General features: G+C 35.9%; 65 protein-coding genes, 1 pseudogene and 1 other annotated feature (1 of these 67 cut by a window edge). Of the genes and pseudogenes, 42 read left to right on the top strand and 24 right to left on the bottom strand.

Annotated elements, in window-relative coordinates; genetic code table 11:
- Positions 1-85: the 3' portion of an SDR family NAD(P)-dependent oxidoreductase gene (locus B3D94_RS17710; RefSeq protein ID WP_291758795.1), read on the top strand. The gene continues 719 nt to the left of window position 1, outside the view; only the last 85 of its 804 coding nucleotides appear in the window; the start codon falls outside the window, past its left edge; the stop codon is at positions 83-85.
- A gap of 66 nt (positions 86-151) precedes the next feature.
- Here B3D94_RS17710 and B3D94_RS17715 read toward each other — a convergent pair whose 3' ends face one another.
- The 9 genes from B3D94_RS17715 to B3D94_RS17755 form a co-directional block, all read right to left on the bottom strand.
- Entirely contained in the window at positions 152-655 is a 504-nt protein-coding gene (locus B3D94_RS17715; protein WP_069481103.1) for a DinB family protein, read from the bottom strand.
- Positions 656-732: 77 nt separating this feature from the next.
- Complete coding sequence (locus B3D94_RS17720) at positions 733-930, bottom strand: hypothetical protein (RefSeq protein ID WP_232540518.1); 198 nt, start codon at positions 928-930, stop codon at positions 733-735.
- A gap of 133 nt (positions 931-1,063) precedes the next feature.
- Entirely contained in the window at positions 1,064-1,936 is an 873-nt protein-coding gene (locus B3D94_RS17725; protein WP_069481105.1) for a DMT family transporter, read from the bottom strand.
- Between the two features lie 192 nt (positions 1,937-2,128).
- Positions 2,129-2,311, bottom strand: coding sequence for a hypothetical protein (locus B3D94_RS17730; RefSeq protein WP_291758802.1), 183 nt, complete (start codon positions 2,309-2,311; stop codon positions 2,129-2,131).
- 164 nt (positions 2,312-2,475) lie between these two features.
- Positions 2,476-3,435 carry a bile acid:sodium symporter family protein gene (locus tag B3D94_RS17735; RefSeq protein ID WP_291758804.1) on the bottom strand — a complete coding sequence of 320 codons (960 nt, stop codon included), beginning with the start codon at positions 3,433-3,435 and terminating at the stop codon, positions 2,476-2,478.
- 113 nt (positions 3,436-3,548) lie between these two features.
- On the bottom strand, positions 3,549-3,974 hold the full coding sequence (locus B3D94_RS17740) for a GNAT family N-acetyltransferase (RefSeq protein WP_069483323.1): 426 nt from the start codon (positions 3,972-3,974) through the stop codon (positions 3,549-3,551).
- 216 nt (positions 3,975-4,190) lie between these two features.
- Entirely contained in the window at positions 4,191-4,385 is a 195-nt protein-coding gene (locus B3D94_RS17745; RefSeq protein WP_258268520.1) for a hypothetical protein, read from the bottom strand.
- 108 nt (positions 4,386-4,493) lie between these two features.
- Positions 4,494-4,802, bottom strand: coding sequence for a hypothetical protein (locus tag B3D94_RS17750; RefSeq protein WP_069481109.1), 309 nt, complete (start codon positions 4,800-4,802; stop codon positions 4,494-4,496).
- Between the two features lie 276 nt (positions 4,803-5,078).
- The gene (locus B3D94_RS17755) at positions 5,079-5,531 is read right to left on the bottom strand and encodes a CBO0543 family protein (protein ID WP_349679804.1); all 453 of its coding nucleotides are present in this window, start codon (positions 5,529-5,531) and stop codon (positions 5,079-5,081) included.
- A gap of 148 nt (positions 5,532-5,679) precedes the next feature.
- Between B3D94_RS17755 and B3D94_RS17760 the strand changes: the two genes are divergently transcribed.
- From B3D94_RS17760 to B3D94_RS17770, 3 genes are all read left to right on the top strand, one after another.
- Positions 5,680-5,934, top strand: a complete 255-nt coding sequence (locus B3D94_RS17760; protein ID WP_291760639.1) for a hypothetical protein — start codon at positions 5,680-5,682, stop codon at positions 5,932-5,934.
- A gap of 300 nt (positions 5,935-6,234) precedes the next feature.
- Positions 6,235-8,007 (top strand): oleate hydratase, encoded by a 1,773-nt coding sequence (locus tag B3D94_RS17765; protein ID WP_291758811.1) that lies wholly within the window; start codon positions 6,235-6,237, stop codon positions 8,005-8,007.
- Between the two features lie 177 nt (positions 8,008-8,184).
- Entirely contained in the window at positions 8,185-8,952 is a 768-nt protein-coding gene (locus B3D94_RS17770) for a copper amine oxidase N-terminal domain-containing protein (protein WP_291758814.1), read from the top strand.
- 91 nt (positions 8,953-9,043) lie between these two features.
- Here the strand turns inward: B3D94_RS17770 and B3D94_RS17775 are convergent, their stop codons facing one another.
- Positions 9,044-9,505: a GNAT family N-acetyltransferase gene (locus tag B3D94_RS17775; protein WP_069481114.1), complete on the bottom strand. Its 462-nt coding sequence runs from the start codon at positions 9,503-9,505 to the stop codon at positions 9,044-9,046.
- A gap of 78 nt (positions 9,506-9,583) precedes the next feature.
- Here B3D94_RS17775 and B3D94_RS17780 point away from each other — a divergent pair, with 78 nt between their 5' ends.
- Complete coding sequence (locus B3D94_RS17780; protein WP_069481115.1) at positions 9,584-9,982, top strand: pyrimidine dimer DNA glycosylase/endonuclease V; 399 nt, start codon at positions 9,584-9,586, stop codon at positions 9,980-9,982.
- A gap of 16 nt (positions 9,983-9,998) precedes the next feature.
- Positions 9,999-10,619, top strand: coding sequence for an HAD family hydrolase (locus tag B3D94_RS17785; protein ID WP_291758818.1), 621 nt, complete (start codon positions 9,999-10,001; stop codon positions 10,617-10,619).
- Positions 10,620-10,654: 35 nt separating this feature from the next.
- On the opposite strand, the gene B3D94_RS17790 is transcribed toward B3D94_RS17785, so the two are convergent.
- Complete coding sequence (locus tag B3D94_RS17790; RefSeq protein ID WP_291758821.1) at positions 10,655-11,125, bottom strand: DinB family protein; 471 nt, start codon at positions 11,123-11,125, stop codon at positions 10,655-10,657.
- A 330-nt stretch (positions 11,126-11,455) separates the two neighbouring features.
- Here B3D94_RS17790 and B3D94_RS17795 point away from each other — a divergent pair, with 330 nt between their 5' ends.
- A complete protein-coding gene (locus B3D94_RS17795) occupies positions 11,456-12,151 on the top strand; it encodes a hypothetical protein (RefSeq protein WP_291758824.1) in 696 nt (231 codons plus the stop codon).
- Positions 12,152-12,160: 9 nt separating this feature from the next.
- On the top strand, positions 12,161-12,358 hold the full coding sequence (locus tag B3D94_RS17800; RefSeq protein ID WP_031419964.1) for a hypothetical protein: 198 nt from the start codon (positions 12,161-12,163) through the stop codon (positions 12,356-12,358).
- Positions 12,359-13,102: 744 nt separating this feature from the next.
- Here B3D94_RS17800 and B3D94_RS17805 read toward each other — a convergent pair.
- Both B3D94_RS17805 and B3D94_RS17810 read right to left on the bottom strand, forming a co-directional pair.
- Positions 13,103-13,330: a hypothetical protein gene (locus B3D94_RS17805; RefSeq protein ID WP_254664259.1), complete on the bottom strand. Its 228-nt coding sequence runs from the start codon at positions 13,328-13,330 to the stop codon at positions 13,103-13,105.
- 101 nt (positions 13,331-13,431) lie between these two features.
- Positions 13,432-13,596, bottom strand: a complete 165-nt coding sequence (locus tag B3D94_RS17810) for a YjcZ family sporulation protein (RefSeq protein WP_083244657.1) — start codon at positions 13,594-13,596, stop codon at positions 13,432-13,434.
- A 388-nt stretch (positions 13,597-13,984) separates the two neighbouring features.
- Here B3D94_RS17810 and B3D94_RS17815 point away from each other — a divergent pair, with 388 nt between their 5' ends.
- Positions 13,985-17,203, top strand: a complete 3,219-nt coding sequence (locus B3D94_RS17815; RefSeq protein WP_291760644.1) for a collagenase — start codon at positions 13,985-13,987, stop codon at positions 17,201-17,203.
- Positions 17,204-17,401: 198 nt separating this feature from the next.
- Here the strand turns inward: B3D94_RS17815 and B3D94_RS17820 are convergent, their stop codons facing one another.
- Positions 17,402-18,196 (bottom strand): SDR family NAD(P)-dependent oxidoreductase, encoded by a 795-nt coding sequence (locus B3D94_RS17820; protein ID WP_069481119.1) that lies wholly within the window; start codon positions 18,194-18,196, stop codon positions 17,402-17,404.
- A 30-nt stretch (positions 18,197-18,226) separates the two neighbouring features.
- Entirely contained in the window at positions 18,227-19,210 is a 984-nt protein-coding gene (locus B3D94_RS17825; protein WP_291760647.1) for an AraC family transcriptional regulator, read from the bottom strand.
- A gap of 421 nt (positions 19,211-19,631) precedes the next feature.
- Between B3D94_RS17825 and B3D94_RS17830 the strand changes: the two genes are divergently transcribed.
- From B3D94_RS17830 to B3D94_RS17845, 4 genes are all read left to right on the top strand, one after another.
- Positions 19,632-19,934 (top strand): RNA polymerase alpha subunit C-terminal domain-containing protein, encoded by a 303-nt coding sequence (locus tag B3D94_RS17830; RefSeq protein WP_069481120.1) that lies wholly within the window; start codon positions 19,632-19,634, stop codon positions 19,932-19,934.
- Position 19,935: 1 nt separating this feature from the next.
- A complete protein-coding gene (locus B3D94_RS17835; RefSeq protein ID WP_069481121.1) occupies positions 19,936-20,496 on the top strand; it encodes a DUF4256 domain-containing protein in 561 nt (186 codons plus the stop codon).
- Positions 20,497-20,799: 303 nt separating this feature from the next.
- Positions 20,800-21,000: a cold-shock protein gene (locus B3D94_RS17840; protein ID WP_008175097.1), complete on the top strand. Its 201-nt coding sequence runs from the start codon at positions 20,800-20,802 to the stop codon at positions 20,998-21,000.
- Between the two features lie 198 nt (positions 21,001-21,198).
- The gene (locus B3D94_RS17845) at positions 21,199-21,426 is read left to right on the top strand and encodes a hypothetical protein (protein WP_069481122.1); all 228 of its coding nucleotides are present in this window, start codon (positions 21,199-21,201) and stop codon (positions 21,424-21,426) included.
- Positions 21,427-21,627: 201 nt separating this feature from the next.
- Here B3D94_RS17845 and B3D94_RS17850 read toward each other — a convergent pair whose 3' ends face one another.
- Positions 21,628-21,750, bottom strand: a complete 123-nt coding sequence (locus B3D94_RS17850) for a YjcZ family sporulation protein (protein ID WP_080709324.1) — start codon at positions 21,748-21,750, stop codon at positions 21,628-21,630.
- Between the two features lie 995 nt (positions 21,751-22,745).
- Here B3D94_RS17850 and B3D94_RS17855 point away from each other — a divergent pair.
- Entirely contained in the window at positions 22,746-22,928 is a 183-nt protein-coding gene (locus B3D94_RS17855; RefSeq protein WP_069481123.1) for a hypothetical protein, read from the top strand.
- A gap of 253 nt (positions 22,929-23,181) precedes the next feature.
- On the opposite strand, the gene B3D94_RS17860 is transcribed toward B3D94_RS17855, so the two are convergent.
- Positions 23,182-23,709, bottom strand: coding sequence for a GNAT family N-acetyltransferase (locus tag B3D94_RS17860; protein WP_291758849.1), 528 nt, complete (start codon positions 23,707-23,709; stop codon positions 23,182-23,184).
- Positions 23,710-23,946: 237 nt separating this feature from the next.
- On the opposite strand from B3D94_RS17860, the gene B3D94_RS17865 reads away from it, so the two are divergent.
- From B3D94_RS17865 to B3D94_RS17900, 8 genes are all read left to right on the top strand, one after another.
- Positions 23,947-24,492 (top strand): hypothetical protein, encoded by a 546-nt coding sequence (locus B3D94_RS17865; protein WP_291758852.1) that lies wholly within the window; start codon positions 23,947-23,949, stop codon positions 24,490-24,492.
- A gap of 163 nt (positions 24,493-24,655) precedes the next feature.
- Positions 24,656-24,937 (top strand): hypothetical protein, encoded by a 282-nt coding sequence (locus B3D94_RS17870; RefSeq protein ID WP_291758854.1) that lies wholly within the window; start codon positions 24,656-24,658, stop codon positions 24,935-24,937.
- Positions 24,938-24,959: 22 nt separating this feature from the next.
- A complete protein-coding gene (locus B3D94_RS17875) occupies positions 24,960-25,397 on the top strand; it encodes a hypothetical protein (protein WP_069481125.1) in 438 nt (145 codons plus the stop codon).
- Between the two features lie 893 nt (positions 25,398-26,290).
- Complete coding sequence (locus B3D94_RS17880; RefSeq protein WP_036224373.1) at positions 26,291-26,722, top strand: BrxA/BrxB family bacilliredoxin; 432 nt, start codon at positions 26,291-26,293, stop codon at positions 26,720-26,722.
- Positions 26,710-27,498: a class I SAM-dependent methyltransferase gene (locus B3D94_RS17885; RefSeq protein ID WP_291758861.1), complete on the top strand. Its 789-nt coding sequence runs from the start codon at positions 26,710-26,712 to the stop codon at positions 27,496-27,498. The genes B3D94_RS17880 and B3D94_RS17885 overlap by 13 nt, the downstream gene beginning before the upstream one ends.
- A gap of 65 nt (positions 27,499-27,563) precedes the next feature.
- On the top strand, positions 27,564-28,124 hold the full coding sequence (locus tag B3D94_RS17890) for a hypothetical protein (RefSeq protein WP_069481127.1): 561 nt from the start codon (positions 27,564-27,566) through the stop codon (positions 28,122-28,124).
- Positions 28,125-28,666: 542 nt separating this feature from the next.
- Positions 28,667-29,458 carry a nucleotidyl transferase AbiEii/AbiGii toxin family protein gene (locus B3D94_RS17895; RefSeq protein ID WP_291758864.1) on the top strand — a complete coding sequence of 264 codons (792 nt, stop codon included), beginning with the start codon at positions 28,667-28,669 and terminating at the stop codon, positions 29,456-29,458.
- A gap of 463 nt (positions 29,459-29,921) precedes the next feature.
- Positions 29,922-30,464, top strand: coding sequence for a histidine phosphatase family protein (locus B3D94_RS17900; protein WP_069483329.1), 543 nt, complete (start codon positions 29,922-29,924; stop codon positions 30,462-30,464).
- A gap of 202 nt (positions 30,465-30,666) precedes the next feature.
- On the opposite strand, the gene B3D94_RS17905 is transcribed toward B3D94_RS17900, so the two are convergent.
- Complete coding sequence (locus tag B3D94_RS17905; protein WP_069481131.1) at positions 30,667-31,299, bottom strand: Crp/Fnr family transcriptional regulator; 633 nt, start codon at positions 31,297-31,299, stop codon at positions 30,667-30,669.
- 93 nt (positions 31,300-31,392) lie between these two features.
- Here B3D94_RS17905 and B3D94_RS17910 point away from each other — a divergent pair, with 93 nt between their 5' ends.
- From B3D94_RS17910 to B3D94_RS17955, 10 genes are all read left to right on the top strand, one after another.
- A complete protein-coding gene (locus B3D94_RS17910) occupies positions 31,393-32,346 on the top strand; it encodes a nucleoside hydrolase (protein ID WP_069481132.1) in 954 nt (317 codons plus the stop codon).
- Between the two features lie 17 nt (positions 32,347-32,363).
- The gene (locus B3D94_RS17915) at positions 32,364-33,248 is read left to right on the top strand and encodes a ribokinase (protein ID WP_291758871.1); all 885 of its coding nucleotides are present in this window, start codon (positions 32,364-32,366) and stop codon (positions 33,246-33,248) included.
- 164 nt (positions 33,249-33,412) lie between these two features.
- Positions 33,413-33,961 carry a helix-turn-helix domain-containing protein gene (locus tag B3D94_RS17920; RefSeq protein ID WP_069481134.1) on the top strand — a complete coding sequence of 183 codons (549 nt, stop codon included), beginning with the start codon at positions 33,413-33,415 and terminating at the stop codon, positions 33,959-33,961.
- 138 nt (positions 33,962-34,099) lie between these two features.
- Positions 34,100-35,356: a hydroxymethylglutaryl-CoA reductase, degradative gene (locus B3D94_RS17925; RefSeq protein WP_069481135.1), complete on the top strand. Its 1,257-nt coding sequence runs from the start codon at positions 34,100-34,102 to the stop codon at positions 35,354-35,356.
- On the top strand, positions 35,349-35,798 hold the full coding sequence (locus B3D94_RS17930) for a hypothetical protein (RefSeq protein ID WP_254664262.1): 450 nt from the start codon (positions 35,349-35,351) through the stop codon (positions 35,796-35,798). The genes B3D94_RS17925 and B3D94_RS17930 overlap by 8 nt, the downstream gene beginning before the upstream one ends.
- The gene (locus B3D94_RS17935) at positions 35,795-37,150 is read left to right on the top strand and encodes a tripartite tricarboxylate transporter permease (protein WP_069481137.1); all 1,356 of its coding nucleotides are present in this window, start codon (positions 35,795-35,797) and stop codon (positions 37,148-37,150) included. The genes B3D94_RS17930 and B3D94_RS17935 overlap by 4 nt, the downstream gene beginning before the upstream one ends.
- Positions 37,151-37,169: 19 nt before the next feature.
- Positions 37,170-38,066: a hydroxymethylglutaryl-CoA lyase gene (locus B3D94_RS17940; protein WP_291758877.1), complete on the top strand. Its 897-nt coding sequence runs from the start codon at positions 37,170-37,172 to the stop codon at positions 38,064-38,066.
- A gap of 791 nt (positions 38,067-38,857) precedes the next feature.
- Entirely contained in the window at positions 38,858-41,608 is a 2,751-nt protein-coding gene (locus B3D94_RS17945; protein WP_291758880.1) for an S-layer homology domain-containing protein, read from the top strand.
- 711 nt (positions 41,609-42,319) lie between these two features.
- Positions 42,320-43,282, top strand: coding sequence for a helix-turn-helix transcriptional regulator (locus B3D94_RS17950; protein WP_291758883.1), 963 nt, complete (start codon positions 42,320-42,322; stop codon positions 43,280-43,282).
- A gap of 75 nt (positions 43,283-43,357) precedes the next feature.
- Entirely contained in the window at positions 43,358-43,990 is a 633-nt protein-coding gene (locus B3D94_RS17955) for a type 1 glutamine amidotransferase family protein (RefSeq protein WP_291758885.1), read from the top strand.
- Between the two features lie 408 nt (positions 43,991-44,398).
- Here B3D94_RS17955 and B3D94_RS23055 read toward each other — a convergent pair.
- Positions 44,399-44,596 (bottom strand): annotated as a pseudogene (locus B3D94_RS23055) (hypothetical protein); the annotation flags it as partial.
- A 79-nt stretch (positions 44,597-44,675) separates the two neighbouring features.
- Positions 44,676-45,698: an MBL fold metallo-hydrolase gene (locus B3D94_RS17960; RefSeq protein ID WP_291758888.1), complete on the bottom strand. Its 1,023-nt coding sequence runs from the start codon at positions 45,696-45,698 to the stop codon at positions 44,676-44,678.
- 166 nt (positions 45,699-45,864) lie between these two features.
- Here B3D94_RS17960 and B3D94_RS17965 point away from each other — a divergent pair, with 166 nt between their 5' ends.
- Together B3D94_RS17965 and B3D94_RS17970 are read left to right on the top strand one after the other, a co-directional pair.
- The gene (locus B3D94_RS17965) at positions 45,865-46,923 is read left to right on the top strand and encodes a fumarylacetoacetate hydrolase family protein (protein WP_291758890.1); all 1,059 of its coding nucleotides are present in this window, start codon (positions 45,865-45,867) and stop codon (positions 46,921-46,923) included.
- A 43-nt stretch (positions 46,924-46,966) separates the two neighbouring features.
- Positions 46,967-47,542, top strand: coding sequence for a TetR/AcrR family transcriptional regulator (locus tag B3D94_RS17970; RefSeq protein ID WP_291758893.1), 576 nt, complete (start codon positions 46,967-46,969; stop codon positions 47,540-47,542).
- Between the two features lie 233 nt (positions 47,543-47,775).
- Here B3D94_RS17970 and B3D94_RS23060 read toward each other — a convergent pair whose 3' ends face one another.
- The 3 genes from B3D94_RS23060 to aspS form a co-directional block, all read right to left on the bottom strand.
- A complete protein-coding gene (locus B3D94_RS23060; RefSeq protein WP_414674013.1) occupies positions 47,776-47,868 on the bottom strand; it encodes a DUF2196 domain-containing protein in 93 nt (30 codons plus the stop codon).
- Between the two features lie 96 nt (positions 47,869-47,964).
- Entirely contained in the window at positions 47,965-48,159 is a 195-nt protein-coding gene (locus tag B3D94_RS17975) for a hypothetical protein (RefSeq protein WP_291758896.1), read from the bottom strand.
- A gap of 431 nt (positions 48,160-48,590) precedes the next feature.
- Positions 48,591-49,691: an aspartate--tRNA(Asn) ligase gene (gene aspS / locus B3D94_RS17980; protein WP_291760650.1), complete on the bottom strand. Its 1,101-nt coding sequence runs from the start codon at positions 49,689-49,691 to the stop codon at positions 48,591-48,593.
- 105 nt (positions 49,692-49,796) lie between these two features.
- Positions 49,797-50,010: a binding site (T-box leader), on the bottom strand.
- A gap of 598 nt (positions 50,011-50,608) precedes the next feature.
- Here aspS and B3D94_RS17985 point away from each other — a divergent pair.
- Complete coding sequence (locus tag B3D94_RS17985) at positions 50,609-51,217, top strand: YpjP family protein (protein ID WP_069481145.1); 609 nt, start codon at positions 50,609-50,611, stop codon at positions 51,215-51,217.
- Positions 51,218-51,242: 25 nt separating this feature from the next.
- Here B3D94_RS17985 and B3D94_RS17990 read toward each other — a convergent pair whose 3' ends face one another.
- Positions 51,243-51,725 (bottom strand): tyrosine-type recombinase/integrase, encoded by a 483-nt coding sequence (locus B3D94_RS17990; RefSeq protein WP_291758900.1) that lies wholly within the window; start codon positions 51,723-51,725, stop codon positions 51,243-51,245.
- Positions 51,726-52,274: 549 nt separating this feature from the next.
- On the opposite strand from B3D94_RS17990, the gene B3D94_RS23065 reads away from it, so the two are divergent.
- The 7 genes from B3D94_RS23065 (at position 52,275) to B3D94_RS18020 (ending at position 57,037) form a co-directional block, all read left to right on the top strand.
- Positions 52,275-52,412 carry a phage holin family protein gene (locus B3D94_RS23065; protein ID WP_414673999.1) on the top strand — a complete coding sequence of 46 codons (138 nt, stop codon included), beginning with the start codon at positions 52,275-52,277 and terminating at the stop codon, positions 52,410-52,412.
- A 47-nt stretch (positions 52,413-52,459) separates the two neighbouring features.
- On the top strand, positions 52,460-52,837 hold the full coding sequence (locus B3D94_RS17995) for a M15 family metallopeptidase (protein ID WP_291758901.1): 378 nt from the start codon (positions 52,460-52,462) through the stop codon (positions 52,835-52,837).
- Between the two features lie 477 nt (positions 52,838-53,314).
- Positions 53,315-54,043, top strand: coding sequence for a hypothetical protein (locus tag B3D94_RS18000; protein WP_291758905.1), 729 nt, complete (start codon positions 53,315-53,317; stop codon positions 54,041-54,043).
- Between the two features lie 38 nt (positions 54,044-54,081).
- Complete coding sequence (locus B3D94_RS18005; RefSeq protein WP_291758908.1) at positions 54,082-54,762, top strand: hypothetical protein; 681 nt, start codon at positions 54,082-54,084, stop codon at positions 54,760-54,762.
- A gap of 178 nt (positions 54,763-54,940) precedes the next feature.
- The gene (locus B3D94_RS18010) at positions 54,941-55,966 is read left to right on the top strand and encodes a hypothetical protein (RefSeq protein ID WP_193831782.1); all 1,026 of its coding nucleotides are present in this window, start codon (positions 54,941-54,943) and stop codon (positions 55,964-55,966) included.
- 655 nt (positions 55,967-56,621) lie between these two features.
- Positions 56,622-56,741, top strand: coding sequence for a polymorphic toxin type 50 domain-containing protein (locus B3D94_RS18015; RefSeq protein ID WP_291758913.1), 120 nt, complete (start codon positions 56,622-56,624; stop codon positions 56,739-56,741).
- A gap of 17 nt (positions 56,742-56,758) precedes the next feature.
- Positions 56,759-57,037, top strand: a complete 279-nt coding sequence (locus tag B3D94_RS18020) for a hypothetical protein (protein ID WP_291758916.1) — start codon at positions 56,759-56,761, stop codon at positions 57,035-57,037.
- The last annotated feature ends 479 nt before the right edge of the window (positions 57,038-57,516 follow it).

Raw genomic sequence — 57,516 nt, forward strand, 5'->3', positions numbered from 1 at the left:
TCAAACCATGCAAATTGAAGGTGGCCATTATTTAGCAAACCCAACCATTGCAGACACAAATAAGTGGTTAGCTACTCTTAAATAAGCTCTCAAAAAAGAGGTTGTCCTTCAATGGGCAACCTCACTTTGAATGTTGTCTGTCTAGCTTCTTTTACATTTTGGGGGCTTGCAATCCGAACTGTGCCCATTCCTCTTTGGCGGGACCATAAATGCCTGGAACAGCTAAGCCGGCTTGACGCATTAGCACAGTCATTTGTCCACGATGATGACTTTGATGCTGCAATAAAAATAATAAGAGGGAACCGTTAGGGATGGATTGACCAATAAATTCAATCGTTTCATTCATGGTCTGGTCTGTCCATTGTGTTTTTACAGCATCGATAAAGGCATTACTCGCTTGATGATAACTATCTGCAATCAATTGAGCTGAAGTGGGAACAGGAAAATCCTCTGCTGGTGCCTCGAATGTTAGATCAGTATTGGCAGAAATAATTCGAATAGCTGTGACAGTATGCCAAGCTATACGTCCTAAAGTCCAATGTCCAGCAGTTATTGCTTGATGAAGTGATTCATCGGTAAGCTGCTGGAGTAAATTTTGCGTAGCAGTAGCTTCAAATGTCCAAGATTGTAAAAAATGCTCTACTGTTTGAAACATAAAAAAACCCTCCTAAAATGAAGTCTTCCACCTAATTATATAGTTTTTAGGAATAAGTAGGATTATTTTTCCACAAATTATGTTCCTAAAAGAAAAACAATATAAAGTACGGCATAAACAGGAAGTGCGGTCGAAGTAACGATATACATAGTCCATTCACCAATCGTCAATTTTCTTTTCCATCTCGTTAATTTAAGGTGTCTGCGATACACCATACTAGAAATAAGTATGAGTAGAAACGTTAGTTCCTTTAAGGAATCTAAAAAGGTGATCAAATCATCAGCTCCTTTAGGCTGTTGCAATATATGAGCCCAGCTATAGGAACATGACTACAAAAAACGTCATAATCGTCGGTAGCTAGATCAAGAAAAAAGTGCGCCTCTATACAAGATAGAAACGCACATACTTTTACTCTTCTCGAATGACTATAAATACACCACTAAAAATGAAAAGCGAGCCCAACCAAAATGAAAGACCAATCGTTTCACCTAAAAGGAGCCAGCCTAAAAATGTGCCTACAATAGGCTGAAAGAAGAAAAATAAGCCCCCACTAGAAGCATTCATTAGTTGAAGCCCTTTATTCCACAATAAAAAACCACCAGCAGTTGAAACAATACCTAAATATAGTAAGCCACCTGAGATTGTTGGCTGCACAACAATGGATAGATCCATCTCTTTTAACCTTGGAATGACAAAAGGCGTCAATAGTATGACGGCAATCAAAGAAGAATAGGTTGTCACCACAATTTGAGAGTAATGACTTGGAACTTTTTTGACTAGGACAGACATCAATGCCCATGTTACTGCAGCAAGCAATAAGAAGAGACCACCTAATTGTTGGGTTAAATCAATTCCGCCATGGCCTACAATTACACCAACACCAATCGTCGCTAGGATAATAGACAAGCATTTTTTGACGGTTATGTCTTCTTTCAATATGACACGTGCAAAGACAACCATAAAAGCAGGTGTTGTAGCCGTAATAATTGCACCCATTTGAGCAGTGGAAAGCATGGTGCCTATTTCTTGGGTAACAATCGAAATCGTATTCCCAATGAGACTGACAAGAAAAATAAGGAGCCAATCCTTTTTGGCAATTTTCCAAGATTGTTTCATCATAATGCCAATCAAACCAAGTGCAAAGACGGCAATCACATACCGAATCCAAACAAGCTCTAACGGTGGCACGACCTCTACCACTACTTTGACAACTACATACATAGCGCCCCAAATACTCGCCGCAAGCGATAAAAAGAGGGCGCCGATTATTTTATTTCTCATGTTTTTTCCTCCGTTTTCATAGTTACCTATGTCCTTAACGGAGAAAAAGCGCTTCTACCGTTAAGGAAGAAGAAGTGCTGGAACGTCCAGTTCAAATAATGGAGCATACATCATCTAGATCACACCATCCTATTCATAATTTTTTATAAGTATAAAGAGAAAGTCATGGATTTCATCGAGGCTATTCTAGTTTCAAGCTGTTCTAAACAACGATACAATACTAAAAACAAAGCCTATGAATCCACAAACGAAGAACATATAAGCTACAAGTAGGGACATAGCTTCCAAGTTATCGGTAAAGATTTTATAGGCTCCTAATAAAAATAATGCTAAGCCGCTAATTAAATAAATGAAAATCCTACTCTTAACAGTCATAATATCACCCCTGAAAATTAGATTGGCGAATGAAACTCGATACAATCCACTTCTTCTTTGCTCTGTTAGAGGTTAGACAGCCTAAAAAAGCAATAAAAGAGGAGTGGCACCAATAAAACTAAAATAGCTCCTATTCCATAAACAGAAATAGCTGTGATCATGTCCTAATGCGAAACTTGATTGTTATCCATCAAAGCGGTTCTTTTTATCACCATTTTACTAAAGATTGAAGCAAGCACTTGTTGAAATAACATGCCAAACACGACAGGCATTGCTACTTTACCTGGGAAGTATGTTGTAGCAACAATGACCCCAACAGCAATATTTCTCATACCTCCAGTATAGACAAAGGTAGCCATATGTGAATAGTCTTTTAACAGATAGCGACCTATGAAAAAGGCGAAAACATAGCCTGATACAGCAATCAGAAACACTAATAATATAACGAACAATAGGTGTAAATTAAAATCTTTCAAGTATGGAGCGATTGCACTGCTATTAATTAAAATGACGGCAAATAAACATAGCTTTGAAAAAGGCGCAAGCTTCTTTCCAATTTTCTTTGGTATTTCTCCCTTTGACCATTCATTCATCAATATACCTATAATCGTCGGCAAGACAATCATTAATAGTAAGTTAAGTATAAGCGATAGTACGTCTAATTCAATTTTTTCACCCGATACAAAGAAGAGAATGAAAGGGAGAATGAATGGAGAAAGTAACGTATCGATTAAAATTATCGATAAGCCTAACGGTAAGTTTCCTTTGCAAATATTGATCCAAATAACACTTGTAACGCCTGTTGGAAGTGCAACCGCTAAAACAAAGCCGACCGTTAACAAATGGTCGTCAAAGATAACAGTGGATAAGAAATACGCCCATAACGGCATTAATAGGTGAAGAAAAATAATGGAGAAGATAATAAGTCCGGGATGCTTCACAAAGATTTTTACATCTTTAAATTTCATATGTAGGCTTCCTGAAAATGTCATGAATGCAAATAGCCATGATACGAGGAATAATAAACTTTGTCCTATGCTTTCTAATAATACACCTAAAATTAAACTTAATGGTGTTAAGATCGCAATGTATTTCTGGAGAAATACATTTAATTTTTCTAACATCAAAAGACCTTCTTTTTCATCTGATTTTATACCCTTATTATAATAATAACAATAAGAATAGGGGGAGGATAGGCAAATAAAAAAGCAGAAGGTTTACTTCTGCTCGAAAATGACTATCGCTGTAAATGAAGTATGGGATAAGGACGACCTTGACCATCCATTGGAGATTCACCGATAATGGAAAATCCATTTTTTACGTAAAATATTTTCGCGTATTCATTGTCTTTATTAACATCAACCGATTGGACATCAAAATTTTGGATAAGTTGTTGAATGATTTGTTTGCCATATCCTTTTCCAATTTCATGAGGATTTAAAAACAACATTTCTACATGTTGATGTTGTATGGCTGAAAACCCTATAAAAGCTGTATCTATATACCATAGCTGGACATTAAGATGGGGAAAATATGAAGGGATTTCCTTCTTTATCGCCTGTAAATCCTCTTGCTTTAGAAAATCATGTGTCGCTAATACGGATTGTTCCCAAAGTTTTAAAATACCATCATAGTCATGACTTGTCGCTTGTCTCATTTGCATCATTTCATAGCTCCTCTATAATTTTTTATCACGCTCCTTCCCATTTCTTATTTTATAATCTTCATGACATAGCTCCATGACATATACAATAACATGTAATCACTCATTCCAATGTGATATTTTTCTATAGTATAGCAAATTATTCAGTCAAACAGCCTTTCAAAATGGAAGGGGACTGTTCGTGAAGGTTGAAATTTCCCTGCAAGTCCAAGGGATTTATCGAATATTGATTTGTCTTTTATCAGTTTCCTTCGTAAAAGGAATCCGTACAATACCGACAATTAATAAGATATTGCCTGTCCATCTTAGCCATAAATAATAGGGATGATCCTTTAACAGAAACAGCGAAATGAGGATAATAATCATCCCAATACTAATTAGCAACTTTATATAAATCGGTATTTTTGACATTCATCTACCTCCTTTTATAAAAAACTATTTGAATTTATAGAAGTGAGAGAGGGAAAATAATACGAAATACGTAGTAGCCCCATAACAGAGTTACTACGGTATTCGGTTTTATACTTCATTTCGTTTAAAGATAAGAACGAGGATATTTAATAGGATCGTACTAACTAATAAGAATAGGACAGCCAGTACGGAACTTCTTGTGATATCCATAAGAGCACTCCAATCCTCAATCTTCACAAGATAAAAATTGTAAAATAATTGGAAACTTATCGAAATGGCACAAGCACTTAGACTTAATATGCTTATCATTAATCTATAATTTTGGATTTGTTTCGAAGTAGCTGAAAGAATAGCAATGGGTAACAATAATGCTATGAATCCAAGGACTAAGCTTCCCACATTTAGCATACTAATCATTAACATTTCCTCCTTTTTAACATGAAAACGAAATAGAGAGGGAAATGTTTCAATATATTGTAAATTTTAAGTTTACTAAATCTTCCTGCTAACTTATGTAAGTCATGTTAAACATATGAAGGGTCACTTTGGTTAGAAGTGACCCTAAGTAACAAATCAGGAGGTTGTTAAACTAGTTTAGCTTAACACTACTATATATATGATGAGTTCAAGTAGTATATCTAGTTGATTGCCTCTTCAGTAGAAATAAAAACTATATTGAAGGAAAATTGAAGATTATTTGAGGACACTTATTTTCAGTAAAAATCTATAATACCCATATAAAAATAAATAAGGGAGCAAATAGGAGAAAAAGGTAAAATAAATATTCCATCCGTTTCGGTATATGACCCTATCAAAGAAAACAAATATCCCTTCTAAAAAAGTGGTGAGCAAAGTCATTAATAATAGAACCAAAAAAGGTTTGTTCATTTTTTTAATGAAGTAGATACAGTAGCAGGATAAGACAGGGTATATGCCAACATCAAAAGGTAGTGTAGCAAAACTTTTTTGTTGGGGAAAAGGGAGCACCTCCCAAAAATCGAAATAAAAGCCGAGAGTATTCATGAGATAGGCAACGACACTAAAAAATGGAGCCACTAAAAAAAACAACATTTTATCTTTTTTGTATAGATGCATGAGACAGATAATCCATGGAATAAGAAAAACTAAAAATAAATGTAAAATCATTTTTTACCCTTTCATTACTAACGAATTAATCTTTATTAGTATTACTGAGGAACCGTAGAAACATACAGATGTTGATGATGTGGGATGTAACTATACGTCAAAAATATTTTAATTAAGGTGGACAATAGTGAGGATGGGAGTTGAACAAATGAGTGGAATTGATAAACGAAATCGATTAAGCGAGGATCCTTTTACGTATCAAATTACCAAAAAAGGGACTATCGTTATTTATTATGAGGGGAAACAAATTAAAGTGGTTAAGGAAAACGAGGCTGAGCGTCTTTTAGCAAAAATCCATGAAGCGGAACAACAGACGATAGAAGTTCAATTACTATTAGCGAAAATGACAGGCAATTTTAAAAGAGGTAATGAAAAATTAGGTAAACATAAAAGGGAATTTTAACTATGGAAAATCAAGATTATGCGATAAATGATTTTCCGGTATAATATTTATGCAATTCGAGTTCCAATTAATGTATTTATTTTTTCCTTTTTAAGTCATTGATCTAGGGACGGAACGTAATTTTCATACTTAATTATCCACTTATAAAAATACAAGTAGTTGTCATGTCCAATGATAGGGGGATTCGAGTAGAGGGCTTTCTTTTGAATTTGAATATTTTGTTAATCATTCGCTCGTTTTACCATTTCTGTGGCAATACATGTTATTCTATATTGGAATAATAAATATGGAGGCGGTAATATGTATTACAGCAATGGTAACTATGAAGCTTTCGCACGTCCTAAAAAACCGGAGGGAGTAGATGAAAAATCTGCTTATCTAATTGGTTCGGGCCTAGCCTCGCTGTCAGCAGCATGTTTTTTAATTCGTGATGGCCAAATGAAAGGTGAGAACATTCATATTCTCGAAGAGTTAGATATTTCAGGAGGTAGTCTGGATGGCATCCTTAATCCGACGAGAGGGTTTATTATTCGTGGTGGTCGAGAAATGGAAGATCATTTTGAATGCTTATGGGATTTATTCCGTTCCATTCCTTCATTAGAAGTAGACAATGCTTCTGTTTTAGATGAATTTTATTGGTTAAACAAAGAGGACCCCAATTATTCAAAGTGTCGTTTAATAAAAGATAGAGGTCAAAGACTTGAAGATGATGGTAAGTTCACCTTATCGGATCAGTCATCTGAGGAAATGATTAAGTTATTCTTTACGCCTGAGGAAAAGTTAGAGGATATAAAAATCACAGATGTTTTCTCAGAAGAGTTTTTTGAATCGAACTTTTGGCTGTATTGGTCTACTATGTTTGCCTTTGAAAAGTGGCATTCAGCAATGGAAATGCGCCGTTATATTATGCGTTTCATTCACCATATTGGTGGATTACCAGATTTATCAGCATTGAAATTTACGAAATATAACCAGTATGAATCATTAGTGCTACCGATGATAAAATATTTAGAAAGTCATGATGTTGATTTTCAATATAATACAGTAGTAGAGAATGTTTTGGTAGATAAAGTGGGCGACAAAAAAATAGCTCATACATTAGTTTTAAGAAAAAATGGTGAGAAAAAGAATATTGAGCTAACAGAAAATGAATTGGTGTTTGTGACAAATGGTAGTATCACGGAGAGTACAACATACGGGGATAATTATACACCAGCCCCGGTAAATAAAGAATTAGGTGGAAGCTGGTCACTGTGGAAAAACATCGCCGCTCAAGATACTGACTTTGGACGACCAGAAAAGTTCTGTGATAATCTTCCAGAAGAAAGCTGGTTTGTTTCCGCCACTCTAACGACTTTAGACGATCGTGTGGCTCCTTATATTGAAAAAATTAGTAAAAGGGACCCGTATGCAGGCAAAGTTGTAACTGGAGGCATTGTCACAGCTACAGATTCTAATTGGATGCTAAGCTATACGTTAAATCGACAACCTCACTTTAAACATCAACCAAAAGACCAATTAGTCGTTTGGATTTATGGTTTACTATCAAATAAACCAGGTGATTTTATTAAAAAAAGCATTACCGAATGTTCAGGTATTGAGATAGCACAAGAGTGGTTATATCATATGGGTGTACCAGTTGATGAAATTCCAGACATCGCACAAAATTCTTGTAATACGATTCCATGCTATATGCCTTATATCACCTCTTATTTCATGCCAAGAGCAATGGGGGATCGTCCACTAGTTGTGCCAAAAGGGTCTGCTAATCTAGCCTTCATTGGCAACTTTAGTGAAACCGCAAGAGATACAGTTTTTACTACTGAATATTCAGTAAGAACTGCGATGGAGGCAGTCTATCAATTATTAAATATTGATCGTGGAGTTCCAGAAGTATTTGCATCATCTTTTGATGTTCGCACTTTATTAGCTTCAACTGCCCGCTTACTAGATGGCAAAAAATTAACAGATATTGATGCGCCATTTATTTTAAAACAAATTGGTAAATTAGGAATTCACAAAACAAAAGATACGATTATTTATGACTTACTGAAAGAAAGTAAATTAATATAGACAAGTGGTACTGGCTGAAATCAGCTCACTCAATAGACAAAGTCTTTAAGGGGACTTTGTCTATTTTTATATATCTAAATCCTAGAAAGATTTAACAAAATTCAATAAAACTATTAAATTTAGTAAAAATATGATATGTTAGACACGGATAATGACTAGATGAAAGAGTGGGGAATCATGAAAAGATTAGTGAGTGGCTTACTGGCGCTGGTCGTTTTATTACAGGTAGGAACTGTCCAAAGTACTGCCTATGCCAGTGAAAAGGATTATGAAATCTACAATGGTAAAGTCGTGAATGCTAGACTTTATGCGCCTATACGAGCTGTAGGTGAAAAGCTAAAAGCTAAGGTAAATTGGGATAACGCTACAAAAACGGCTACGGTCATCACTAAAAAGACTGTGATGAAAATGACACTTGGCTCAAAAGTATTAAAAGTCAATAATGAGCAAATTCAAATGGATGTCTCACTACTTCTAGAAAACGGAAGCGTTTTTTTGCCAATTAGATTTATCGGTGATGCATTAGGGCATAGTACGTATTGGGATAAAAAAGCTCGGATGGCTAGTTCCTATTCAGAGCAAAATAGGTTCGTTGTTTATGCACAACCACTGTTTTATCGGGATGGCTATAAGCTGCTAGATGAGGCGATTAACAAAGTGAAAAATTTGTCGAATGTTGCTCAAAAAAGACAATATTTAAAACCGTACTTTACTGATGAAATGATTAATTTAATAATTATGAGAAATGTAACCTATACAGATTTGTCTCAATATACAACAAGTTATAATTATTATTATCCAAAAGAAACAAATATGTATATCTATCGTAGCGAGCGTGTACCTAATCAATCTAATTACGTTTCTCAGCAGATTTTAATAACGAAGAGAAATAATCAATGGGTAATAGGTTCTTTGAGCGAAAATATTTATGAGCCAATGCCATAAAACGAAATAAACATCAAAAAAGTCGCCCTTACGTATAGGCGACTTTTTGTTTTGAGAAAAAGTTGATCAATCAACATTGCTTGAGAGTTCTCTACAATTCAAAGCGCATCGTATGATTCATATCCTTAAACCCAAGTCTTTCGTATAAAGCTATAGCTCCTTTATTTCCAGACAGAACGTTCAACTCCAAATAGTCCAATTTGCGAGTATCAGCCCATTTTTTCGCTTCTAATAGTAGGGCAGTACCAATCCCTTTACTTTGATATCGCTTTCCAACAATGACATCAATAATAAAAGCGTATTTGTATTCGACCATGCATGTATAACGAGGGGTCGTCATTTCCTTTAGTAATAAAAACCCTACAATTTCATGTTCTTTTTCAGCGATTAAAATATCGGAATCATCCTCGATAATTGTAAAACGAATAAAATTGACATCTTGTTTAGTAGGTCTGATATATTTAGGTTGTAGAATAGACATTTCTAAAAAGAGCTCTTGGTATAACACCTCGATTTGTGGAATGGCATCAAGTGTGGCAATTTTTATTTCCATAGTAATATACCTCCATTTATGTTTTACTAATATGGAATATTTTACATGATTGGATGAATAATAGAAAGGGGAGAGAGCATGAGATTATGGCATGTGGATTTACTAGCATTTCTACCAAAAGGGCAGCTACTTTCACAATGGCGAGAATTAAACAGTATATTTGCCAAGGAAGATAAGCATATACTCATTAATTATATATACGAATATCCTAAAGAAGACTTGTTTATTTATACGGAAATGGTCATTGGTGAAATGAAGAAGCGAGGCTATCAAATTAGAACATTTGAAAAGATGAATAAATACTTTGAGGAGTTAGGGGCAGTCGAGGCAAAAACACCTTTCAAGCAGCATCATAATAAGGAATATCTTGAAATTTGTTTTTATAATTTAAAAGAGAAGTATATACGCGGTCAGAAAGATTATGATGCGGACAAGTATCATCAATTATGTATGTTTGTAAACAACAATCATTTATAGGGAAGGTGGAATGGTCATGCTACAGGCGATAATTTTTGATGTAGATGGGACGATTTTGGATACAGAACAAGCGATATTACAGTCTCTGCAAAGGACATTACGTGAGGAAACAGAAAGAGAGTATGCTTTGGATGAATTACGGTTTGCTCTAGGTATTCCTGGAAAGGACACTTTAAAACGGCTAAACGTTGATGATATAGAGACGGTTCATCAAAAATGGTCTGCAGCTGTTCTTGATTTTTCACAGGAGGTTTCGGTCTTTCCCAAATTGGAAGCGGTCATCCAATCTTTAGCAAGTAAACCATTACAGCTCGGCATTGTTACATCGAAAACAAGACAAGAAGTAACAGATGAGTTTGATCCTTTTGGGTTGAGTGATTATTTCACGCAAATTATTAGTGCCAGTGATACGGAGCAACATAAACCTCACCCAGAGCCTCTTTTAACCTGTCTGGAATTATTACAGGTAGCCCCTGAAGATGCTATTTATATTGGGGATTCGGTTTATGATCTGCAATGCGCAAAACAAGCAGGAGCGAAATTTGCCCTTGCCCTGTGGGGGGCAAAAACGACGAAGGGGTATGAAGAGGCAGATTATGTTTTACAGGAACCGACTGATATTTTAACGATCATTTAAAAAAGGTGTATCTACTAGTGATACACCTTTCATCATTAATCCCAAATATTCGGGATCGTCACTTGCGCTGTTCGTAAATAATCTAGTAATTGCCCCGTATGAACTGACTCATGGTAGGCAATCCTCAGCAACATATCTCCCAAATCTCTTATGTATCCTACATCTGAACGGTCAATTTGAATACTTGTCAAATCCTCATTAGCGAATGATTGAACCATTTCCATAAATTCCAGTCGATAGGGAGCTGCTAATAATAGTTCGGCTTCTACAGTGGTGTAAGGAAGGTTTTCAAATGGTGATTCATAATTAGCTAGACTACCCTTATTTGTAATCGCCTGGTGGTAATAATGTTCACTTTCAAGCACATGTCGTATCATCTCGATGCAAGACATTGCTTCATTATCGGGCTTCCAAAGTAACTTTTCTTGAGGGATTGACGTCCAAAGCTTAATACTACGTCTACGCACTTCCTTGAAATTTAATACAAGTACATCTATTGAGTTCATATTCTTCCTCCATTCGCTAGTATAATAAAATTATACACGAATATATGTTCTGTTGGAAGCTATTTCTACCAACCTAGGGGACGATTTTTCAATTGTTTATGTAAAAAATCTATAAACTTGGTTTGCGCTCTTTTTTTCTTCATCATCTGATTGACTTGTCAATTCTAACATTTTTTCTTTTTGTCCCAACATCTTTAAGGATTGAGAGTAGCAACAGATAATTCTTTTTAAGATTAAATGTAAAAAATTACTTTTTATAGAAGGTATATTCCAATTGGGTGTTGAATTAATAAAGTGTGTAACAAAATACCAAAAATAGGAGGTTTTATTATGTCGAAGGCGAAAAAAATAATTTTGCCAGTATTAATGATCTTTACTATTTTTTGTTTAGGTTTTTCCCCAGCTCAAGATATGTCCGTGCAAGCTAAGGATTCTTCGAGTGTTGTTGTAGTTTCTGGCAAACTTGCTAAGGAACTGGTAAATGCGACGCTCCGAGCAGTCAAGGAGGGTGAAGTTGAGAATGTAGCTCCTGTGTCTGTTTTTGATTTGGAAGGTTCGAGTGTGTACACTGTTGGTGGTGGAGTTACGGTTGTTACAGTTCCTTTGCATGGGGATTATAGCCTTCCTAGTAATATAACAGTATTCTTCGATGAGGATAATACTGTATTACAAACAAATGAAATGTTGGTTACCAAGAATGATTTAGGAAACTTCCGAGTTGAGACGTATTTGGATGGATCACTTAGTAATTCTGTGGATACTGAGCTTGCATATATTACAGATGAAGAGATGCTTGCAGAGGAGCCAGTTATGGAAGCGACGGGTGTAGGAGCAGTGGCAAGTTGTCTTGGTGCAGTACTTGGTATTGGTGCTACGGCGGCATATATTATTGCAGTTGCGTGTGGTGGTTCGTGTGCAACACCGACACCAGTGACTGCTGCGATATGTGCTGCATGTATTGGTGCATATGCAGTTATTGGTGCCGGTGGTATTGCCGGAGCGGTAGCTTGTTTCAATTACCTGTGAGGTGAATAGATGCATAAGGTTTTGGCAATCTCGATTTTGGGAATGGGTATAACTGGGGCCGTTTTAATCATCTCGGTCGCGTTGTTATTCAAATCTCCAATTGGAAATGTGGTACTGATGGTTACAGCTGCTTCAACAATAGCATTCATTATATTCGCTGTTGCAGCTTTAGTATTTCGTCGGCGATTAGATGCAAAAAGAGAGTAATATATTTATTAAATTAATAAAGAGAATAAAAGGGGTTGGGAAAAACAATCTCTACTTAAAAAGCCTGTGAATTTTTACGAACAGTAAAAATTCACAGGCTTTAAATTTTTATCTGAAGCTATTAAATGCAAATTAAAGATTTATAATGTTTTATATATCGAAGAAGGAAATAAAGAACAAAAACAATGAAAATCAATAATAAATTAAACACTAATCACAAAATAATATTAGGAGTGCATGTATTCGTAAATAGAGCTACCATTTTCGCTTTCCTTTTGGTAGCGAATTAATAGAATATTTTGGTTTAATAAGGGGATTTTTTGTTTATTTGTATTATATTGTGCTTCATTATTGATGGTTCTGGAAAAATTCCTAAGCTTATATCGATGAGGATTTACTCAAAAACAAAAAACCTACTATATTTACAACTGATTATGTTCACTTTTTTTAGTTATGACAAAACAATATTATTATGCTTACTTTCAATGTTAATAACGATTAACCAAATGAATGAAGTAGACCGTTCTTATCTCGCGTATTCAATGACCGAAAAATGGGAGGGGCACTCATTGAAAGTGCCCCATAGTAACAAATCAGGAGGTGCCTTGTTAAACGTTTTCGCTTAACATTACTATTTATATGATAAGATAACTAGGTTTTATAGACCATCATAACGATCCCGCAATAAAAAAACAGATCTATTTATCGCCTTTAGGATAAATGTAAAAATAAACCAGGCATCCTTTATTTAGGCGTACCTGGTTTATTGTATGAATGAGGATGAAATTGTCTATGTAATAAATGGATGCCTATAAAAATACTGCTGACGCCGATGACTCTTAATAATACATTTTGGAGGAATTGCTTGTCGTCTACAGTGATTACGATGAACATGAGACCCATCGTTAGTAATGCAGAGCCAATGAACCCTTTTATGACTCTCATAAAGATGCTCGGTTTAAAATGCTGCAAAAACGAATCGCTCCTTTCTGAAAAGCAAAAGGATCACTAGGCTGGTTTAAGTGACCCTTTCATTATATTGAAGGGATATTTTTAGGTGCTAAAGGGAAGTATTAGTATCCACCACTCATAAAACTAGCGCCAACGATAATTAAAAGAATGAAAAGAACAACGATTAATACAAAAGATGAACCGTTATAGCTGCCACCATTGTCGCCGCCATAATAACAGCCGCCATTGTTCATATTACCTACATTTCCGCCGTATCCGTAACCCATTGAAAATCCCCCCTTTCTACAACCTATAATATGTAGGTCGGGAGGATAAAGAAATGTTATTTACCCTATACTAGCTTATTTATTTTCAAGAATATCATAAATAGAGGGGAATTTCCTTGCTTGTCTAGTGAGCCAAATAGGAAAAGAGGGGTATTCTTTCAGCTTGTATGATCGCTCCCTTTTGAAAAGAATCCGCATATCGGGTTCTTTTTTTAATAAGGAAACGATCAAATGTGTCTTAGTGTTCAAAATATAGAAGAAAATATTCCTAAATATAACATTTAATGTTGATATTTTTACATAATATGTTATTTTAAAATAGGTAATATAGTACCAAATAATAACTATATTACCAAAAAATCTACACAGGACTATAGGAGGATATATGATGAAGAAAAAATTTACATTCAATCAGTTGTTAATTGGGGTTAGTACAATGGCAATTTCGTTAGGAGGGTTACAGGCGGAAGCATCTGCAGCAGAAAAAACGCCATATAATGTATTACAAATGAAACCTATTGGCATAGAAATGCCGAAAGATGAAATGGTGCGTTCGACAAAGGCTGAAGAAACACTATCCTATGAAGAACGTTTAGAAATTGGAGATTTTTCACAACATCCAGCTCCCATTATAGAGCGCACGCATACACAGCAATTACAGGAGCAGTACTCGATGGCAGAGCTTAATAAAATGAACGATCGTGAGCTCATTCATACGCTCGGTAGTATACGTTGGTACCAAATTACAGACTTATTCCAATTCAATGATGACACAAAAGCTTTTTATCAAAATGAAGAGCGCATGCAAGTAATCATTAATGAATTAGGGAATAGAGGAAGTTCGTTTACGAAAGATGATTCAAAGGGTATCGAAACATTTGTTGAGGTACTTCGTTCTGCATTTTATGTAGCGTTTTATAATAATGAACTAGGTTATTTAAACGAGAGAAGTTTCCAAGATAAGTGTTTACCAGCATTAAATAAAATAGCCAAAAATCCAAACTTTATACTTGGTACAGCTGAGCAAGATAAAGTAGTATCTGCCTATGGGAAATTAATAGGTAATGCATCTAGTGATGTGGAGACCGTTCAACATGCTACGAAGATTTTAAAACAATATAATGAAAATCTTTCTACCTATGAAAGTGAGAATTCAAAAGGACAAGCTATTTACGATTTAATACACGGCATTGATTATGATTTGCAGTCGTATTTATATGAGGCTCGTAAAGAGGCCAATACAACGATGTGGTATGGGAAGATTGATAGCTTCATAGAGGAAGTTAATAGCATTGCTCTAATACATAATGTAACGGATAGCAATAGTTGGTTAATCAATAATGGCATTTATTATGCAGGGCGTTTAGGGCAGTTCCATAGCAATCCGAATAAAGGTTTAGAAGTTGTTACACAAGCGATGCATATGTATCCCTATTTAAGTGAAGCTTATTTTGTGGCAGTAGAGCAAATTACTACAAATTATGGTGGACATGACTTAAACGGAAATACGGTTGATTTACAAAGTGTACGTGAAGAAGAAAAAAAACAGTATCTACCGAAAACATATACATTTGATGATGGATCAATTGTATTCAAAACGGGAGATCAAGTAGCGGAAGATAAAATTCAAAGATTATACTGGGCTGCAAAAGAGGTAAAGGCACAGTATCATCGTGTAATCGGGAATGATAAAGCACTAGAGCCAGGTAATGCTGACGATGTCTTAACAGTTGTCATTTATAACTCTCCCGATCAGTATCGATTAAACCGTCAATTGTACGGATATGAAACAAATAATGGTGGTATATATATTGAAGAGACAGGAACATTCTTTACATATGAACGTACACCTGAGCAAAGTATTTATAGCTTGGAAGAGCTGTTCCGTCATGAATATACGCACTTTTTACAAGGCAGATTTGAGGTGCCTGGTCTATTCGGGACAGGTGATATGTACCAAAATGAGCGACTAACATGGTTCCAGGAAGGAAATGCAGAGTTTTTTGCTGGGTCAACACGTACAAATGACGTTGTGCCTCGTAAGAGCATTATTAGTGGGTTGTCACAAGATCCATCACAACGTTATACAGCTGAACAAACAATGTTTGCAAAATATGGTTCCTGGGATTTTTATAATTATTCATTTGCATTACAGTCTTATATGTATACTCATCAATTCGATATGTTTGATAGAATTCAAGATTTAATTCGCGCGAACGATGTGAAAAATTATGATGCCTATCGTGACACTTTAAGTAAAGATTCACAGTTGAATATGGAATATCAAGCGTATATGCAGCAATTGATCGATAACCAAGAAACATACGAGGTGCCACAAGTAGCAGAAGATTATTTAATGCAGCATGAACCAAAATCGTTAAACGAGGTACAGCAAGAAATTGTCGATATTGCACATGTGAAAGATGCAAACATGACCAAACACCAGTCTCAATTTTTTAATACGTTTACACTCGAGGGGACGTATGTAGGTAGTGCAACACAGGGTGAATCTCAAGATTGGAAAACGATGAGTAAGCAAGTAAACCAAGTGCTGGAGCAACTGTCTCAAAAAGAGTGGAGCGGCTATAAAACAATGACTGCGTATTTTGTCAACTATCGTGTAAATGCGGCAAACCAGTTCGAGTATGATGTAGTCTTCCACGGCGTTGCCACTGATGACGGAGAAACCCAAGCGACAATTGTACAAGTAAATGGTCCATATACTGGCATCACCAATGAAAAAATTCAGTTTAACAGTGATGGGTCAAAAGATAAGGATGGAGAAATAGTTTCTTATCTTTGGGATTTTGGTGATGGAACAACAAGTGAAGAAGCAAATCCTACTCATGTATACGAAAAAGAAGGAACATACAATGTGACCTTAACAGTGAAAAATAACAAGGGATTAGAAAGTAAAGGGCAAACAACTGCCACTGTACGGAAAGGAGGACAGACAGAGCAAGAACATGCGACGATCATTCCCTTTAATAAACCACTAAAAGGTAGCTTGATTGATAATGATACAAATGTCTATCAATTTGACATTACGTCGCCTGAAGAAATAGATATTTCTGTCGTAAATGAAAATCAAATTGGCATGACATGGGTGCTTTATCATGAATCTGATAAGCAAAACTATGTAGCGTATGGACAGGAAGATGGACAGACAATCAAAGGTAAGTTGAGTGCGGAACCTGGAAAGTATTATTTATACGTTTATAAATTTGATGATGAGAATGGGACATATACCGTTCAAGTACAAAATGGTACAAAAACTGAGGTAGAACCAAACAATCGTCCAGAAGAAGCCACTATGCTTCCATTTAATACACCACTAAACGGTAGTTTAATGGATGATGATCATACGGATGTATACGAATTCAATGTTACATCTCCAAAAGAAATAGATATTTCTGTTTTAAATGAAAACCGGATTGGCATGACATGGGTGCTTTATCATGAATCAGATAGCCAAAATTATGCGTCTTTTGGACAGGAAGACGGAAACATGATTAATGGTAAATTGAATGCAGAGCCTGGAAAGTACTATTTATATGTATATAAATTTGAGAATGAGAACGGAACATACACAGTTCATGTGCAGTAATGAATGGATAGAAAAGCAAATCGCAGTATATCAGTATAAAAATGCCGCTCAAACTGTAGACAAAAGCCATCGAGAAGGTCATTCTTGATGGCTAATGTCAATATAATAGCTAAAATCGGAAGGCGGCGACTTATGAAGTAGGCAGCTCGACCTCGCTGTAGTAGTAATGATCGGCTATATGTTTACGAGATCGAAATATTAAAAGATTGTCGGTACCATACCTCCATCCATACGAATCGGTGAGCCTTTAAATGCGGAAGCATAGGGACTACAAATAAATGTAGTGATTCGCCCAATTTCAATGGGTTTGATAAATCTTTGTATTTCCGATTGAGGAAGGTTTGTAGTCATAAATTTATGTTCTTTCTCTATAAAGCTCATCTCTTTATTAGGGTACATACTATCAATGATTTCATACACATTCTCAGAAAGTGTTGGCCCAGGCATAATTGTATTGACGGTAACTTCTGTTCCCTTTGTTAATTGAGATAGGCTTTTTGACAAAGAGAGAAGCATCGTTTTTGTCATACAATATTGAGGCATTTGCCCGGAAGGCATAATGGCTTCCTCACTCGCGATAAAAATAATGCGGCCAAAATCATTTTGTAGCATTTTGGGTAAGTAAAATTTACATAGCCCATTAGCTGCAAGAACATTCGTACGGAAGTATTTTTCCCATATCTCATCGTCAACATCTTCATATGACATCATTTCATAAATACCCATATTGTTCACTAAAATATCTATATGAGGATACTTTTCGAATAAGGCTTCTCTTTGCAGGCTATCTGCAATATCGGCTGTTGCATTTTGAGGATAAGTAGATGGGTAGGCTGACTTTATTTCATTTACAATTCGTTCTACCTCATCATTATTTCGCCCATTAACGAGCACATGAACACCTTCTTTGGCTAGCTCAAAAGCAATAGCTTTCCCTATACCTCTCGTTGATCCGGTAACTAAAGCTGTTTTGTTGTTCAACCCCATATCCATACTATATTTCTCCTTTATTATTATAGTAATTTAAACATTTGTTCCTACATGTTTAGTACGCCAATTTGCTGGTGTATCACCTTCCCAAAGGCGGAAGGCGCGGTAGAACGAGTTTTGATCTTCATAGCCAATTAAGAAGGCGACCTCTTTAATATCAAGAGAGGGGTCTGCTAAATATACCTGTGCCTGCTCATGTCTAACTTCTGTTAACAGATGCTTAAAGCTCGTACATTCGTCTGAAAGCCGACGCTGTAAAGTACGATCGCTCATCCCTAACTCGCTCGCAACCGTCTGAATGTCTGGACGTCCTCCTGTTAGGCTACGTTTCATCATCCACTTGACCGTCTCAGTAAGCGAACGGCTATGTTGGTGCTCACTCAATGATTGATCCAGAAGCGGAGTCAGCATCTCTAATAACTCTAAGTTATATGAAGAAAAGTGATGGTCCAAATCCTCTCGATGTAACGTCAACTGGTTCCGTTGTGCACCTATCTGGATATGACAACCGAAATAGGCTTCAAGCGTTTGTATATCACCCATTGAATGTGAAAATTCAACGCATTTTGCTGTCAAAGGTCTACCCGTTCCTCGTCGACCAAGCTCAAGAAGAAATGCCAGTGTGATGCCAACTAGCATTGGTGGTCCCGATTGCTCCTTATCTGACCATTGCAGCTCGATTGTACAATTCTCACCCTCCTCAGTAATACGGAGGCTTTCAGGCGGGCACAATTGTTTGTAGCGTGCCATTCTCTTGAGAGCATCACGATAATCACGTGCATGGTAAGCCGCCAAGACAGTTGGTGGGTAATGATTGCTATCAAAGCTAGTTGCCAGTTGGATGATTCCTTTAGCCATGTCGTCAATGTGATCGGCATATGCCTGCCAAATCGCGTAATATTGTGCTAGCGAAAAAGTCGGTTCAGTAATCAATGTGATAGGTAATTGTGCTTTTCGAATGACATCGTGGGGGGCTATCCCCAATTGACGGAGTCCCTCCCAAAATCCTAACGGCATTTTAATACGAGTAGAGGTATGTAACGTCAACGTATCAGGCTCCTTTATTCATTAATTGTCAATAAAATGTTGCGTTTAAACGGAACAGTATATATAGTATCTTTTTCATCACGCCATGTAACTAGCAAACGCTGACTACCAACTTGCTAATGGCGCCAAAATTTTTTGAATTAAAACGGGGCATTCTTTATCAAAAATAATCTTTATTTAAAAGGATACATTATGAAGATATAGTATTGAATAATATTGTGTTATCGTTATTTAACATCGTTATCACCTGAATGAATTTTTATCTTATTAGTCACATTGATGAGTAGAGCTCCTCCTTCAAGCGATTAGGAACTATTATGAATGGAAAACATCGAGCGAGTAGTGAAATATGATAAAATAAACTAATAGCATGTATGCTGGAGGGATGATAGTGAAAGCAGAAAAACGTTTAAGGTTTTGCGAAAAAGGACATAGTTTTTACAAAAGCACAGATTGTCCAAGCTGCCCGACCTGCAATAAAGAAAATAAGCCTACGAGTGGTTTTCTTTCAAAACTGAGTTCTCCTGCAAGAAATGCCTTAGTTCACGAGGGGATTGATACCTTGCATGAACTAGCCAAATACACCGAAAAAGATGTATTAAAAATTCATGGAATTGGACCAGCGTCTATCCCCATGATGAGAGCTTCATTGGAAGAAGAGGGACTATCATTTAAGGGTGAGGGAGAAAACTAAAATGACAAATAAAGAATTATCAGTTGAACAACGCGAGGAACTATTGCAAACATTGCAAGCTCGATTTGAGAAAAATATGAATCGCCACGAAGGCCTTGAGTGGACAAATATACAGGCTAAGCTGGAAGCGAATGTGGACAAACTGTGGTCGCTCCATGAAATGGAAGCAACTGGCGGAGAACCGGATGTCGTTCACTATCATCCAAAGACGGATGAATATATATTTTATGATTGTTCGGCAGAAAGTCCAAAAGGTCGCAGAAGTGTATGTTATGACCGTGAAGCATGGGAAGCAAGAAAAAATCATAAACCAGAAACTACCGCAATGGATATGGCAACAGACATGGGGATTGAGCTTTTAACGGAAGAACAATATCGAGAGTTACAGCAACTAGGTAAATTCGATTTAAAAACATCAAGCTGGATTCAAACCCCTGAAAAAATCCGTAAACTGGGCGGTGCTATCTTCTGTGATCGTCGCTACGACACAATTTTCCTCTATCATAATGGGGCAGATTCTTATTATGCAGCTAGAGGTTTTCGAGGATCACTAAAGATTTAAGTGGAAAATAATCATGAAAAAACAATTATCTTTAGGTAATCAATGGACTTGATTGCCTGAGTTTTTTTAGAAATACATGCAAACCTATAACGATCCAAATAATTGTTTATGGATTTTTTTACTTAGTACTAGACAAATATGGTTTTTTATTATACAATGATATTAATAAAATCGGTCCTAAAGAAACAATGAATTCACATATTACAAAGAGTAATCGTGTTTTTTTGATACTTTTTGCAATATGTGAATTTTTTCTTTAAAGATGTAAGATTTTATTTAATACAATTAATGGAGGTCATTCAAATGACACAAGGTACAGTAAAATGGTTTAACTCAGAAAAAGGTTTTGGATTCATCGAAGTAGAAGGCGGACAAGACGTTTTCGCACACTTCTCAGCTATCCAAGGTGAAGGTTTCAAATCACTTGAAGAAGGCCAAAAAGTAGAATTCACAATCGAAGATGGTCAACGTGGACCACAAGCTGCAAACATCGTAAAACTTTAATATTTGCATGCTTTCAATACCCATTATCGGGTAATAATAAAAAACCAGGCGCTCATTTATAATGAGTACCTGGTTTTTTTTCTATGGATTATACATAAAAACCCTTACAATGGCATGGGATTTTATTACATTTATATTTCTTTTGATTACTTCCACACCATTTATCCCATGATAAAGATAGATGGGGGGTGTTGGTTCATGGATTATGAATATACAGTGAAGTTCCACTTTAACGAAAGTCGCGAAGAAGAATATAAAATCAAGACTAATATTGGACAAGAAACATTTACAGAAGAAATTTCTAATGGGTTCAATGAGAAACCGTGGTATACCTTTACTGAAACAGAACATTTTAAATCGATATTAATAAATACGAAAGATATTTATAAGGTATCCATCGTGCAACAGACTATACAATTTGATTAACTTTATGTCGAAGGCCACATCCCATGTCGGAGTGGCTTTTTTTCATGTCGTTCGATATAAATAGGGAGAAAGAAAAAATTAAAAGAGTCACCGGAAAGTGACTCTAAAAATAGATAGGTGTATAGATGATTGTTATTACCTGTATTGGAGGATTTATTGTTTTCACGGGACGGATTAATAGGTTGAACCCTTTTAATGATATTAATATGAATTATACAGGAAAGCAGCTCCAACGATTATGAGAAGAATGAATAGAACAACGAGAAGTGCAAACCCTGTACCATTCCCGTAGCCTCCACCGTTACCACCATAGTATCCAGACATAATGATAAACCTCCTTTCGATAATTTTATAATATGTATGCCTAACAAGATGATTAGCGATAAATGTCATAGGAAACATCAGAAAAAAGTGAAAAATTTTATGTCAAGAAGGTACAGAATTGAATTTAATTCAGTGGGAAACAAATGACTTTTTGAATTATGAAGTGGAAGGAGTGTAGGGCATTTTTAACAGGCACAAAGCAATTGAAGAACATTTATAAGCTTCATGAAAAATCCAGGATCAAAAAAAATGCAAGCGCACGAGCACCTGCTTTTGAAAGGAACTACATACATATAAATCATCATTACATATTAGTTTTTGTCCTTTTTTCTTTTCTTGCATAATATGTTCTTATGATGGTATTAAATACAGAAGTGAAAATGATTATATACCACGGTGCCCCAATCTCCCCAGTCGTAATCCGATCATAAATTCCCCAAACTAATACAGAAACTAATAAAAAAACAGCAGTAAATCTTTCTGATTTAGGATAAATTTTATACTTTTTATAGTCATGCGCACTAATGATTCACCACATCCTTTCATTTTTATAGGACTATATTCTATTTTGGGAACTTTTAAAAATACACGCTGATGAAGAATGCCGAAAGGAAGAATATGGCTTTTATTTGACCTAATATTGGAATATTAAGTAATTATAAGTATACTATAGGATGTTCCGTAAATAATCAATGCGGAGCGATGAAATGGTAGTTAAAGCTTTAAATAGCTCAAAATGTGTTGCAATTTTTAATTCTTAAGACTCTATATGTGCGTACTGTAGCAGTTACATAATTACGGCAAAAGCAATCAATTCTTTTGATAGTGGGAAGGTACCGAAACCACCTTTATCGTTTATGGTGGAAAGACGTAGTTAGCTGAAGTTGAAGGGATAAATAGATGGGGCCAGTTACTTATTCATGTTGAAGTTGATCATCTCTTATTGCCATCACGATTTAGTTTTATTTTATCTGATTGACATAAGGAGGATTTGAATGAAAAGTTTAGCAGGGACACTATCATTATGTTTTTCATTTACATTATTCATCTATTTGTTTGGATTAAAAATGGAGCATTCCGTCAAATATGATGCAGGATTCTTTTTCCTCCCCGTTATTTTACTAGGACTTTCACTCTTTTTCTTTATTTCAGATTACAAAATAAATAGTAAAAGTTAAGGGAAGAGGAACAATGCAATGTATTTGCTTAGGGGATAACAAGGCGTTGGAATTAATTCAATTGGATGAAGGCTTCGAAGCAAACATCGAAGCTGAATAATCTTTTTTATCAAGCATCCTCTTATGATAATTTGGATGCTTTTTAATATGTATCTAGGAGGGCTGAACAAATAGTAAATGGTAAAGTATGAGTTGGATAGAAATTCCTAGTTATTCAACTCAAGCCCTCCGTTAGCACATTAAATATCTACATCTATTCCTTCAAATCAGAGGCTAACATTCCATACACAATACTATCGGTCCATTCATTTTTATTCCAAAAATCTTGTGTGAAATGGGCTTCTTTTCTCATGCCTATTCGTTCACATAATTTTTGTGAAGCGATATTCCGTGCATCCAGTTTAGCTTGTATCCGATGTACATTAAAAACATCAAATAATTGAACTACTAAACTACTTACCGCTTCGGTTGCCAAACCTTTCCCAGCCACTTCATTGGAAAAGCTATATCCAATTTCAACAGTATCTTTCATATCTGTATACCATACAGACAAATCACCAATGACTTTATTCTTATAGACAACTGCCAAACTTAACATTGACTCTTGAGAGAGTAAACCATTTGCTAGTTTCTTATTAAAATTTTTCTCCATATTTTCATGTGTCCATTGATTATGTAATAGGAATTTACAAGTATCTTCATTATTATAAATCGCAAATACATCCTGTAAATCGGTATTCTTAAAAGGTCTAATTATTAATCTTTCTGTTGTGAATTCCAAGTTAGTTCGCCTCCCTTTCATTCATTCTACAAAATTAACCAAAAACATACAATGTTCGGATGCAACATTCTTTGCATCGGTGAAAAAACCAACAGATGTTGTGCTTACCCTTAAAAAATTTTACCGAAAATATTATAATTATTGACATTTTTGTAAATTAAATTTAATATTTATTTTAATAATTGATAATATTTGTCAATTATGTCATTTAAAAATAAATAAGTTATAGGAGATGATATGATTAATAAATCAAAGATTTATAAAACGTTATTAATATTGTTGCCCATTAGCTTACTAATGAATTTATTTTTTGTAGTGAAGTTTACAGAAAATAATTCGAGGAAACAAGAATACTTCATTTACAACCTAAACCTCAAATTGTATGAATTAAATTTAGCAATAAACAATCAAAAAGAAAACGATTGGCAGGACCCTCAAATTGTAATCAATCAGCTAGAAAAGGTAAAAGGCATTTTAGTTGATTCGGTAATAACTAATAACTTCGCAAGTAGTGTGTTGAATGATGAAGAAAAAAAGATGCTACAGAGCATATACAATTTTTTAGAGCCTTTGCCAAAAAGTGATTTATTTGAGGTAGGAAAATGGGAAGAAGCGGATACAGAATACATTTTAAGGGTTGGAGAAGCATTAAGTTGGTCTAACTATACTGCTAACAGCTTCCCTGAACAAAGTTGGAGTTCAGTTGTAAAACAATGGGAACAACTGGTTAAGGCATTTGAAACTAATTCCAAGACACTCTTCCATATGAAGAGTCTTTATTGATATATCAAAATAAACTACTAGAAAACTCTAACTCAAATATTGAACCTTCATTAGAGCAACGTAATCTATTTAGACTAGCGTTCTCAGTTGTACGAAGCGGGGTAAATTATATAGTTAAAGTAACTAGCAAAGGAAAAAAATTAAAGATGTAAGAAACGGGAAATTGGAAGTCGATGTAAATAAGCACATTAATGCTAATAATCGATTTAAAGAATACGGAAACATGGATACACTTGTTAATTACATTATAGAAGATATTCGTAGAACTGATTCAGGTGACTTGATAAAAGATGGTTGGAATTCAATTAAAACTGTTTATGGAAAAGATAATAAATTGTTAGAAATTCGTTTCTATGTAGAAGATGGGAAGTTACTTTCTTTTAATGCTTTTCCTGACCATTCAAAGAAAGATGCTAGTAACGTAATTTGGTTAGCTCCACAATAAAAAATTGTAATTGAGGTGTTTTATGGAGGAAATTAAACTAAATAATTTTATTGTAAGAATAGATAAGGATAAAACTCTTGAATTGTATAAAGCACTTCCGAAAGTTTCCGAAAAAGCTCATTGTGGTTGCGAGGATTGTCAACTTTTCGCTAAGCAAATTCAACAAGCGAGTTCAGAAGTTTTGAAATTCTTTAAACAATTTGGTGTGGATCCTACAAAAGAGGCAGAAGTTTGGAGAGCTATTCCTAATAAAGATGGCTTTGATACATATAGTGCAGATTATCATTTTATAGGAACTATACAAGGTACTGATGATTTAGATTGGATACAAATAGGAGAAGCATTTTTTGGACTTGCAAACCATAATGGCGATTTACCAAGTCCGATGATTCCAAGTACTTTTTCAAAGCCAATTGTAGAATTAGCTGTAAGAATAACAATGCCTCATGTAGACATATAATATAGAAAGTAATTATTCTATAAAATTATATATACCATTATAATTTCTTTAACTTCAAAGCCCAGGTACTCATTTATTTTGAGCTGGGCTTTTCTTTTGTATTATTGGTATATCTAGTAATTCAAAGTATACTTTATATTAAATACATCTAGGAGCGATGAGAAATTTGAAAGCTTCGAATTGTCCGAATTGTGCTGTGGTATTCATGACAGCACTTGTGATTACTGTGAGAGTTACATCCTCACAACTGACTCCAAACAATTTACATATGATCTAAATGAATTTAAACCTACCTACAAAAAGATTTTTTTCTACGAAATTGTGATGGGTATCAATGAATTACCAATCCGTTCTGGTATGGCGAATATTTATTAAAGTGCAACAAAATCTGATGGTGGCCGTTTGTTATAACCAATCAACGCCTTATTTTTTGTGCTCACGCTTTAAACATTAATCCTAATTTATATTGGGAAATTAGTTTAGAAAGTGTAAATCGAGCTGAACTTGGTTTAAATCTTCTTATCTCTCAAAGAATTAAGATTTTTGATAAGAAGGTAATAAAACAACTTTTGTCGTTTATGGCGGGAAAACTTGGATAGCTGAAATTGAATGTGCTTTAAACCAAAATTAAATAGAAGTGACTAGGTATTAAATATTATTAAGCCTGGTCATTTTTCCTCTATGATCCAGTTACATCCGATTTAGTTACATTTTTTAGGTGTGTAACGACTCTAAATAAAACCACTATCCGTTACACAAAAAAGTCACCAAAATCACAAAAAAGTCACTTCTCCCGAAAACCCACGAAATCAGGCGAAAAGCATGTCTTTGTACATTCACACAAAACCTTGCTATAATAAGCTTTGCGAATACATATGAAAGAGGGTAAAAGCATGAACGCTTATGATGAATATATGAAGCAGGTTGTGAAACCGATGCGTGAGGAGCTAGTGGGAGCTGGGTTTACGGAGCTGACGACGGCTGATGCGGTAAATGAATTTATGGCAGAGACGAAGGGGACTTCGTTAGTAGTCATTAACTCGGTGTGTGGTTGTGCGGCAGGGCTTGCTCGTCCAGCAGCGCGTGAGGCGATTGCGGCAGTGAAGCCGGATCATCTTGTGACAGTATTTGCGGGGCAGGACCCAGAGGCGACTGCAGCAATGCGTGGTTATTTCGATGAAGTACCACCAAGCTCACCTTCCATGGCGATTTTAAAGGATGGGGAATTGGCTTACTTTATTCCACGTGAACAAATTGAAGGCTTCCCTGTGGAGCAAATTGTTTCCCATTTAACTGGCGTATTAGAACAAACATGCGATCAATAAATACGATTGTAACAACAGCGGGCAGACCAGACGATGAATCGATGGCGCTCGCTGCTTTTGCGTGTCAAATATTAGGGGCTACATTTGAGCCGAGGAAAAAGCGCTCTGTTCGGAAGATGTCAGAGGCGTTTCAGGCAAATATTATAGTGGCGGGGAAAAATCGCTATGATTATTATGCTTATGGGGTAGATGAGCCGTTTTTCTTCCATCCTAATTCTGCGGCATTTCGCTTAAAACGGATTGCTCGAGGTGAGGCAGAGCCATTTTTAGAAGCCACGCAGCTTCAGCTAGGAGATACAGTACTGGATTGTACGCTTGGTCTAGCGGCGGATGCAATGTTAGCCGCTTATATCGTTGGGGAAACTGGGCGCATTGTAGGCCTAGAGGCAAATCCAAATGTCGCCTTTATTGTCGGGCAGGGCATGCAAAGTTATGATACAACAGAGCTACCGTTAACGGCCTGTATGCGACAAATCGAGGTCGTTCAGTCCGAGGCAGTTCATTATTTAAAAACATTACCAGCGAATGCGTTTGATGTCGTTTATATGGATCCAATGTTCGAGGAAGTTATTGAAGAGTCCAATAATTTCGAGGCATTGCGCTTAGCGGGTGAGCATGTTACTTTAACCGATGAATGGGTGCAAGAAGCGAAGCGGGTCGCAAGAAAGCGTGTGGTGCTGAAGGCTCATTTTCGATCAGAGTGGTTTATGAAGTATGATTTTCAACAATATGAGCGAGTGACGGCTAAGTTCCATTATGGTGTTCTCGAAGTGTAGGGGCTTGTTTTTATGACAGGCCTCTATTTAATTAGATTGTAATAATAAGGAGGCTCCAAATACATATGACGAATAGCGAAATTAGAACCCCTTTTGAACTAGACTTACTAGTTAAAGCACAATCATTGAAAACTACAAAACCTCCGAGTCCGTGGGAACATGAAACGATAATTTCTGCCAATGGTGTACTAGCCTGTGGATGGGATCAAGGTGAAAATATCATCCTCATAAGTGGGTCGGGCTATAGTGTCACTGAGCCGATAACGGGTCTTTGTCTTCATCGAGAACGAGATAAGGAATTAACTGAGGACTGTGTCAGTGAAGACCGCTTAACCTTTCACTCTCCGATATCAAAAAAGCCTACTTCTATTTTTGGCTTGGAAGCGGGGGATGGGATACATGTGACATCGGATGGCTGGCAGGTTGAAGTCATTTACCCGTGGTGGCCACGTGCAACAGTAGTCCTCGATTATCTATTTACACCCCGTTATAGCTATTTAAGCAATGCTATAGCTATTGATATACAGCGTTTAGATGGTGCTATAAAATGTGGATTTTCTCCTTCTGGTAAACATTTAATGATGATGGGATCAGGTGGTGCCTTAATCTATTCGAGAAAAGAATGAAATTCCGTTTGGTATGGTATTTGAGAGATTTTATAATTAGTGCTTTACATTTTTAATGTAGAGTGCTATAATTGAAAACGTGCTATTTTAGGTGGCATATTTCAGTAATCTGGCATTCTGCTTTTTGTTTTTGTAGATACTTATTCACACTGGCGCATGCTTTGGGGCTGCAAGGACGCAAAAGATGGTAGGGTTTGCGTTGCTTAAGTTAGAGAGCACACAGTGGAATTTTACCGCGGTGATGAAACAACTATTGTTTCAAGATAATATTCCCCAGATGATTGGGTTGAGACTTTTACAATTTACGAAAATGTTACCTATAAATACTAAAGGGGTAGTTTCGCATGAGCGAGGCTGCCCCTTGTCTAATTGTTGAACGCTGTCGCATGAGTTGCTGGCAGTTTTTTTGTTGCCAAAATTATGCTGGTATACATTACCGTTTACTATGCTAGTAAAATAAGTAATAATAAAAGCAAGATTTTTAGTAAAATTCTAAATTCTGTAGTTAAAAATCTGAAAAATCAAAAAGGTGAGGGAAGTTTATGGAGAAAATCAATACAATAACAGCAGATGTAATCACGCAATTAACAAAAATGGCAGAAATGAAGAAAGAAAGCATTGAGCAATTAGTAGCGTTTTATTGTCAGGAAAGACTTCTCTACCGTTTATCAACATCATCCTATGATGATCAATTTTACATAGAAGGGGATCTTTTCTTCTTTACATTAGCTGAAGGAGTAGGGATGCCACCGAATGAACTAGCACTCACAGCACGAAAAAGCCCTTATCAAAACGACATAGTCCAACAGGCATTTACAGAAATTTGTTCAATCGAGATACAAGAAGACGGTATTCAATTTTTAGAAAATGACATAGAAAGTATTATTACGGATACGAGTATTCACTTAAAGATACCGGCAAAATTGGATACCATCACTACATACATAGAAGTTAAAATAACCTTTATAGAAAATCGAATAGCGCCGACGACCATTACTTTCCCGTCGATGCTAGACATGGAGCCAGCGGAGCTCTCTACCTCTCCAATCGAATTTGTAGTTGCCCAAGCCTTGCTTGATATTTACCAATATCCCTCTATAACCTCAAAAGTAGTAGTGGATATAGAGAGGCTGCTACAAACACAAAACATAGAAGGTCGTAAATTACAAGCTTATCTTGAAGAATTGTCTGACCAACGTCACCTGACATGGGAGCCAACACCTATACTAGAAAAAGGAATCGTTAAACAATTTTTCAACCCAATATATGAAGTCCTATTGGCAAATGAAGAGTTTTTTAAAAAGTGGAATGGTAAGGAGCAGGTTTGGCGATAACGATAGAGACCCCGCGAACAATAAAAAGTTCGTGGGGTTTTTCATAAAATGATTCCGTGTAACTGGAATAGGGAGATGATCAAAACGCATTTTGCTGGGGAGCAGTCGTTACGCTATCCTATCGCTAGTTCTACAAAGACAAGAGCATCATTCCAGAAAAAGAATGATTCTCTTTAATTGATTAAGTATATGAACAGGAACGCTAATAAAAAAATTGAGTCTTATAGGCAGCTCTTTTTTCTTTATTGAATTATCAGTGCAATTTACTTGATTTGGTGTTAAATGACATTTCTTGAAACTCATTTCATCCAGATTCGTTCTATAAAATGGATCATAAAAAAGGATAAAGAATATATTTTTGGAATTTCATTGAAATACCTAGTCTAATATATTGTTCCTGCTAAATAATACACGAGGTGAGTGATTAGTGGCATTTGTTAATAGGAAAAAGACGTTCATTTATATGGTGAGGCACGGTGAATCTCCGTATGATGGAAATGAACGGACAAGAGGGTTAACTGTGAAAGGACAATTAGGTGCTCGAAGTATAGCTAATGTGTTAAAGGAGGAAGGAATTGATCATGTAATATCCAGTCCATATACTCGTTCAATTTTAACTGTTGAGCCATTAGCTAAACAACTGAGTCAAGAAGTTATCGTACGTGAAGAATTAAAAGAGAGAATATTTTCTTCAGAAGAAAAGCGACTACCTGATAGTCAATTGTTTCCGCTGTTAGAAAAATCTTGCTTGGACCCCAATTTTGCTTTAGAGGGTGGAGAATCGAATACCGATTGTCAAAAAAGAGCTGTAAAAGTTTTAGAAGAGCTATTAAATACTTATGAGGGCCAAAAAGTGGTAATAGGAACTCACGCATTAGTCATGACCTTGATGATGGGATACTATCATAAAAAGTACAATTTGGATTTTTTGCTACAAACAACCAAGCCGGATATATACAAAATGGAATTTAACGGACAGGAATTGGTGGGAGTGAAGAGGCTCTAAGAATGTAGTGACGGTTAAAAAATGTGCTGAAATGGAGGGGGAATATTCCGTTATAGAAATCCTATGGTAATGGACAGATTAGATGGAGCAAAAAAGTCGGCTTCCTGAACGCACAGGAAACCGACTTTTTTTGGCTTAATTTTATCTGCTAGGAAAGAATACCGTTGCTAATTGAAAACAAAAATAATCGAAAATGTTATTTTTATAAAAAATGTTTAAGGTGGTTTTCTAATTCTTCTAATGAACGAATAGAGAATTTTTTATTTTTATAATTTATAAGGCCCTCATTTATGCACTGACTTATTGAACGATTTAAGCTCCTAATGGGTGCACAGACCTCACTTGATAAAATTTGCTTTGTAAGATAATCTAAATCACCAATTTTATAGTGATTATGTATGCTTAATAAAATACGGTCTTTAACAGTTAGTAATGATAATTTTGCTGTAGTATCTGAGCTTAATGTTAACTTGGAGGCAAGTTGTTTCACGATGTAAAAATTAAAATTAAAATCGGTTTTCATCCATTCATAAACCTTTGTTTTATGGATAGCTATCGTTTCACAATTTTGTTTTGCAATTACACCGAGTGTTTTCATTTTATCATTAAAAATTTCTATTTCCCCAAAACAACTATATGAATCATAAATATATAGCGAAAGCATCGCTCCCTCGTAGCTTTGACGATACACCTCAGCCGTACCTGTAGTTAGAATATAAAGATAATTATTTTGTTCATGTGGGTGAATAATAGGGCTGCCTTTAGTATGTCTTCTATAAATAAATTCTTTCTTAATATGCGCTGGTGCATCATTCACAATAGCTTGAAATTCCATAAGTTCACCATCTTTTTAGTTTTGGTCATTTGACCTATTTTCATTATAGAGTGAATTATATAATCAGAGCAAATAAGAATTGGAGGTCTTGTTATGAGGAAATTAATTATTGACACAGATACTGGAAGTGATGATGCGGTAGCATTAATTATGGCATTAAAATCAACTAATCTTAAAGTAGAAGCGATCACCACTGTTTGTGGGAATGTCCCAGTTGAATTAGCTACAAAAAATGCACTAATGACAATTGAGGTTGCTAATGGTCAAAAGCCACCGCTTTATGTTGGAGCAGCCAAACCACTTATGCGTGATTTAGTTACAGCTGTTAATGTTCATGGTGAAGATGGAATGGGCGATTGTCATTTAATAAATCCTACTCTTTTGCCAGAAAGCAAGCATGCCGTAGATGCGATCCTGGAATTGATTGAAAATAACCCTAGTGAAATCGAAATTGTAACAATTGGTCCCGTTACAAATATTGCCCTTGCTATATTAAAATCACCGGACACAATGAAAAAGGTAAAGCATATTTACGCAATGGGTACTTCTGGCTTTGGGCCTGGAAATACTACACCTGTTGCTGAATTTAATGTGTATGTAGATGCAGAGGCATATAGTATTATGCTCAACTCTGGAATACCTACTACCATCATTGGATTTGATGTATGTCTAGGTGAAGCAGCATTGAACAAGGATGATATGGATGTATTACTAGCGAGCGGTAAAGAAGAAGCTGTGTTCTCTGTTCAATGTAACCGTTCCTTGCTTGCGTATAATTTACAAAGAAGTAATGAACATATTGTTGATTTACCAGATGCCGTTGCAATGGGTGTTGTATTATGGGATGAAATCGTTCTGGAAGACAAATTATGTTACTGCTATGTGTGTACGACAGAAGCTGCTGCCTATGGTCAAGTAATCATAAATGACGGTAGTAAACTTGCCATTTCGGATGGATTTGCTGGACACGTGCCTAATGCAACAGTTTGTAAAACCATTGATAATCAATTATTCAAGAAACGGCTATTAGAATTATTGATAAGTTAAAATGATGGGGTGGGTAGATGAAATTTTTAAATTTCGGATCATTAAATATTGATAAGGTTTATACAATACCTCACTTTGTGAAAGAAGGAGAAACATTATCCTCGGACAGCTTTGAACAATATCCAGGTGGAAAAGGATTAAACCAATCCATAGCCCTTTCAAAATCGGGTGCTCAAGTGTTTCATGCAGGTAAAATTGGCAAAGATGGTCTGTTTCTAAAACAAAAATTAGCAGTAGAGGGAGTTAATGTTGAGGGAATAGATGAGAGCGGTTTGATAACGGGGCATGCCATTATTCAAGTGACGCCGACAGGTGAAAATTGTATTTTTCTCTATGGTGGAGCGAATAAAGAAATAACTGTCGAACAAATTGATCAAGTCTTAGAGGACTTCAATGCGGATGATTTCCTAATTCTACAAAACGAAATAAACTGTCTAGATGTTCTAATCAATGCAGCTTATATGAAGGGTTTAACCATTGCGTTAAATCCCTCTCCCATTAGTAATACAATTAAGCATTTAGACTTTTCGAAAATTGATTTTTTACTACTAAATGAGATTGAAGGCCAAGCCATTAGTGGAGAAACATCACCAAATAAAATACTCGATCACTTACTATCAAACTATAGTAATTTAAAGATTGTGTTGACCTTAGGTACAAATGGTGTCGTATATAGAGACAATATACAAGAACAAAAGCAAGAAATCTATAAAGTCAACGTGATAGACACGACCGCAGCAGGTGATACTTTCTTAGGCTATTTCCTTAGTATGATTTCTCAGAAAGCAGACATTAAATCCGCACTAAATATAGCCTCAAAAGCTGCTTCAATTGCAGTATCTAGAAAAGGCTCCTCTTCCTCTATCCCGATTTTGACAGAGGTACTCGGTAAAGAGGTCTAACTCATTAAAACATAGTAAAGGGTGTGTAGTGAAGAGCATTACACATCCTTTAGTTGTTCATCATTTCAAGACCTCAAATAGCTACTTTCCGTATTTTCTATCCTACATTTAAAAATATAGTATAGTTATGTAAAAAGCCTAACTGATCGAGGGGACTGGAATAAATGAACTTACTAGAAGTTGGAGTAAAAATAAAGCAGATGCGAAAGAAAAATAAAATGTCTCAGGATGATCTAGCTTCGCAGATCAACTTAACGAAAAGCCATATTTCAAAAATAGAAAATGGTAAAGCTACACCGAGCCTGGTGACATTGTCTAAGATTGCGGAAATATTTGATGTGCCTATGGCTTGGTTTGTTATTCAAGATCAATTTGATGGTATTTCTATTGTCTCGAAAAAAGAGCGCAATGAGACGGTTGAAACGAATCAACTCGGTTATCAATATGAGCTGTTAGCGAATAAGAGCTATATGAGCAATATCAATCCTTCAATTGTCACTGTACATAATGGGGCAGAAAATTTAGCCCTTTATACACACGATAATGATGAATTCATTTACATCATTTCTGGTAGTATCATCTTGAAATACGATAATAAGTTTTACCATTTAGAAGAAGGTGATTCTGCGTATTTTTCAGGAAAAAAAGAACATATCTTTATTAACAACTCTGCGGAAAACTCAAAAGTATTAACGATTTATGTGGAGGATTAAATCTATCTTTTAAACGTAAATATTATCGAAAATACAATTTTCTTGTTTACAATACTATTCAGACAATTTACAATTGGTGTAATGCTATTCAACTTAGTTGAATTGTATTACACTTTTTTATTTTTTGGGGGTATGGGGATGACTTCACGAATTAAAGGATTTTATTTACTTTCAGTGGAAGAGCGAATTAAGTTAATCGCTGAAAAATCAAAGTTAACAAACGAGGAAGTTGAAGCTTTAAACAGTGGAATTTCATTAGAGCTTGCAGATGCAATGGTTGAAAATGTTATTGGCCACATTTCAGTTCCTTTAGGGGTAGCTGCCAATTTTAAAGTAAATGGTAAAGAGGTATTTATTCCAATGGCTACGGAAGAGCCGTCTGTGATTGCTGCAGCTAGTAATGCTGCGCGTGCAGCATATGACTTAGGCGGAATTTTTACTTCCAGCTCAGGAACAGTTATGCGTGGACAGATTCAAGTATTAAATATTGATGACCCTCATGCAGCAAGGGCGAAAATTTTTGAACATAAAGATGAAATCATCGAACACTGTAATGCAAAAGATCCGACGTTAGTAAAGCTAGGCGGCGGAGTAAAGGATGTAGAAGTGCACTTAATTGACACAGCAAAAGAAACAATGGTTGTTGTGCATTTAATTGTAGATACGAAGGATGCGATGGGGGCAAATGCTGTCAATACGATGGCAGAATCTGTGTCGCCTTTAATCGAACGGATTACAAATGGACGAGTTGTGCTCCGAATAATTTCAAATTTGGCAGATAAGCGTATTGTTCGTGCCCGTGGTGAATTTTCGACAGAAATGCTCGGGGGAATAGATATTGCCAAAAATATTGTAAGTGCTTACGAATTTGCAGATGCTGATCCGTACCGTGCTGCTACACATAATAAAGGAGTTATGAATGGTATTACCGCCGCGGTATTAGCTTCGGGTAATGATACTCGTGCTGTTGAGGCCGGTGCTCATGCCTATGCAGCCCGTTCTGGCAGATATCGTTCTTTAACAACATGGGAGCTTAATAAAGCAGGCAATCTTGTTGGTACGTTGGAATTACCGTTAGCTGTTGGTATTGTGGGAGGGGCTACAAAGACTCATCCTGTTGCAAAAGCCGCTCTAAAAATTATGGATGTGCAATCTGCAGAGGAACTAGCCAGCTACATTGCCGCGGTAGGATTAGTAGAAAACCTAGCCAGCTTACGAGCGCTTTCCGCAGAAGGTATTCAATCTGGTCATATGCGTCTGCATGCCAAAAACTTGGCTGTAATGGCTGGGGCAACAGGCGATATTATTGATCGTGTTGTGCAGCAGGCAGTAGAAGAAAAAGATTTCCGTTATGATCGTGTTTTAGAGATTACAAATTCTCTGCGAGGTGAGTAACTTGGCGAATACTCCATATAATGAGCAAAAAAATGTTGATGAAAAAAAGTTTATCGAAATTCTAGGTGACACGGTTTCTGGTAAACAGTTAATTATTTCAATTATTTTAAGCGTTGTAGCCAGCTTTTTTGGCTATCAATTAGGCCAGTGGGTTTTTCCAAAGTTTGCAGACCCTCAAATGATTAACTCCTATTCACTATTAACCGGGATTGCAGGTATTCTGATGGTTGTCGTTATCAATACCATTTTATTTAAACCAAAGCGTATTTTAGTAGAGGATGAGACATCTAGTCATTCTTTAAAGGAGGCGTTTGAAGATTTACAAATTGATATCGACGAGGAAATACGCTTAATTGAGGAAGATCCGGTGACAAAAAAAGAGCTCGAGGAATTTGGTATTCTTTCTAGCTTACAAGGCTTGAAGGGAGCGGATAAAAAATGAGTATATATTTAATTGCTCTTCTATTTGCTCTTCTAGGTGCAGCTATCTTTACTATCATTGGACTTATCTCAGGTACAGATGAAACTGCGATTATGGTACCGATTACATTGCTAGTTATTTTACTGGGAGCGCCTCCTGAAGGTGTATTCGCATTTTTCATGGCGGGGGTGTTAGCTAAGCATTTAACACACGCTGTACCAACTGCGTTATTAGGTATTCCTGGTGACACAACGGCTGTACCGTTAATCGATCATGCAAATACATTACGCCGTTTAGGCATGCCGCACGTTGCACTACGTAAAATGATTTCAGGCGGTGTCATCGGTGCATTTATCGCTTTACCAACTGCCGTACTATTAGGTCAGTTTTTAGGTCAATTTGCCGATTTCTTTAAATCTTCGTCAGGCATTATTTTTACACTTGCCGCTATTTTAATCGCGTTCTTTTCAAAAGGGAAATGGGCAAGTCTTTTAATCATTATTCCATTTGCATTTTTCATTAAGGCTTTAGATAGCGTTAGCTTTGCAATGCTTGATAAACATTTAAGTATTACATTCTTTTTAGGAATTGCCATTGGGCCAATGTTTTGTAATATTTTAATGGCAGCATCTCCTGTTGCTAAAAATGATTTAACGCGCAGTAAGCAAAATCAATATAATCTTGCACCTGAAACGAAATCGTGGAAAGGATATTTTCCAAATCCATTTAAAATTTTATCGAAAAGGCAGACGATTTTCACGAGCATTACGACGTTTCTTTCATCCTTAACATTTGTATTTAGTCCTGTAGGGATGACTTCTTTAATGGGAGAAATTGTAGGCTCTCGCACAAAAGGTGCCTATAAAAAATCAACAACGAGTCTTACTGTCATGAATGGTGTAACGGAATCGACATATATTGCTGAAGCTATTATTCCATTAATTGCATTCGGTATTCCGTTAAGCCCAGTAGCACTTGGACCAGCCTCTCCTTTATTTAATGCACCACCGATTTTTACTGTGGATCCGGTAAACAACCTACACACGTTAATGTCTTCATGGGATTTTTTCATTTTTGGATTAATCGGTATTAGTGTGGCCGCTTTAATTGCTTATCCGTTTGCGATGAATTATGCACGTAAAGCGTCCGTATTAGTATTAAAATATATTAGTCAGGAAGCAATCGTAGCTATGTTCATCGGATTAGCGTTTTTGCTTGCCTATAACGAGGCACAATTGTTAGGGGTAGTTCTAACATTTACAGTCGCAACGGTAGGTGGTTTATTAAATCGGATTTTAGGTGTAGGGGCCGGTGTACAATTCATGGTATTCTACGCATCAAGCTGGATTATGCTACAGCTGTTCGGCATTTAATTAAAGGAAGTGTATCTTTATGACTTTACCAAAACAAGTGGAAATAAGAGAAGTTGGTCCGCGTGACGGCTTACAAAATGAGAAATTATTTATTCCAACTGATTTGAAAGTGCAATGGATTAACTTAATAAGTGAAACAGGCGTCCGCCATATTGAAGTATCCTCTTTCGTTAGCCCAAAATGGATACCAGCTTTGGCCGATCATCATGAAGTGTTCGAGCAAATTACACGTAATGAAAAAATTACGTATGCAGCGCTTGTCCCTAACTTAAAAGGGGTAGAAGGGGCCATTCAACAAAAAGTTGATGAAATTGCTTTATTTATTTCTGCCTCTGAAAAGCATAATCAAAGTAATTTGAATGCTTCCATCGACCAGTCTTTGCATCACCTAAAGGCTGTAGCTGAAGCAGCTAATCGTGAAGGTATATCCTTAAGAGGCTATATTTCAACCGTATTTGGCAGCCCGTTTGGTGACGAGGTGAAAATTCAAAGAGTCAAGAAAATAATTGATGCCTATATAGAAATGGGCGTTTCAGAAATTTCACTGGGCGATACAATCGGTGTAGCAGACCCTGTACAAGTGAAGGCTATTTTATCAGAGCTGCTCGCTCAATACGACAGTAATCTGTTTGCCCTTCATTTTCATGATACGTATGGCCGTGCTTTAGCCAATATATTTACAGCTCTTGAACTCGGGATCACAAAATACGACAGTGCTATTGGTGGCTTGGGTGGCTGCCCTTATGCCCCTGGTGCAAGCGGCAATGTATCAACCAATGATTTAGTGAATTTCCTGCATCGTTTAGGCGTTCAAACAAATATGGATGAAGAAAAATTGTTTACCGCAACGCGATTTTTACAGCAGACAATGAACAGGCAGCCTGATAGTAAAGTTTATAAAGTGCAAAGTAAATAGGATGTGGGATTCGACCTGAGCCCCCAATTGTTAGATACACTCTAATAGTTGGGGGTGCAGTTTTTTTAAGAAGAATCTATTGTTAGGTAAAATTAGAACCTGTTCTAGTTAAAGAGAAATCGGGAAATCGATCGATCGGTAAATGAAATGAAAAATACGAACATAACGACATAGAAGCTATTTTGAAATCATATATACAGACAATCATTTTAAACTAAACATGCTAAATTTTGATATTGCACATGGTACGTCCTTAATGGGAATTTCAGCGATTTTTTATCGTTTTATTTACATCACCACATTACATTGTTGACGTTGACTTGTTTGCTTAATCGTTGTGAGTTTTAAGCGTTTTGGTAGCATCCGTAAATCATATACCATATATTTTTTGAGCTACAGACATTGATTCATGACCTTTGATTTGCAGGTTTAGTCTGTCATAAAGCACTTTAGTATACGGCAATTAGAAGGGCCTTACAGTACAATGTAAGGTTTTTTTTAATCTACTATTGTTTTCAAAGGAATTTAAAAGTTGATTATGAGATGTGTAGTGGATATTAAAAAAAGTATGAAAAAAACAAATGTTAATACTGAACTATTAACATTTGTCAGTATTTTAATTTGAAATTCCTTTTTATAATTGAATAGATATTTAGTGAAAATCATCTGAATACGGTGGATGTAATGAGATTAAAGAAATCACCAAGCGAAAAATGTGGTTGAAGCAACAAAAGGCGATATAAATTGAACTATTACCGTAGTTATTTTAGTTAAGGAGAAAGGAAGTATGTATGATGAAAAAGAAAATAGCTTCGATTGTAAGTTTACTGCCTTTGATAGTTAGTATGGGATTAATCTTTATTTTTAGTAACAAAGATATAGCTTTTGCAAATATGGTTTCTACACCAATTTATGCATCTGAGGATACAACAATGATTTACGAGGGTATTAATGCTGGGTTAGTTTATGAGGATGGGAATTTAGGATATCTTGATGTAGGTTATCAGGGAGTGTATGGTATGCCTCTAGAAGTTCAAGTATTACTTAAGTTTCAGTTGCCACCCATTCCTGTAGGATACAAGGTTGAAACTGCAAATCTTTATATTCCTGTAACAGGTGGTACTTTTCAAGGAACAACTAACTTTTATCTAAAAGTGTCTACAAGCACAAATCATAACTGGACTCAAGATGCTGTGATGATGTCGTCACCACCAGCCCCTACTTCAGGATCTATACAAACAAGATTGCTAGCCCATAATGTCCCCATACTCAAACCTACGCTAGCCCCATTTAATTTTACTAACTATATATCAGAGGAGTTCACGAAAGCTGATCCTAGAGCAACCTTTATTCTTTCAGGAATGACTGCTCAAGAAGCAGCTCAAGCAGGGATACCATATTCTGAACATTATATACAGATGACTGAAAATCATGCACATGACGGCAGACAGGGTCCATATTTAATTATTACGTATTCTGAAATTACTAACATTGAAATAACGGGTGTTGTAGATGGCGGTTTATATAACACGAATGTAACACCGCAATTTAATGTCGGAACAGCAACGTTAAATGGATATCCATTTACAAGTGGAACACTAGTTACTGCTGAAGGCTCGTATACACTAACCGTTACAGCAGGCAGCCTATCAGAAACGATCCAATTCCAAATAGATAAAACTCCACCGACAGGAACGGTAATTGTGAATCAAGGCAACCAATATACGAATAGCATAGATGTATCTGTTTCAATAACGCCAGCTGTGGGTGTAAATGATGTTACACATATTCGATATTCAGTTAATGGACACCCATTTACATTGATACCTTATGTACCAAGCTTTATGCTAAGTATAGGAGCTGTTAACGAAGATAAAATATTGACATTTAAGCTTGTTGACGCTGCGGGAAATGAATCACCAGAATATCAAAAAACCATAACTCTAGATACTGTAGCGCCTTCAGGTATCGTAGTTATTAATAATGGCAACACGCATACAATGAATCGTGAAGTAACGCTTAATTTAACCTTAGGGAATGGCGTCACAGATGTGGTAGGAGTGCAATATTCAAGTAATAATAGTAATTGGACACTTGACGAAGCCTTCAGCTCCACTAAGAGCTATACGTTACCAGCTGGTGACGGAAATAAAACGGTATATGTTCGGTTAATTGATCGAGCAGGCAATATTACCGTCATTCAAGACAGTATTGTATTGGATACAACTGCTCCAATCGTCAGCGGAGTAGTAAATGGAGCTAGCTACAATACGGAAAGAACAATTACCTTTAACGAAGGAACAGCAACATTAAATGGTCATCTGTTTGTAAGTGGTACCTCTGTGGATACAGAAGGCTCTTATATGCTCGTTGTTACAGATGCAGCGGGCAACTCAACTACCATGACATTCAGCATCGTTAAAACAGCTCCAATTAAATATACAGTAATATATGATGGAAACAGAGCTACTGGAGGACAAGTACCAGTCAATAGTCAAACTTATGAGAATGGACATAGTGTTACAGTAGCTGGTAATACTGGCAATCTAGTGAAAACTGGATTTACGTTTAATGGTTGGAATACAAAAGCAGATGGCAGTGGGATAAATTATGTGGTGAATACCAAGTTTACTATTAACGCCTCGGATGTCACATTGTATGCCTTGTGGAAGGTTAATCGTTATACATTGTCATTTGAATCAAATGGAGGCAGTGTTGTAGCGGAACAGAATATATCATACAACGGAACAACAACAGAACCAATTGCACCAACAAAACTAGGTTATACATTTGGGGGCTGGTTTAAAGAGGCTACTCTTAATAATTTATGGGATTTTACAAAAGATACGGTAATAGGGAATACAACGCTATATGCGAAGTGGATTGAAATGAATTCATCAGGAGGCAGTGGAGGCCATATTCCAACACCAGAAACAAATCCTAACCCTATTCCTAAACCAACACCAGAGATTCCAGTAAAGCCAGAAATACCAACAGAACCAGTAATCCCTGTTCAGCCAATACCAACTATTACGTTTAGTGATATTTCAACACACTGGGCGAAGGAAATGATTGAATACATGGCACCACGTGGCATTATCAATGGTTATCCAGACGGTACATTTCGTCCAGATGATTCCATACAACGTCAGCATGTTGCAATCATTTTCACTCGTGCATTTGAGTTAGTACCTATACGTGAGGCAATACCATTTAATGATGTTGGACCAAGCCATCCGTACTATAAGGAAATTATGAAATTACAGCAGGCAAAAATTATCGATGGATCAAATGGATCCTTCCATCCTAGTGAATCATTAACACGAGCTCAAATGGCAAAAATAATAGTACTTGCCTTTGGATTGACACCAGAAGGAACAAGTCATTTCGAAGATGTTTCTACTACACATTGGGCTCATGATTATATTGCTACACTCGAAGATCATGGTGTTGCATTAGGGGATAATGGGAGTTTTAGACCGAATGAACCAGTAACACGTGCACAGTTCGTTGCTTTCTTATACAGGGCGCTTCATTTGTGACTATTTCTTTATGCTTTACATTCTGTCTTTTCATTTTCATGAGTTTACTAAAAAACTTTTCTTTCGGGGGCTTATACAATAGACTAACTATTTTTTCCATTTATACTCATGCTACTATTTATCGTATGTTTTGGATTAAAAAAAGGAAAATCAGCAATTAAAAAAGAGCAGTAGCACACAGTGTGAACTGAACCCCCGCAGGTTAGACAAAACAAAAAAGCATCTTCAATTTAGGGTAATGTATCCTAATCTATTGAAGATGCTTATTTTTATGGGAGTGAGTTATCCGTAAGTGTCACTTTAATCGATAAATTGCAGCTGATTGAAGGCGTTATTCTGCACTCCAAGTACGCCTTTTCTATAATAAAGGAATTAGGTTCTAATAGTTTTGTACGTGATATAAATTATGACGTTCACTCTGAAATTTTAACAATCAATGGTAAGTTTTTCAATTAATAATTAATTGTATTTTTATAAAATTTCTTTATTATTGATAGTTTAAGATACTAAAATCGAATTTTTATAGTTTAAAAAATTGTAATTTTTAATGAATATAGATGAAGAATTATACTTAAATTAACTAGACGGAATAGTCTAATTCATGGAAATGAGTTAAATTCTAATGATAAATACTGTAAAATTTATTTATTACTAATTTAGTAAAATAAACTTATAGGATAGATAGTAAATTCCAAATAGAGGTGGGTTTATATGCCTAAAATTGACAATATGTTAGCAATTCTATGGATGCTTAGTTCAGGTGAAAAAATTACTGCAAAACAAATTGCAGAAAAGTTAGAGATGAATATAAGGACTGTTTATCGTTATATTGATACACTTTCAACAAGTGGTGTACCTATAATTTCAGATACAGGGCATAACGGAGGATATACTTTATTAAATAATTTTATTGAAGCTCCTCTTTTTTTTGATTTTGAGGAGCAAACTTCACTATTTCACGCTGCTGTTTTTGCAGAAGAAGCCGGATATTATGGAGGTGAAGCACTAAGTAGGGCCATTTCAAAGCTAAGTAATTACTCAAATCAAGAACAGCAAACAAAGATAAATCAACATTTAACTAGTCTTGAAGTAATAAGTCGATTAAGTTCACTCTCTATGGAACCTTTTTTGAAGGAGTTGGAGCAGGCCGTAGCTGACGGGTACTCAGTAAAAATTCTTTACCATAAAAGTGGCGAAAAGCAATTAAATTATAGATTGGTCGATCCGTACAGAATTATCTATTGGAATAATAAGTGGTATGTGATTGGATTTTGTCATCTTAGGAATGATATCCGTAGTTTTAGAGTAGATCGAATTGAAAGTCTAATGCTAACCGAAAATAAGTTTAACCGGCCAGGGAATTTTTCAGCACGTGACTTTTTTATGAAAAACCTCCTCCCAACTATAGAAGATAAGGAAGGGATTACTTCTTTAGTTATTAATGGGAATACAGGGACGTTGGGAGATATTTGCCAGCATTGGTTTTTAGGACATTATTTACAAGAACGCACTTCAAATCAAGCAATATTTATTCTTGAAAAGGATATCATACATACATATGTACCTTATTTACTTTTACCGTATGGTAAAGCTATTCAAGTTATTGAGCCAATAAGTCTAAAGAAAAGACTTATTGAAGTTCTGTCGGAATTAATACAATTTCATGAAGTATGATAACTTCACTGACGTTAGCTGTCAGTGAAGTTATCTTATAATAGGCTATATTAATTGAGATTGGAGTGTTATTGAATGCAAACAAAAAAAGTGTATCTTTATGTATTTAATACAATGTCAGACTGGGAATATGGGTATTTGATTGCTGAATTAAACTCTGGAAGATATTTCAAAAGAGATTTAGCCCCATTAAGAGTAGTTACAGTAGGAGCTAATAAAGAAATGATTACTACAATGGGAGGACTGAGTATACAACCAGATATTTCTCTTGATGAATGTACGCTTGAGAGTAAAGATCTTTTAGTCTTACCTGGTGGGACTACTTGGAGAGAAGATATTCATCAACCTATCTTAAAAAAAATTGGCGAAGCTTTAAACCTTGGAACTATTGTTGCTGCAATTTGTGGTGCAACTGAGGCCCTTGCGAATATGGGATACTTAGATTCTAGAAAACACACAAGCAATGACTTAGAGTATATTAAAATGGTCTGTCCTAATTATAAAGGAGAAAAATTTTATGAGATGGGACCTGCGGTATCAGGTGAGAATTTGATTACCGCATCAGGGATAGCACCTCTGGAATTTACAATGGAAGTACTGAAAAAGTTAGATGTATTTACTCCCGACACATTACATTCATGGTATAATCTAAATAAGACTCATAAACCCGAATACTTCTTCCAGTTAATGAATTCAATAAATAGCTGAGCTAAAAAATCAACTTAGCAGTTTTATATTCGTTCAAATAAAAATAATGAAGTAACTGAAAAGCTCACTTTCTCTATTTGTTTTGCAGAGAAGTTGGGCTTTTTAATTTGGAATTTCCTTACCGTTGTAAATCCGCATTTTCCTGAAGCTACCCCTTTAGGAAAGTGTGGTTTATTTTAACCTCAGGCCCATAAGATATTTCATAGGTCATTCGATCCTGCCCTACTAATGTGGGGTACAACCAGTCTCTGCAAGTGCAATTGCTGCGGAACGCCTGAACGCAGAAATTCCAAGAGAGTTAACAGAAGTGAAATCTATCTTTTGAATGAAGATTAATTTTATTTTAGGCAAGTTTATAATTAAAAAAGTGTCACTTTAGGTGTTGTTTTGCATTTAAATATAAAAAAGCTATCCAAAGGGGACAGCTTTTTTATATTTAATTCCGATAACTAAACTATCTTGTGCTGCTTCAACAACTAGTATTAAGATGATTAATTTCAAGTATTCTTTTAATCTGAGAAGTCTAAAGCTTCCTCCTGTAATCTTAATAATACTGGTAATTGCCTCGTAATCAGAAATATTTTCAAGCTTTATAGAAATTCCTAACAGTGAGACAAGTAGTTATTTCCTTGTATTATTTGTGGTAAGTGATGTACGAGTCCAATAGCCTATGCAGATGCATACTCTATTCTTGCCACACGCTCATAGGGTCCCATGGCTTGATTCGATCGCCATATTTCTCGAATAAAAAAGCTTTCATGTCTTCCAGTTTTGTAGGAACCTCATTCCAATTTGGAAGAGATGGCAACCCGCGTTTGCTTTTTAAGAGAATGTCCACCGTAACATACAAACGTTCTGGCTGAATCCAATGAAGGAAGCGAGAAATGTCGATTTCCTTAGTCAGGGACAAGGAATCAATATCGTCATTGTAATGCTTGTTGAACTCGCTTATCAAGTTCAAGAGGTAGTCTCTCTGTTCCTTCACGAAGTCCAGGCCGCATATGGCGCCATGTCCTGGAATAACGATTTCAGGTTTAATGTCATCAATAATGCGATCAAGTACTTTAATCCAGTTAAGGGTTCCTTCTTCACTGTACGCCGTACAACCGTTAAACACGACATCGCCGGCGAACAGCACTTTTTCTTTTGGCATCCACAACAGCAAGTCACTGTCAGAGTGGGCCGGAGCTACATTGTAAATCATAACTTCTGTATCGCCAAGCCGTATGTTGATATCATCTTTTATCTCAATATTCGGGTGCACCCATTCTACGCCCTCCAGGTTGAATCCTTCAAATTCCGCCGCAAAAAACTGCTCTCCCTGAGTCGATTCCGGAGAATTCTTCCCTCTTTTGATGACGCTATCCATCCAGGCGATATTTTCAGTAAGACGCTCTCTGGCCGCTGCCTTGTGCATAATAATGCAGGCTTCTTCAAACACTTTGTTCCCCCAGGTATGGTCGCTGTTATAGTGCGAGTTCACTACATAGGCGGGAGAGCCGCCATTGCTTGCTTCCTTAAAAGCATCTCGCATTTCTTGCGCATGGAACAGATCAAAGAACGTGTCATACACCAGACCTTCACCTTTATTGATAAACCCAGCATTGGCCCAACTGATGCCACGATACGGCGAAATACCTGCAAAGACGCCATCTGCGACTTCAAAAAATTTAACCCGAGGTTTTTGAATAATACTTCTATACTGCATAACAATTCTCCTTTGCATATATGTTTTTTGGGGTTAGTCACAAGGACTATATCTTTATTATAGAGAATGGAAAATAAAAAGCAAGCGAGTACTTGCGTGCATTTATGCTATGTAATATGATAATATCTGAACAACATCACACTACATGTATGGAGGCGCTACAAACATGAAACTGGTAACCTTTCACACCGAAACTGCGAAGGAATATTTTTTTGGACTTGTCATTAACGAGAATTTTGTCGTGTCTTTTGCCGCAATCATGAAAAAGCAGGGGACATTCGTTGACAGTCTACAAAGTATGGACAGCTATCTACAACATTTGCCGGCAAGCCATACTGCTGCTAAGGAGCTGATGCAATACGCTGTTAGACATCTGCATCAATTCAATGAAAGTGAAATCTGTCCAATTGTAGCTGTAAAACTGCTGCCGCCCATTCTGAACCCGGCTGCGCTTATTGATTTCGGGTTGACGCCAAGACATCTGAGAAATGCTGGCGTAAATCTGCTGCAAAGAGAATACACAGGAGCGGAAAGAGAAGAGTTTAAACAAAAAATTGCGGAAAAATTCCAGCAAGAACCGAATAAAGTAACTTTCAGTTATTACAAGTGTAACCATAATGCATTGATTGGCGATGGGGCTACAATTCATTGGCCTTCGTATTCTTCTTACCTGGATATCGAACCGGAGCTGGCCTTTGTTACAGGGAAGGGGAACTGCATTGCCGGTTATGTTATTTTTAACGACAGTACTGCTCGCGATGTGCAGTGGCCAGATTTTCAGGCGTTGACCGGACCAACTCGGTGCAAAGATTTTGATTACAGCAAAGGAATAGGACCATTTCTGGTTACACCGGATGAAATCGATAACCCGCTGGCACTGGATGTGGATGTACGAATCGGAGAGAGACTGCACTGGAAGGGAAGCACATCCGAGTATTCCGCGCACCCTGCAAAGGTAATGGAGGAGGTTCTCAAAATTTTCACGCCGCTCCCGGGCACAATTATAGGAATGGGGACGATACCGGATTGCTGCGCAATCGAGACCGAACAATGGCTGTTGCCCTCTGACCGAATCCAGATTACGTTCGATAAATTAGGCACGCTCACGCAATTGGTGCCTGATAATGTCAAGATTACAGAAGCAAGTCGCTGGGAAAAAAGAAGTGATTTACCTTTAAACGTTTACGAAGATGATGAACCCCCGAACCCTATTGTATATGTATAACTTGATGTATAATAGGTTTAACATATGCAAAAGGAGTAATACAATGCATACTTCAGACAGAATCATCGAAGCCGCGACACGGCTCATAAAAAAGAATGGCTATCGGGGAGTAAGCACTAAAGCCATTGCAGCGGAAGCTACAGTCAATGAATCTACAATTTTCCGGCATTTTGGAAGCAAGCAAGGCATACTGGAAGCCATCATTGAAAAGCATTCGGATATCCCGCAATTTGAGAAGCTGTTAATGGAGGAAGCGACCGATAATCCGGAAGTTGATCTGCTGAATGTTAGCCAGCAGTACCGCTTGTTTTTCCATAAAAATACGGATATTATTTTGATTGGCATCCGCGAAAAAGGAATATTTCCTGAATTAGACAGAGTGCTGGCCGAACCACCGGTGAAGCTGCACTCTTTGCTGGTTGAATATTTTGAACGACTGCAGAAGAAAAAAATCATAGCCAGACAGGATGCGCGTCTCGCCGCCATGTCTTTTCTCTCGACGTGCTATGGCTTTCAGATGAGCGAGCTGATTCACCAGCAATATCAGTCCCAATTCGTCACCGAGGAAGAGTTCTACAAGTACATTGTCTCATCGTTCGTTAAATCAATATTGACTTAGTCATAACATCATTGGTTGAAAAACAGGGTAATGCACCTTATCAATTCAACGAAGATAGTTAGTTGCATTGTAGAAATGAGTTGAATGTGTTAAGTAACAATAAAGTCATAAAAATTTTTAAAGTTATTTATTCAACAAACGGAGCATTTAGCTAAATCAAATAGAATGAAAAGAATAAAAGAAGTGAAAAAGCATACAGGGAACAGTTTACCCTTGAATGTTTTTCACTTCTTTTATGTAGAATAGATTTCCTGTATGCGTCCAACCTGTACATCTGTTAGTCTAACTTTAATACCGTGGGGAAGGGCGCCTGATTTGTTAAAAATATCTTAAATGATAGCTCTGGTAATTGTCCCTTTTTAGAACCTTTAACCATATTAACAGCTTTTCCTGTTATATAACTTTCTGATATTGTCCGTATATTAGACACCCATTTTTCTACGGGTATTGCTTGTTTTTTTCGTTTGCTGGCTTTTCATTTTTTTTGTTGAAAGGTCGTGATTCATTTTTCCCTGATTTGCAGAGGAACGGTTCTTTTTGTTTTCAAGCTGCTGCTTCACTGCCTCTTGCAGGCTGATTTTTTTTGGGGGTACTTCAGATTGATTATTCTCTGTCATTGGAAATGCTCCTTTTTGAATATAGTAGTTAGTCCAGTATAATCTATTTTTTATTATTTGTGAAACTTTCCACTTTAACTTACAACAAGTAAAGACGCTTTTTTACTAACAGTGCAGTTTAGTGGAATAATTTATATGGAGTATTGTGGTAATGTAAGGTTGTAAAGAAGGAAATCTAAAGGTTGAAAATGCTCAATCAAACAGTAATTCGGTAATTTTTTTAACTATTGGTATTCTATCAATCCTAATACCCAAAGCCATATTCATGAATAACTGATTAGACTGTATACCAAAGATATTGTGAACAAATGTACTTAAGTTACAAGGCAGGATAGTAGTATTTTTCATTATAAAAACAAGAAAACCCACTATATTTGAAGTGGGCTGAATTATTATTGAAAAGATCCAACAATCCAAGCTTAATAGACCATTCAAGGTGTTAATCGATTGATGTCTCGTGGAAAAGCACTTGCCTCCCGAACGTTCGTTAATCCAAGGAGTTTTGCTGTTAAACGTTCTAGTCCAATAGCAAAACCTCCATGCGGTGGAACACCATATTTAAATGTGTTTAAATAATTTTGGAAGTTTTCCTCGTTAAGTCCTTTTTCTCTGAATGATGCTACAAGCATTTCATATTCATCACCTTCTGGTATTTCTTTTTTAAAACGATTCTTTAAAATTTCTCTTGCTTCATGTAATTTTAGTTTTGGAATTTCAGTAATAGTTGGCATCTCAATATTCAAAAGCTTTAACTCGTTTTCATTTTTTTCTTTTACTTTCTCAAACATAAATTTTATAACTTGAGTTTCTAGCTCCATTAATTCCTCATAGTCTTCAATAAAAGCCATTTCAAGATCCAGAGAGATATATTCATTTAAATGTCTTGATGAGTTGTGCTCTTCTGCACGGAAAACAGGTCCAATTTCAAATACATACTCAAGACCTGAAGCCACCATCATTTGTTTATAAAATTGAGGAGATTGTGCAAGGAATGCGTCTTTCCCAAAATAATTTAAATTAAAAACATTGGCGCCACCCTCCGCACCTTGAGAAACAATTTTTGGTGTAAAAATTCTGATAAAATCCATATTTATTAAATATTCACGAAATGCCTCTTCAAGAGTTGCTTTTATTTTAAAAATTGAAGCGATTTTTTCATGACGGAGTGATAATACTCGATGATTTAAAAGGTTCTCAAGTCCTATGTTTACTTCTTTTTTATTTACCTCAAAAGGTAGTAAATCATTTTTGTTTATCACTTTCACTGATTTTATTAGCAGTTCAACGCCAAGTACTGTGTTATTTGTTGGAACGATTTTCCCGATAACTTCTATAACACTTTCTGTTTCTATAATGACGCCAGCAAGTTTTCCTTCTAAAACACATTGCAGTTCACCAGTTCGCTCTCTTAGTACTATAAAACTGATATTTCCAAGATGTCTTATTTTTTTTACCCAACCTTGGACTTTTACCATTTCTCCCACTTTATTTATACACTCTTTGGTAAGTGTACGTTTTAGATTTGTATGCATGATTTTTCCTCCTAAATTTTTTAACTTTTTTCTTTTATCATCATCGTCATCATCCACGGACACTCACCTCCTTTAAATATAAAAAGCTCCCGCCCCTGACAATTTGTCAGGGACGAGAGCCTATCTCGCGGTACCACCCTAATTGCTTCATACACAGCCAACTCAAAGCTTTTTAACGGTTGCAAACCGTCTATCCTTACTTTTTTCAGGATAACACTCACAGGTGTCTTTCAATCATTATTTAACACAATCTTTTCAGCTACCGATTGCTCTCTTTCGTTAAAGGGAATGACATACTTAGCCTGTTCTTCGTTTTTTTAATATTTAAAAAATATTATACCGATACTTTTTTTCATTTTCAATAAAATTGTTAAATTTTACTACTAGTTTTTATATTTTTGAATTTAAAAGATTTTGGCAATAGAATTTGTTTTAGTAAACGTATTCCAGCTTCTCGAAAGAGGTCTAAAGATGGACATTATACAAAATTCGATTACTAAATTTGAAATTTTGCTTACACGCCGCCAAGAATTATTAATATTATATATTAGCCCCAACAAGCCCCGACATAGTCCCATAATGAGCCCCAACTGTGTGCATTATTTTGCGTTATTCTGCATTGAAAAAAAATGAAAAACCCCAAAAGACTGCATATAACAGGCTTTTAGGGGCTTTGTAGGGTACATATTGAAAAATAAAAAATTAGTCCGTGAAGCATAAAGATGATAAGTAACCTAACATTAATAAAAGACCAATACCCATTGCGATGCTCATGCTTTGTACCTCCTTTAAAAAACCGACACATTATTCATAAATATTGTACAATGAATTATAGAAATATGAAACCTTTTAATGGCGAGAACGTATATAATAATAGGAGAATTACCAATTTGTACATAAAGAGTAGGTGATACTGAATGAAAACGTGGGTTAAAAAAAGTATTGTCATAATGGTTGCGTTTTTAACATTTGGTTTAATTACGCCAACGCATGAAATATGGGAAGCATTTGATCAAAATCCTTCAAACCGTGCATCTATCGGTCCTGCATCGGGGACAAACACAGCTCTAGCTGCTGAGCCTGATAGTAGTAGTGACGAGCAGATTCATATTCAAGAGGAAGAAATTGATTATAATGCCTTGCTTATGGATGCAGCGAGAGAGCAATCATACATAAAGTTTGGTACAAAAATTGGTCCAAAAATTAGCCATGAATTTGACAACATCATCTTCCCAAAAATGGAGGAGGCGATTGCCATGACTGTCGCTAGTTTGGACGAGCCCTCCTTAGCATCTTTAACCATCTCTGAAAAGCCAAGTGGTAATTATGGAGAGAAAATTTTCAATGTAATCAATAACGACACAGGATCAGATGTCATCCGCTTCCATGTACGTACTGAAAAAAGACCGCAGGAAGGCTATTATTACAACTTCCATTATCACAGCGTCGAGGACGACTTCTTGGCACACTATAACCTAGGCGATATTTATTGGGAAAAAAACACACCACCGAAGTGGTTGTCATGATATATAAGGGTTTAGGGGCTGTCTCTTAGAGATTAGCCCTACTTTTAACCCCAATTTCAATAGGGCGGTCAAAAGTGTCGATAATTTTATCTTCCATCTCCCTCAATACATGCCCGTATGTTGTATGAATCATTTCAGGCGTGTTCCCCAAACGTTCAGCAATCGCCCTTACAGGTACACCATCGTTCATTAATATAGTTTCATGAGAGTGTCTAAGAGAATGGAGTGTACACTCTTTTAATTCAGCGCGTTGAATAATCCTTTTAAAACCTTTGTGTAACGTGGTTAATGGCATTGGTATCATACTTTCCAAAGAGTGGAATACATAATCCTCACCTTCAAGTTTTTTCCCGAATGATAGTAATTTTTCTTTGATTACTTTTTGATAACGATTTAACTGTTCAATTACATTCGTACCAACTTTGATTTTGCGGTCACTATTTTTTGTTTTAGTTGACCCCTTGCCATATCTTGTCCTATTCCGCATAAAACTAAGTTTCCGTTTCAAAGTCAATATCCTTCCATTGAAGACCTAATGCTTCATCTTTTATGCATTCCTGTATAAGACAGTTAAGGTAAAATTGAATAGTACGTTTCATCCTCATGATCTTTTGTGTGGGTAAGCATTGTACTTAGTTGATCAGATGTAAGAACCGATAACTCATTTTCTTTGTTTCGGGTAGCCTATGAATTTACTAAAAAATTTACGGTTAGTGCACAAGGCGTACTGTTACACGGGGTGGATACAAGGGTAGCAAGTGCTGAGCCCATTATTACGCAGCATTCACATCAAATAGCTCAGAAGGTAAGCACCACAGATTATAACGGAAACACAATAGCTTCCTTAATAAACCAAACTTAGACGACTACCGATTCAAACAACTAAAATTAATCTCGTAGGAGATGTAAATATACTATCTGATATTAGTGGTAATCTAGGCACTATTTATGCTGGTAATATCAATATTCAACAACAGGTGAGCATTGGTAATCGTTGGAGTATCCAAAGGTTAGATTTCGAAGGGTTGTCGTCGTCGAACTATAGTAACTTGGTTCAGTGTACTTCCTAACAATAGTTATTCCATGTATCGAGTACGCAGGTGATGGTGCAGCCATTACATTCTGTGTACTCGAATTTATTTCTATCAGAAAGAACGGCACAAAAATGGGCTTACCAACACCGGAGTTCATTTAAAATATTTTATCAATTGTAAAGGATAAAACAGGAGAGGGAGAAACTAAATGACAAGCGTAACAACAACTTGCAGAGACTTAGCCGAACTATTACCAGCTGCACAAACAGCATGTCGATTGCTATTTCAGGAGTGCTTCAAGGCAGGCATTAAGAACATCTTCATTACTGAAACATACCGCTCACAAGAAAGGCAAAAATATCTATACGCACAAGGAAGAATAAGACCAGTGCAGATTGTTACTTGGACAATAAATAGCAATCATAAGTCACGTCTAGCGTGGGACATTGCTGTTGGCCCTCCACAATCTTTATATGATGTGGCTACTTTAAACCGAGTAGTGTCTATTGCTAAGAAGTTAGGCATCAAGTCAGGAGGTACTTGGACTAACGCTATTGATCGGCCACACTTAAATGTGATATATTAGCGATATTTTATGTCTATTTCTTATATGTGTTAGCAAGTTCGTTTTCAAACTTGTTAGCACTTTTTTATTTCATTACATACAGTTTCGCGTAAGCTACATTTCAATTTTTCTAATCCGTAAAAAATAAAGTTAAAGAGGTTAATCAAAACCTGTACGGTAAAGATGCTCAGCATAAGATTTAATTATGTAATTTGATACTGATACAGAAAATATCTTTGTTTTTTTATAGCTTTATTTAGTTTTATATATTTTACATCAAGCAATATTTCAGTGTTCACAAAAGATAATTCTTTAATTTCCCCATTAGTTTGATTGTTGTTTTGCAACTCTTTTTACAAGATACAGTTAATACATTTGGTCAAGAAAACTAGTTTAAAATCATATTATATTCATAAAAATAATTTATATACTTAGAATAAATTTTTTTCTAAGCTTCATACTAATACGGATTTGCTATTTTAGATAGGAGGTGAAAAGTTGAAGGACTTTTTAGTTGTCGGAAATCTTTTAGATACTTTTGTAAACACAAGTCATAGTAAAAATCTAGTGATGGCAGATGACAATGATTGTGATGATTGGGATAGAAATTGTATTACAACAACTCATGACCATGACCCAAATCAAAACGATGATACACCGCCTTTTATAAGTGGGATATATAAAGGAGGATATAACACCAGTAGCGTATTCGTTGAAGTACAGCCTGGTGTAACTGCAAACATTCAAATTGATTTTACAGTTGAAACTATTGCAGATACCCAATATCAAGAATGGAAAAGTTTTGTCGAGTCACAATTAACCCAAGAGCAAGTTCAAGAATTATCTAGGCAGGCACAAATGAAAGGCCATGCACAATGGTTAACAACTCTTTGGTCATTTTTATGTGGAGTAGGTAATCCTCTTTCATTTGAAAATCAAATTAGACCATTTCAAATAAAGCATGATATTGTTCTTACAGAAATTTCAAAAAAGTTTTATTCACTACAGACCACCAAAATAAATGTAACTGGAAATATTTCCGCTACAGGTATTAGTGATCAAACAGTCCAAGCGGGGGTATTTATTCAAACAGCCGACATTACTTTTAGAGATGGGAAAAATTTTAAAATTCTAAGTACCGATAAACCTGTCGGTCGACGAACTGATTCTTTTTCTCAAGTAGGAATTTTATATAACATGTCGCCACTAACTATTACACAAAATTAAGTTGTTTAAATAAAATTTTATTTTATGGAGGAAAAAACATGAGTAATCCTGAAATTAAAGAAATTAAGATAATAGAATTTAATCCGAATTCATCTAACCTACACAATGCTTCTACAATTTCTACTGATGAAGCAACTACTTATTCTAAGGGAACTTTTACAGATGGCTATGGTAGAGCTACTTCATTAGAAGTTGAAGTAACAGATGGCGCAACTGTTGATCTTATGATTGACTTTACAATTGAAACTGTTGCTCAAGAGACTGTAAAACAATGGAAAGAATATCTATACCAACATACTACTGAATCAGAAAAGAAAACTTTAGAGGAAAGCTATTCTATTAAAGGTTCTGCAAATTGGCTAATGGGCGCTTTTGGCTTCGCCAAAGGAGGGGGCAATTATAGTCACTACGAAAATAAAACTGATGATTTTGACTTCTCGAACGAACAATTCAAACAAGGATTTTCAACTTTAATTTATAATTCAAAAACAGAAACTTACAATGTAAAAGGGAATATTAAAGCAACTGGAAAATCTAACATTCCAACTAAAGCAACAGTATTTATACAAATTGCTACAATTAAATTTACTGATGGAAAAACCATACATGTTACTGACAGCCAAAATGTTATAGTTGCCGATAAACTAGGAAGAACAGATAGAGTAACTAGTGCATCAAAGCCAGAAATAAATATTTCACCAGTAACCAATCCAAATTAATAATTATATATTACTTCGGATTAAATAAATAACTATAGTTCTATATCCCCCTCTAAGTAAGCTAATTAAAGGGGGATTAACTATTATTTTATTAATATTAACTTACAATTCGAACTTAATTGTAGAAATCCTTGCTCAATTTCAAATAAATAAATTAGAAAAGACGGAGAGTGAGATTATGGATAATTTTCTTAAGCAATTCACAGCAGTTCATCGTTATTGCTTAGCTGAAGGGTTTGAAGGTGGATTTCTCTCAGGAGACTCAACAAATTCTGAACATTATTGGAATGTAGGGATAATGAGAATTCATAAAAATCCTGAAAGTATTGTACCTAAAGATATAGAAGAAACAGATGCCTTTCGGTTAACTAATGTAGAAGATATGTTCATGAAAGCAAATGAGCTTCCTGAAATAGGAAATGGTTTTATCGGAGCTATTCCAACTTTTGAACAAGGGACACATAACGGGAAAATATATAACGGTGTAATTTTTATTCGAGAAAATGCAGCAGACTTAATAAGTGTTCCAGTACTAAAACTTAAAGAATATGCGCAAGATGTCACGACCTCAATAAAATCTAGATTTTTTGCAGTAAATAGATACTTACATGATCAAGGAGCCTATTCAGGTGGGTTTCCTATCTTTAGTGAAGGACCTTCATTAAATGATGAAAGCTTAATTAACTTAATAGCTTTCAAGGAGAACTATTGTAGCCATGAAGGTATCCCAGATCTAAACTTTTACTCTCAATTTTACGAATACCATAATTTTGTATGGGATGATGAATTTTATATTCGAAAAGCTATAAATGAGGTAATACGAGCTTTTGCAGATTCTCCTTTTCTAAAGATCGATGAAAAGAAAAATTTAAGAGATAAAGCAATAAAAACTAAATTGTTAATTTTCCCAGAATCTGATCCAACTTTAAATGGAACTGCTTCGGGAAACAAAATAACCCTCAATTTGAATAATTTTAGAAACAAAGATAATGGTTTTTTGGAAATGTGTCGAACGACTATTCATGAGCTTATGCACATTTCTGGTTATGATCACCCTAATAAGCTTGAATCATTTCAAGCTTATGCCGGCTGTGGTTGTACAGGTCAAACAGCTGGCGTTCCACAAGATGCATTAGATTATTGGACCAGCGTCCCTCTAAAAGCAGAATGTACTTTCGCTAATACTCAGACTGACCATATTTAATTTAATATCTTATCGATGCTACAAAAAAATAAGTGGTTGATAATAAAAGTGGTCTTGCTTTAAAGATAGTCTTTTTTGTTTTTTTGTACTTGTAATGGAATAGGCCTTTAGAGTATAAGTGCCGTTCAAACGTCCTTATGGGGAAAATTTAATAAGTGAAAAGGAGGCGAGAGCCATCGTACTACCTATTAATTCTGGAAATTGTAATGATTGACTCAAATTTACCTAGGAAAACTATGTAAGCTGTCCAAAGTAGATGCTGATAAAGCAATTGAGTTAATTCAAGCTTGGAGGATGGGAAAAAGGAGTTAAGTCAATGTGGAATGATGCAAACAATCAATCAATTAATCAAATAAAGATTATTACTAAATGCTAATTTCTCAAGGGTTGTCATCTTGGTAACCCTCTATAGAAGGTACTTTATAAGTCCACTAGTTTGACATACAGCATCAATACCCTCCAGCATTCTTCTATATTCGCAAGCTGACGAAGAAATCAAAATTTCTTTTGAAATGAATAGTTTTAATATTAAAGTCATGACTGATAACTTGAATAAACATTAAGGCGGTAGTATAAAAACAGTTATAACTATACTTACTTTACTGACTTAAATGAAGTAAACTTTGAAGATACATCATTAAAAGGAATAGATATTATGTTACAAAACTATGTCGGTGATTACTTCGATTCTAAAACGAATCATTATTTATCTACTCAAAATGGTATAATACATTCTAGTAAAACAGGCTCTCAAATTGTTCCATCCGCACCTTAAGAGAGGGGAAATGGGAATTGGTTTATGACAATGCTGTTTTAAAGTTGCTTGAGTATAGGGGGTATCAAAGCCCAAAATTAGAAATTACGTGGGAAAATGGAAAGACTAGTATTTGTGAAATCGACACATTCTACGACTCCGATAACGGGTTAGAACTTGACGATGATAAATATCAAGAATACCATGTAGCACTAGTTAGAGATGTGTTGAATAATAATCAATATGTTGAAATTGGAACAGGGGAAAATAAACCTATATCTTATAAAGATAGAGAAAACAGGAGAAGTAATTTTTAATAGTGACTGATTTTCTGTAACTATTGAAAGACAAAGCCCGGGTACTCAATTAATTTTGAGCCTGGGCTTTTGTGTTGAATCATTTTGTAATTCCTTTTCTTTTGCATTGATTAGTTGCTTTAATTCCTCCTAGTCCTCCTAGTCCTTCTAGACAAGAGACACGTATTTTGGCAGCTGGAGCTAGGTGCAAACTATATAATAAATCATTATGAAAAATTTGCTCAACAGCTTAATAGAATGGGTTTTGAAGCAGTTATTTAAATTCTGTATTTGAATTTGAAAAGATTATTGGGCTAATATGGCGGAGGTTATCGCTTCACAAGAACAATTTGTTCCATTATGAACCACTTGATTTGACAATAGAGCCACATCAAATCACTTTGAGCGTTTTTAATGAAGGTGGTTAAGGGTAAATGTTACTAATGGAAGGGTAAGAGGGTAGAACGGGTTCTTCTGCAGCTAACGAAGAAGTATACTTC

The sequence above is a fragment of the Lysinibacillus sp. UBA5990 genome, from assembly GCF_002429815.1.
Taxonomy (GTDB): Bacteria; Bacillota; Bacilli; order Bacillales_A; family Planococcaceae; genus Lysinibacillus; species Lysinibacillus fusiformis.

What these genes read in the sequence shown, in the direction of transcription:
- B3D94_RS17715 (WP_069481103.1), bottom strand. Translation starts at nt 655, where the DNA reads ATGTTTCAAACAGTAGAGCATTTTTTACAATCTTGGACATTTGAAGCT.
- B3D94_RS17725 (WP_069481105.1), bottom strand. Translation starts at nt 1,936, where the DNA reads ATGAGAAATAAAATAATCGGCGCCCTCTTTTTATCGCTTGCGGCGAGT.
- B3D94_RS17730 (WP_291758802.1), bottom strand. Translation starts at nt 2,311, where the DNA reads ATGACTGTTAAGAGTAGGATTTTCATTTATTTAATTAGCGGCTTAGCA.
- B3D94_RS17735 (WP_291758804.1), bottom strand. Translation starts at nt 3,435, where the DNA reads ATGTTAGAAAAATTAAATGTATTTCTCCAGAAATACATTGCGATCTTA.
- B3D94_RS17740 (WP_069483323.1), bottom strand. Translation starts at nt 3,974, where the DNA reads ATGCAAATGAGACAAGCGACAAGTCATGACTATGATGGTATTTTAAAA.
- B3D94_RS17745 (WP_258268520.1), bottom strand. Translation starts at nt 4,385, where the DNA reads ATGTCAAAAATACCGATTTATATAAAGTTGCTAATTAGTATTGGGATG.
- B3D94_RS17750 (WP_069481109.1), bottom strand. Translation starts at nt 4,802, where the DNA reads ATGATTAGTATGCTAAATGTGGGAAGCTTAGTCCTTGGATTCATAGCA.
- B3D94_RS17755 (WP_349679804.1), bottom strand. Translation starts at nt 5,531, where the DNA reads ATGATTTTACATTTATTTTTAGTTTTTCTTATTCCATGGATTATCTGT.
- B3D94_RS17760 (WP_291760639.1), top strand. Translation starts at nt 5,680, where the DNA reads ATGAGTGGAATTGATAAACGAAATCGATTAAGCGAGGATCCTTTTACG.
- B3D94_RS17765 (WP_291758811.1), top strand. Translation starts at nt 6,235, where the DNA reads ATGTATTACAGCAATGGTAACTATGAAGCTTTCGCACGTCCTAAAAAA.
- B3D94_RS17770 (WP_291758814.1), top strand. Translation starts at nt 8,185, where the DNA reads ATGAAAAGATTAGTGAGTGGCTTACTGGCGCTGGTCGTTTTATTACAG.
- B3D94_RS17775 (WP_069481114.1), bottom strand. Translation starts at nt 9,505, where the DNA reads ATGGAAATAAAAATTGCCACACTTGATGCCATTCCACAAATCGAGGTG.
- B3D94_RS17780 (WP_069481115.1), top strand. Translation starts at nt 9,584, where the DNA reads ATGAGATTATGGCATGTGGATTTACTAGCATTTCTACCAAAAGGGCAG.
- B3D94_RS17785 (WP_291758818.1), top strand. Translation starts at nt 9,999, where the DNA reads ATGCTACAGGCGATAATTTTTGATGTAGATGGGACGATTTTGGATACA.
- B3D94_RS17790 (WP_291758821.1), bottom strand. Translation starts at nt 11,125, where the DNA reads ATGAACTCAATAGATGTACTTGTATTAAATTTCAAGGAAGTGCGTAGA.
- B3D94_RS17795 (WP_291758824.1), top strand. Translation starts at nt 11,456, where the DNA reads ATGTCGAAGGCGAAAAAAATAATTTTGCCAGTATTAATGATCTTTACT.
- B3D94_RS17800 (WP_031419964.1), top strand. Translation starts at nt 12,161, where the DNA reads ATGCATAAGGTTTTGGCAATCTCGATTTTGGGAATGGGTATAACTGGG.
- B3D94_RS17810 (WP_083244657.1), bottom strand. Translation starts at nt 13,596, where the DNA reads ATGGGTTACGGATACGGCGGAAATGTAGGTAATATGAACAATGGCGGC.
- B3D94_RS17815 (WP_291760644.1), top strand. Translation starts at nt 13,985, where the DNA reads ATGAAGAAAAAATTTACATTCAATCAGTTGTTAATTGGGGTTAGTACA.
- B3D94_RS17820 (WP_069481119.1), bottom strand. Translation starts at nt 18,196, where the DNA reads ATGGATATGGGGTTGAACAACAAAACAGCTTTAGTTACCGGATCAACG.
- B3D94_RS17825 (WP_291760647.1), bottom strand. Translation starts at nt 19,210, where the DNA reads ATGCCGTTAGGATTTTGGGAGGGACTCCGTCAATTGGGGATAGCCCCC.
- B3D94_RS17835 (WP_069481121.1), top strand. Translation starts at nt 19,936, where the DNA reads ATGACAAATAAAGAATTATCAGTTGAACAACGCGAGGAACTATTGCAA.
- B3D94_RS17840 (WP_008175097.1), top strand. Translation starts at nt 20,800, where the DNA reads ATGACACAAGGTACAGTAAAATGGTTTAACTCAGAAAAAGGTTTTGGA.
- B3D94_RS17845 (WP_069481122.1), top strand. Translation starts at nt 21,199, where the DNA reads ATGGATTATGAATATACAGTGAAGTTCCACTTTAACGAAAGTCGCGAA.
- B3D94_RS17850 (WP_080709324.1), bottom strand. Translation starts at nt 21,750, where the DNA reads ATGTCTGGATACTATGGTGGTAACGGTGGAGGCTACGGGAATGGTACA.
- B3D94_RS17855 (WP_069481123.1), top strand. Translation starts at nt 22,746, where the DNA reads ATGAAAAGTTTAGCAGGGACACTATCATTATGTTTTTCATTTACATTA.
- B3D94_RS17865 (WP_291758852.1), top strand. Translation starts at nt 23,947, where the DNA reads ATGATTAATAAATCAAAGATTTATAAAACGTTATTAATATTGTTGCCC.
- B3D94_RS17875 (WP_069481125.1), top strand. Translation starts at nt 24,960, where the DNA reads ATGGAGGAAATTAAACTAAATAATTTTATTGTAAGAATAGATAAGGAT.
- B3D94_RS17880 (WP_036224373.1), top strand. Translation starts at nt 26,291, where the DNA reads ATGAACGCTTATGATGAATATATGAAGCAGGTTGTGAAACCGATGCGT.
- B3D94_RS17885 (WP_291758861.1), top strand. Translation starts at nt 26,710, where the DNA reads ATGCGATCAATAAATACGATTGTAACAACAGCGGGCAGACCAGACGAT.
- B3D94_RS17890 (WP_069481127.1), top strand. Translation starts at nt 27,564, where the DNA reads ATGACGAATAGCGAAATTAGAACCCCTTTTGAACTAGACTTACTAGTT.
- B3D94_RS17895 (WP_291758864.1), top strand. Translation starts at nt 28,667, where the DNA reads ATGGAGAAAATCAATACAATAACAGCAGATGTAATCACGCAATTAACA.
- B3D94_RS17900 (WP_069483329.1), top strand. Translation starts at nt 29,922, where the DNA reads ATGGTGAGGCACGGTGAATCTCCGTATGATGGAAATGAACGGACAAGA.
- B3D94_RS17905 (WP_069481131.1), bottom strand. Translation starts at nt 31,299, where the DNA reads ATGGAATTTCAAGCTATTGTGAATGATGCACCAGCGCATATTAAGAAA.
- B3D94_RS17910 (WP_069481132.1), top strand. Translation starts at nt 31,393, where the DNA reads ATGAGGAAATTAATTATTGACACAGATACTGGAAGTGATGATGCGGTA.
- B3D94_RS17915 (WP_291758871.1), top strand. Translation starts at nt 32,364, where the DNA reads ATGAAATTTTTAAATTTCGGATCATTAAATATTGATAAGGTTTATACA.
- B3D94_RS17920 (WP_069481134.1), top strand. Translation starts at nt 33,413, where the DNA reads ATGAACTTACTAGAAGTTGGAGTAAAAATAAAGCAGATGCGAAAGAAA.
- B3D94_RS17925 (WP_069481135.1), top strand. Translation starts at nt 34,100, where the DNA reads ATGACTTCACGAATTAAAGGATTTTATTTACTTTCAGTGGAAGAGCGA.
- B3D94_RS17935 (WP_069481137.1), top strand. Translation starts at nt 35,795, where the DNA reads ATGAGTATATATTTAATTGCTCTTCTATTTGCTCTTCTAGGTGCAGCT.
- B3D94_RS17940 (WP_291758877.1), top strand. Translation starts at nt 37,170, where the DNA reads ATGACTTTACCAAAACAAGTGGAAATAAGAGAAGTTGGTCCGCGTGAC.
- B3D94_RS17945 (WP_291758880.1), top strand. Translation starts at nt 38,858, where the DNA reads ATGATGAAAAAGAAAATAGCTTCGATTGTAAGTTTACTGCCTTTGATA.
- B3D94_RS17950 (WP_291758883.1), top strand. Translation starts at nt 42,320, where the DNA reads ATGCCTAAAATTGACAATATGTTAGCAATTCTATGGATGCTTAGTTCA.
- B3D94_RS17955 (WP_291758885.1), top strand. Translation starts at nt 43,358, where the DNA reads ATGCAAACAAAAAAAGTGTATCTTTATGTATTTAATACAATGTCAGAC.
- B3D94_RS17960 (WP_291758888.1), bottom strand. Translation starts at nt 45,698, where the DNA reads ATGCAGTATAGAAGTATTATTCAAAAACCTCGGGTTAAATTTTTTGAA.
- B3D94_RS17965 (WP_291758890.1), top strand. Translation starts at nt 45,865, where the DNA reads ATGAAACTGGTAACCTTTCACACCGAAACTGCGAAGGAATATTTTTTT.
- B3D94_RS17970 (WP_291758893.1), top strand. Translation starts at nt 46,967, where the DNA reads ATGCATACTTCAGACAGAATCATCGAAGCCGCGACACGGCTCATAAAA.
- B3D94_RS17975 (WP_291758896.1), bottom strand. Translation starts at nt 48,159, where the DNA reads ATGACAGAGAATAATCAATCTGAAGTACCCCCAAAAAAAATCAGCCTG.
- aspS (WP_291760650.1), bottom strand. Translation starts at nt 49,691, where the DNA reads ATGCATACAAATCTAAAACGTACACTTACCAAAGAGTGTATAAATAAA.
- B3D94_RS17985 (WP_069481145.1), top strand. Translation starts at nt 50,609, where the DNA reads ATGAAAACGTGGGTTAAAAAAAGTATTGTCATAATGGTTGCGTTTTTA.
- B3D94_RS17995 (WP_291758901.1), top strand. Translation starts at nt 52,460, where the DNA reads ATGACAAGCGTAACAACAACTTGCAGAGACTTAGCCGAACTATTACCA.
- B3D94_RS18005 (WP_291758908.1), top strand. Translation starts at nt 54,082, where the DNA reads ATGAGTAATCCTGAAATTAAAGAAATTAAGATAATAGAATTTAATCCG.
- B3D94_RS18010 (WP_193831782.1), top strand. Translation starts at nt 54,941, where the DNA reads ATGGATAATTTTCTTAAGCAATTCACAGCAGTTCATCGTTATTGCTTA.
- B3D94_RS18015 (WP_291758913.1), top strand. Translation starts at nt 56,622, where the DNA reads ATGTTACAAAACTATGTCGGTGATTACTTCGATTCTAAAACGAATCAT.